58 protein-coding genes, 2 tRNA genes and 1 other RNA gene (1 of these 61 cut by a window edge) are annotated in these 56,134 nt (G+C 59.9%); 9 read left to right on the top strand and 52 right to left on the bottom strand.

Translation table 11 applies throughout. The features are described 5' to 3' along the window. From WBK19_RS12570 to WBK19_RS12510, 13 genes are all read right to left on the bottom strand, one after another. On the bottom strand, positions 1–42 hold the 5' portion of the coding sequence (locus WBK19_RS12570; protein ID WP_511290205.1) for a heavy metal translocating P-type ATPase. The gene continues 2,391 nt to the left of window position 1, outside the view; the window shows 42 of its 2,433 coding nt (coding positions 1–42); its start codon is at positions 40–42; its stop codon lies off the left edge, out of view. After that, the gene (locus WBK19_RS12565) at positions 39–635 is read right to left on the bottom strand and encodes a hypothetical protein (protein ID WP_511290203.1); all 597 of its coding nucleotides are present in this window, start codon (positions 633–635) and stop codon (positions 39–41) included. The genes WBK19_RS12570 and WBK19_RS12565 overlap by 4 nt, the downstream gene beginning before the upstream one ends. Positions 636–645: 10 nt before the next feature. Beyond that, positions 646–1,014 (bottom strand): hypothetical protein, encoded by a 369-nt coding sequence (locus WBK19_RS12560; protein ID WP_511290201.1) that lies wholly within the window; start codon positions 1,012–1,014, stop codon positions 646–648. 12 nt (positions 1,015–1,026) lie between these two features. Beyond that, positions 1,027–1,209 (bottom strand): hypothetical protein, encoded by a 183-nt coding sequence (locus tag WBK19_RS12555; protein ID WP_511290199.1) that lies wholly within the window; start codon positions 1,207–1,209, stop codon positions 1,027–1,029. Continuing rightward, entirely contained in the window at positions 1,206–1,694 is a 489-nt protein-coding gene (locus WBK19_RS12550; RefSeq protein WP_511290197.1) for a TlpA family protein disulfide reductase, read from the bottom strand. Before WBK19_RS12550 ends, WBK19_RS12555 begins: the two co-directional genes overlap by 4 nt. 1 nt (position 1,695) lies before the next feature. Then, positions 1,696–2,703 (bottom strand): hypothetical protein, encoded by a 1,008-nt coding sequence (locus tag WBK19_RS12545; RefSeq protein ID WP_511290195.1) that lies wholly within the window; start codon positions 2,701–2,703, stop codon positions 1,696–1,698. Then, positions 2,703–3,377, bottom strand: coding sequence for an ABC transporter ATP-binding protein (locus WBK19_RS12540; RefSeq protein ID WP_511290193.1), 675 nt, complete (start codon positions 3,375–3,377; stop codon positions 2,703–2,705). Before WBK19_RS12540 ends, WBK19_RS12545 begins: the two co-directional genes overlap by 1 nt. Beyond that, entirely contained in the window at positions 3,374–4,507 is a 1,134-nt protein-coding gene (locus tag WBK19_RS12535; protein WP_511290191.1) for an ABC transporter permease, read from the bottom strand. The genes WBK19_RS12540 and WBK19_RS12535 overlap by 4 nt, the downstream gene beginning before the upstream one ends. Then, on the bottom strand, positions 4,470–4,712 hold the full coding sequence (locus WBK19_RS12530; RefSeq protein ID WP_511290189.1) for a hypothetical protein: 243 nt from the start codon (positions 4,710–4,712) through the stop codon (positions 4,470–4,472). The genes WBK19_RS12535 and WBK19_RS12530 overlap by 38 nt, the downstream gene beginning before the upstream one ends. An 86-nt stretch (positions 4,713–4,798) precedes the next feature. After that, positions 4,799–5,377, bottom strand: a complete 579-nt coding sequence (locus tag WBK19_RS12525) for an SCO family protein (RefSeq protein WP_511290187.1) — start codon at positions 5,375–5,377, stop codon at positions 4,799–4,801. Positions 5,378–5,443: 66 nt separating this feature from the next. Further along, positions 5,444–5,620, bottom strand: a complete 177-nt coding sequence (locus WBK19_RS12520; protein ID WP_511290185.1) for a hypothetical protein — start codon at positions 5,618–5,620, stop codon at positions 5,444–5,446. A gap of 120 nt (positions 5,621–5,740) precedes the next feature. After that, positions 5,741–6,667, bottom strand: coding sequence for a diguanylate cyclase domain-containing protein (locus tag WBK19_RS12515; RefSeq protein ID WP_511290183.1), 927 nt, complete (start codon positions 6,665–6,667; stop codon positions 5,741–5,743). 234 nt (positions 6,668–6,901) lie between these two features. After that, a tRNA-Ser gene (locus tag WBK19_RS12510) sits at positions 6,902–6,989 on the bottom strand. 129 nt (positions 6,990–7,118) lie between these two features. On the opposite strand from WBK19_RS12510, the gene WBK19_RS12505 reads away from it, so the two are divergent. Continuing rightward, a complete protein-coding gene (locus tag WBK19_RS12505) occupies positions 7,119–7,811 on the top strand; it encodes a Bax inhibitor-1/YccA family protein (protein ID WP_511290181.1) in 693 nt (230 codons plus the stop codon). A 66-nt stretch (positions 7,812–7,877) separates the two neighbouring features. Here WBK19_RS12505 and rlmD read toward each other — a convergent pair whose 3' ends face one another. Beyond that, a complete protein-coding gene (gene rlmD, locus WBK19_RS12500; RefSeq protein ID WP_511290179.1) occupies positions 7,878–9,176 on the bottom strand; it encodes a 23S rRNA (uracil(1939)-C(5))-methyltransferase RlmD in 1,299 nt (432 codons plus the stop codon). 50 nt (positions 9,177–9,226) lie between these two features. Between rlmD and WBK19_RS12495 the strand changes: the two genes are divergently transcribed. Both WBK19_RS12495 and WBK19_RS12490 read left to right on the top strand, forming a co-directional pair. Next, complete coding sequence (locus WBK19_RS12495) at positions 9,227–9,703, top strand: DUF7931 domain-containing protein (protein ID WP_511290177.1); 477 nt, start codon at positions 9,227–9,229, stop codon at positions 9,701–9,703. A gap of 135 nt (positions 9,704–9,838) precedes the next feature. Continuing rightward, on the top strand, positions 9,839–10,099 hold the full coding sequence (locus tag WBK19_RS12490) for a hypothetical protein (protein ID WP_511290175.1): 261 nt from the start codon (positions 9,839–9,841) through the stop codon (positions 10,097–10,099). 56 nt (positions 10,100–10,155) lie between these two features. On the opposite strand, the gene WBK19_RS12485 is transcribed toward WBK19_RS12490, so the two are convergent. From WBK19_RS12485 to WBK19_RS12460, 6 genes are all read right to left on the bottom strand, one after another. Beyond that, positions 10,156–10,923: an MBL fold metallo-hydrolase gene (locus WBK19_RS12485; RefSeq protein WP_511290173.1), complete on the bottom strand. Its 768-nt coding sequence runs from the start codon at positions 10,921–10,923 to the stop codon at positions 10,156–10,158. Further along, positions 10,920–12,050, bottom strand: coding sequence for an NlpB/DapX family lipoprotein (bamC, locus tag WBK19_RS12480; RefSeq protein ID WP_511290171.1), 1,131 nt, complete (start codon positions 12,048–12,050; stop codon positions 10,920–10,922). Before bamC ends, WBK19_RS12485 begins: the two co-directional genes overlap by 4 nt. A gap of 16 nt (positions 12,051–12,066) precedes the next feature. Next, positions 12,067–12,945, bottom strand: a complete 879-nt coding sequence (dapA, locus tag WBK19_RS12475) for a 4-hydroxy-tetrahydrodipicolinate synthase (protein WP_511290169.1) — start codon at positions 12,943–12,945, stop codon at positions 12,067–12,069. 78 nt (positions 12,946–13,023) lie between these two features. Continuing rightward, the gene (gene tilS, locus WBK19_RS12470; protein ID WP_511290167.1) at positions 13,024–13,992 is read right to left on the bottom strand and encodes a tRNA lysidine(34) synthetase TilS; all 969 of its coding nucleotides are present in this window, start codon (positions 13,990–13,992) and stop codon (positions 13,024–13,026) included. Continuing rightward, positions 13,961–14,929, bottom strand: a complete 969-nt coding sequence (locus WBK19_RS12465) for an acetyl-CoA carboxylase carboxyltransferase subunit alpha (protein WP_511290165.1) — start codon at positions 14,927–14,929, stop codon at positions 13,961–13,963. The genes tilS and WBK19_RS12465 overlap by 32 nt, the downstream gene beginning before the upstream one ends. A gap of 59 nt (positions 14,930–14,988) precedes the next feature. Continuing rightward, a complete protein-coding gene (locus tag WBK19_RS12460) occupies positions 14,989–15,549 on the bottom strand; it encodes a DNA-3-methyladenine glycosylase family protein (RefSeq protein ID WP_511290163.1) in 561 nt (186 codons plus the stop codon). Positions 15,550–15,725: 176 nt separating this feature from the next. On the opposite strand from WBK19_RS12460, the gene WBK19_RS12455 reads away from it, so the two are divergent. Then, positions 15,726–16,904: an EAL and HDOD domain-containing protein gene (locus WBK19_RS12455; RefSeq protein WP_511290161.1), complete on the top strand. Its 1,179-nt coding sequence runs from the start codon at positions 15,726–15,728 to the stop codon at positions 16,902–16,904. Here WBK19_RS12455 and WBK19_RS12450 read toward each other — a convergent pair whose 3' ends face one another. Further along, complete coding sequence (locus WBK19_RS12450; protein ID WP_511290159.1) at positions 16,905–17,549, bottom strand: MBL fold metallo-hydrolase; 645 nt, start codon at positions 17,547–17,549, stop codon at positions 16,905–16,907. A gap of 121 nt (positions 17,550–17,670) precedes the next feature. Between WBK19_RS12450 and WBK19_RS12445 the strand changes: the two genes are divergently transcribed. After that, positions 17,671–18,531 carry an HDOD domain-containing protein gene (locus WBK19_RS12445; protein WP_511290157.1) on the top strand — a complete coding sequence of 287 codons (861 nt, stop codon included), beginning with the start codon at positions 17,671–17,673 and terminating at the stop codon, positions 18,529–18,531. Positions 18,532–18,535: 4 nt separating this feature from the next. Here WBK19_RS12445 and WBK19_RS12440 read toward each other — a convergent pair whose 3' ends face one another. The 4 genes from WBK19_RS12440 to WBK19_RS12425 all read right to left on the bottom strand — a co-directional run bounded on the left by WBK19_RS12440 (position 18,536) and on the right by WBK19_RS12425 (position 23,971). Next, positions 18,536–18,670, bottom strand: coding sequence for a hypothetical protein (locus WBK19_RS12440; protein WP_511290156.1), 135 nt, complete (start codon positions 18,668–18,670; stop codon positions 18,536–18,538). Continuing rightward, on the bottom strand, positions 18,667–19,875 hold the full coding sequence (locus WBK19_RS12435) for an MFS transporter (RefSeq protein WP_511290154.1): 1,209 nt from the start codon (positions 19,873–19,875) through the stop codon (positions 18,667–18,669). Before WBK19_RS12435 ends, WBK19_RS12440 begins: the two co-directional genes overlap by 4 nt. Before the next feature lie 36 nt (positions 19,876–19,911). Then, positions 19,912–21,852 (bottom strand): ATP-binding cassette domain-containing protein, encoded by a 1,941-nt coding sequence (locus tag WBK19_RS12430; RefSeq protein WP_511290152.1) that lies wholly within the window; start codon positions 21,850–21,852, stop codon positions 19,912–19,914. A 73-nt stretch (positions 21,853–21,925) separates the two neighbouring features. After that, positions 21,926–23,971 carry a methyl-accepting chemotaxis protein gene (locus WBK19_RS12425; protein WP_511290150.1) on the bottom strand — a complete coding sequence of 682 codons (2,046 nt, stop codon included), beginning with the start codon at positions 23,969–23,971 and terminating at the stop codon, positions 21,926–21,928. Between the two features lie 83 nt (positions 23,972–24,054). Between WBK19_RS12425 and WBK19_RS12420 the strand changes: the two genes are divergently transcribed. From WBK19_RS12420 to WBK19_RS12410, 3 genes are all read left to right on the top strand, one after another. Next, positions 24,055–24,129, top strand: a tRNA-Arg gene (locus tag WBK19_RS12420). Between the two features lie 23 nt (positions 24,130–24,152). Then, entirely contained in the window at positions 24,153–24,929 is a 777-nt protein-coding gene (locus tag WBK19_RS12415; RefSeq protein ID WP_511290148.1) for a spermine/spermidine synthase domain-containing protein, read from the top strand. 143 nt (positions 24,930–25,072) lie between these two features. Then, complete coding sequence (locus tag WBK19_RS12410; protein WP_511290146.1) at positions 25,073–25,339, top strand: hypothetical protein; 267 nt, start codon at positions 25,073–25,075, stop codon at positions 25,337–25,339. Positions 25,340–25,467: 128 nt separating this feature from the next. Here WBK19_RS12410 and WBK19_RS12405 read toward each other — a convergent pair whose 3' ends face one another. From WBK19_RS12405 to WBK19_RS12375, 7 genes are all read right to left on the bottom strand, one after another. Then, positions 25,468–26,133: a response regulator gene (locus tag WBK19_RS12405; RefSeq protein WP_511290144.1), complete on the bottom strand. Its 666-nt coding sequence runs from the start codon at positions 26,131–26,133 to the stop codon at positions 25,468–25,470. Position 26,134: 1 nt separating this feature from the next. Continuing rightward, positions 26,135–28,075, bottom strand: a complete 1,941-nt coding sequence (locus WBK19_RS12400) for a type IV pili methyl-accepting chemotaxis transducer N-terminal domain-containing protein (RefSeq protein ID WP_511290142.1) — start codon at positions 28,073–28,075, stop codon at positions 26,135–26,137. 149 nt (positions 28,076–28,224) lie between these two features. Next, positions 28,225–29,025 carry an ABC transporter ATP-binding protein gene (locus WBK19_RS12395; RefSeq protein ID WP_511290594.1) on the bottom strand — a complete coding sequence of 267 codons (801 nt, stop codon included), beginning with the start codon at positions 29,023–29,025 and terminating at the stop codon, positions 28,225–28,227. A gap of 14 nt (positions 29,026–29,039) precedes the next feature. Beyond that, a complete protein-coding gene (gene ntrB / locus WBK19_RS12390) occupies positions 29,040–29,975 on the bottom strand; it encodes a nitrate ABC transporter permease (protein ID WP_511290140.1) in 936 nt (311 codons plus the stop codon). Between the two features lie 107 nt (positions 29,976–30,082). Then, positions 30,083–31,360, bottom strand: coding sequence for a CmpA/NrtA family ABC transporter substrate-binding protein (locus WBK19_RS12385; protein ID WP_511290138.1), 1,278 nt, complete (start codon positions 31,358–31,360; stop codon positions 30,083–30,085). 296 nt (positions 31,361–31,656) lie between these two features. After that, positions 31,657–32,232: an ANTAR domain-containing response regulator gene (locus WBK19_RS12380; protein WP_494648713.1), complete on the bottom strand. Its 576-nt coding sequence runs from the start codon at positions 32,230–32,232 to the stop codon at positions 31,657–31,659. A 17-nt stretch (positions 32,233–32,249) separates the two neighbouring features. Beyond that, the gene (locus tag WBK19_RS12375) at positions 32,250–32,621 is read right to left on the bottom strand and encodes a sirohydrochlorin chelatase (protein ID WP_511290136.1); all 372 of its coding nucleotides are present in this window, start codon (positions 32,619–32,621) and stop codon (positions 32,250–32,252) included. Positions 32,622–32,847: 226 nt separating this feature from the next. Here WBK19_RS12375 and WBK19_RS12370 point away from each other — a divergent pair, with 226 nt between their 5' ends. Continuing rightward, a complete protein-coding gene (locus WBK19_RS12370) occupies positions 32,848–35,748 on the top strand; it encodes an ATP-binding protein (RefSeq protein ID WP_511290134.1) in 2,901 nt (966 codons plus the stop codon). A 104-nt stretch (positions 35,749–35,852) separates the two neighbouring features. On the opposite strand, the gene WBK19_RS12365 is transcribed toward WBK19_RS12370, so the two are convergent. The 20 genes from WBK19_RS12365 to WBK19_RS12270 form a co-directional block, all read right to left on the bottom strand. After that, on the bottom strand, positions 35,853–37,046 hold the full coding sequence (locus WBK19_RS12365; protein WP_511290132.1) for an MFS transporter: 1,194 nt from the start codon (positions 37,044–37,046) through the stop codon (positions 35,853–35,855). Positions 37,047–37,165: 119 nt separating this feature from the next. Next, positions 37,166–38,026: a DUF6920 family protein gene (locus tag WBK19_RS12360; protein ID WP_511290130.1), complete on the bottom strand. Its 861-nt coding sequence runs from the start codon at positions 38,024–38,026 to the stop codon at positions 37,166–37,168. A 12-nt stretch (positions 38,027–38,038) separates the two neighbouring features. Further along, complete coding sequence (locus WBK19_RS12355) at positions 38,039–39,136, bottom strand: Acg family FMN-binding oxidoreductase (RefSeq protein ID WP_511290128.1); 1,098 nt, start codon at positions 39,134–39,136, stop codon at positions 38,039–38,041. 172 nt (positions 39,137–39,308) lie between these two features. Further along, positions 39,309–39,740, bottom strand: a complete 432-nt coding sequence (locus tag WBK19_RS12350; RefSeq protein WP_511290126.1) for a hypothetical protein — start codon at positions 39,738–39,740, stop codon at positions 39,309–39,311. Positions 39,741–39,784: 44 nt separating this feature from the next. Next, on the bottom strand, positions 39,785–41,512 hold the full coding sequence (locus WBK19_RS12345; RefSeq protein WP_511290124.1) for a bifunctional protein-serine/threonine kinase/phosphatase: 1,728 nt from the start codon (positions 41,510–41,512) through the stop codon (positions 39,785–39,787). Between the two features lie 98 nt (positions 41,513–41,610). Further along, positions 41,611–42,423 (bottom strand): formate/nitrite transporter family protein, encoded by an 813-nt coding sequence (locus WBK19_RS12340; RefSeq protein WP_511290122.1) that lies wholly within the window; start codon positions 42,421–42,423, stop codon positions 41,611–41,613. Between the two features lie 133 nt (positions 42,424–42,556). Continuing rightward, positions 42,557–42,868 carry a nitrite reductase small subunit NirD gene (nirD, locus tag WBK19_RS12335; protein ID WP_511290120.1) on the bottom strand — a complete coding sequence of 104 codons (312 nt, stop codon included), beginning with the start codon at positions 42,866–42,868 and terminating at the stop codon, positions 42,557–42,559. Positions 42,869–42,885: 17 nt separating this feature from the next. Then, complete coding sequence (gene nirB / locus WBK19_RS12330; RefSeq protein ID WP_511290118.1) at positions 42,886–45,342, bottom strand: nitrite reductase large subunit NirB; 2,457 nt, start codon at positions 45,340–45,342, stop codon at positions 42,886–42,888. A 228-nt stretch (positions 45,343–45,570) separates the two neighbouring features. Beyond that, positions 45,571–46,560, bottom strand: coding sequence for a DNA-binding protein YbiB (gene ybiB / locus WBK19_RS12325; RefSeq protein WP_511290116.1), 990 nt, complete (start codon positions 46,558–46,560; stop codon positions 45,571–45,573). An 18-nt stretch (positions 46,561–46,578) separates the two neighbouring features. Next, positions 46,579–49,302: a nitrate reductase gene (locus tag WBK19_RS12320; protein WP_511290114.1), complete on the bottom strand. Its 2,724-nt coding sequence runs from the start codon at positions 49,300–49,302 to the stop codon at positions 46,579–46,581. Between the two features lie 127 nt (positions 49,303–49,429). After that, entirely contained in the window at positions 49,430–49,864 is a 435-nt protein-coding gene (locus WBK19_RS12315; protein ID WP_511290112.1) for a ClpXP protease specificity-enhancing factor, read from the bottom strand. Positions 49,865–49,866: 2 nt separating this feature from the next. Continuing rightward, positions 49,867–50,463: a glutathione S-transferase N-terminal domain-containing protein gene (locus WBK19_RS12310; protein ID WP_011286577.1), complete on the bottom strand. Its 597-nt coding sequence runs from the start codon at positions 50,461–50,463 to the stop codon at positions 49,867–49,869. An 83-nt stretch (positions 50,464–50,546) separates the two neighbouring features. Continuing rightward, on the bottom strand, positions 50,547–51,266 hold the full coding sequence (locus WBK19_RS12305) for a cytochrome c1 (RefSeq protein WP_511290110.1): 720 nt from the start codon (positions 51,264–51,266) through the stop codon (positions 50,547–50,549). A 13-nt stretch (positions 51,267–51,279) separates the two neighbouring features. Beyond that, on the bottom strand, positions 51,280–52,581 hold the full coding sequence (locus tag WBK19_RS12300) for a cytochrome b (RefSeq protein WP_511290108.1): 1,302 nt from the start codon (positions 52,579–52,581) through the stop codon (positions 51,280–51,282). 3 nt (positions 52,582–52,584) lie between these two features. After that, positions 52,585–53,181 carry a ubiquinol-cytochrome c reductase iron-sulfur subunit gene (gene petA / locus WBK19_RS12295; protein ID WP_226404052.1) on the bottom strand — a complete coding sequence of 199 codons (597 nt, stop codon included), beginning with the start codon at positions 53,179–53,181 and terminating at the stop codon, positions 52,585–52,587. Positions 53,182–53,265: 84 nt separating this feature from the next. Further along, positions 53,266–53,865 carry a recombination mediator RecR gene (gene recR, locus WBK19_RS12290; RefSeq protein ID WP_511290106.1) on the bottom strand — a complete coding sequence of 200 codons (600 nt, stop codon included), beginning with the start codon at positions 53,863–53,865 and terminating at the stop codon, positions 53,266–53,268. Positions 53,866–53,868: 3 nt separating this feature from the next. Continuing rightward, entirely contained in the window at positions 53,869–54,192 is a 324-nt protein-coding gene (locus WBK19_RS12285; RefSeq protein ID WP_511290104.1) for a YbaB/EbfC family nucleoid-associated protein, read from the bottom strand. A gap of 12 nt (positions 54,193–54,204) precedes the next feature. Next, on the bottom strand, positions 54,205–55,812 hold the full coding sequence (dnaX, locus tag WBK19_RS12280) for a DNA polymerase III subunit gamma/tau (RefSeq protein ID WP_511290102.1): 1,608 nt from the start codon (positions 55,810–55,812) through the stop codon (positions 54,205–54,207). Between the two features lie 27 nt (positions 55,813–55,839). Further along, positions 55,840–55,938, bottom strand: an RNA gene (gene ffs, locus WBK19_RS12275) — signal recognition particle sRNA small type. A 10-nt stretch (positions 55,939–55,948) separates the two neighbouring features. After that, positions 55,949–56,134, bottom strand: a 186-nt coding sequence (locus tag WBK19_RS12270; protein WP_511290100.1) for a hypothetical protein, incomplete at its 5' end; no start/stop codon positions are given.

Genomic DNA, 56,134 nt, shown 5'->3' with positions numbered 1-56,134 from the left:
GCGGCGTAGGCGGTGGGCGATCCGGAAATGCTTGGGGGTCACTTGGTTTTACGGTAACGGACGAGCAGGAAAACGAGATAGAACACCGTCAGCCAGGCATTGCTGTTGGCGACCGGATTCTGCAGCCAGCGCTTGGTGATCAGGTCCCAATGGACGCGGATCAGGTAGAAGGCGACGATGTCGTTGAAGAAATTGGTGATCGCCTTTTCGGTCAGGGCGCTTTCGACCATCGGCTGAAAACGGGCCTGCAGCGAACCTTCGGGCGGTGGCGCGGCCGGGATGATGATCGACTTGAGCTTGTCGAGCAGCGGCTGGAAACCGTTGTTCAGGTCGACGGACGGGGCAGCTTCCGGTTCGGCGGCCGGCGCTTCGTCCAGTGGCAGGCCGGGCAGCAGGCTGAACAGATGGCGGGCGACCTGGGGCGTGCTCAAAATCTGCGCGTCGAAGCGGATGGAAATCCGCTTCCAGCCACGGTCGACCGCAGCACTGCTCAAACCGGCCAATGACTTCATGCCTTTTTCGATGGCGGCCACGGCGGCCTCGCCGCAGATCTCCGCCGGCAGTTCGAGGCGCAGATAGCCCTGTTCGCGGTGCAGGACGACGATGCGTTGCGCCAGTTCGGCGGTTTGCGTCATGTCGCCTCCGTCAGGCAGCCGGGGTTTCGCTGACTGGCGGCGGATTGCCCTCGATTTTGTCCTGGGCTTCGGCCATCAGATCGTTGAGGTTTTCCTTCTGGTGCAACGCGAAATCCTTGCCCATGCCGGTCGCCTTGGAGAGGCCATCGACGATTTCCTTCTGGTATTTGAAGAGCAGGAAGCCAGCGGCAATACCACCCGCCGCACCAACGGCCAGCAAGGTCAGCGGATTGCGCAGCAGGGCGCCGCCGAGCAGGCCCTTTCCCGCCGCAAAACCGGCGCCCGCCATCATCGCGCCGGTGGCCATCGGCTTGCTCATCGCATGGCCCGCCGCACTCATCATGTGCGGCATTTTCTTCATCATCTCTTCAGTCATCATGGTCGTTTCCTTTCAGGATTTCTTGTCTGCATTCTGCCCATTTTGAACCGGCGTTTCCTGGATGTCATGCAACATCTCGTAGATCCCCCGGCAGCCCTCGCAGCAGAACTGGTATTGCCTCTCCGGCGTGTTCAGGAGGACGGGCTTGATGCCGACATCGAGGCTGCACAGGTCGCATGCCCGGTTCTCGCTCATTTCAGCAATTCCTGCACGTGGCGGGCGAAGGTCGCTTCATCGGCCTCGCCGACGATCTTGGCGCGGACGATGCCTTTGCCGTCGATGAAAAAGGTCGTCGGCAGGCCAACGACGCCGTAGCTGCGGGCGATGGCCGAGTTTTCGTCGAGCACGGCCGGATAGGTGACGCCGATCTTCTTGATGAAGGCATTGATCGTCGCCTTGTCCTGCCCGGCGTTGATGGCCAGCACCTGCAGCTTGCCCTTGTTGGCCTGATAGACCGTTTCAATGGCCTTCATTTCGCCTTCGCAGTACTTGCACCAGTCGGCCCAGAAGCGGACGACCAGCGGCATGCCGAAATAAGCGGCGGGAAAATGCTCGGCACCACCATCAGCGCGAAAGGCCTGGAAAGTCGGCGCGATGCTGCCGATGTTGATGTTGGCTTTCGGGGTCTCGCTACCGCAGGCGGCCAGGAACAAGGCGGCCATGAAGATAAAAATGCGCATCTCAATGTTCGATCAGGATCAGGTTGGAAGTCAGCACGAACCAGGTAGCCAGCGCCGTGAACAGAACATAGCCTGCCACGGTCAACCCGGAAAAACGCCGAGAAATGGAAGGAATGATTTTGACGAGACTGGGCACCCGGGCAAAGGGCTGCACCGCGCCGGCAGCAAGGCCAGCCGCCGTGGCGACGAACAACGGCACATACAGCCAATAGCCCTGGTAGTTGTATTCCGGCTTGAGGATGCAGAACGGGCAATGATGGTGCGGGTGCTCGTAGATGTAGAGCGAAATGAAGGACAACACGCCGGTGATGGCCGCAATGAAGCCGCCGGCGCTGGTCAGCGCCAGCAGATAGCCGCTGGTCCGTCCGCCCCGCCGCCAGTGCCAGAGCGCAACGCCAATCGCGGCGGCCATCGCGCCATAGAACAGCCAGATCGCCGGCAAAGGTTCAAGGCCGGAGGCTTCGGCGGCGATGGTCTTGGCATCGCCGGAGAACATGCTGCCGCAGCACGAGGTGATCACATTGGCCTTGAGGCCCATGAAATACTGCAACTCCAACCAGAAACTGGTGACGAGGACGGGCAGCAGAAGCAGCAGCAGGCCGTATTTGATGCGGACCAGCGGGTAATCACGGGCCTTGGTGTCGACGTGGTTGATGGCCAGCCACATGGCGGCCAGGAAGAAGATGGCCATCTGCGTCATCAGCGACGGAAAGCCGTAGCCATTGACGTTGAGCGTGCCGACCGCGCACATGGCGCCGACGAACATCACCGACAGCCGATCGGCGTTGAAGACAAAAAGCAGCAACGCCGCCAGCTGGACGACCATGACGAAGGAGAGCAGCGTCGAGAACAGATAGGTGCGGCGTTCCAGCGCCAGTTGCCGCTCCGAACCGCTGGCGATGTCCCAATGGCGGATGACCTGCACGGCAAACGGCGCGGCGGCGAGCAGCATAAGCACCGCGACGCCGGCGGCCATGAGCAGCGCGATGATGGCGGGCTGGAAGAGCATCAGTCTTCGGTCAACCGGCCGTCGCGCATGCCGACCACCCGATGCACGGCGCTAGACTCGACAACCAGCGGATCGTGGCTGGTCAGCAGCACCGTCTTGCCGGCCGCCGTGAAGCCTTCGAGGATGGCCATGAATTCCTTGGATAGCGCGGTATCGAGGTTGGCTGTCGGCTCGTCGGCGATGATCACTTCCGGGTTGTTGATCAGGGCGCGAGCGATGGCGACGCGCTGCTGTTCGCCGCCGGACAGCCATTCGACCTTGGCTTGCGCCCGATGGCCAAGCTTGAGCTGGTCGAAGAGCTCGTTCGCCGCCGCGACCAGTTCGGCGCGTGGCCGGCCGGTCGGGAAGGCCGGCAGGATGACGTTTTCCAGCGCCGACAGGCCCTTGATCAGGTTGAATTGCTGGAAGACGAAACCGAAGCTCTGCCGGCGGATGTCGGTCAGGAAACGTTCCGGCAGGCCGGAGATGTCCTCGCCCTTGAAGCGCACCCGGCCGTGGGTGGGCCGGCTCAGGCAGCCGACAATGGTCAGCAGCGTGGTCTTGCCGGAACCGCTCGGGCCGCGGAAGGCGGTGACCTTGCCGGCTTCAACCGTCAGGTCGATGCCATGCAGCGCCCAGTATTCGTTCGGCTTGCCCTGGTTGAAGGCCTTCTTGATGTTGCTGAGTTCGATCATCGCATCACCGCATCGGGGTCGGTGATCGCCGCCCGCCAGATCGGCACGAGCACCGCTGCCGTGTAGGGGAACACCGTGAAAAAGAACAGAGTGGCGATCTGCAAGCCATCGACGGCCGGGACCAACGTGAATTTCGGGTAAAGCACCGACCAGCCTTTGAGCACCGGCTCGAACACCGCCGCGCCGAAATGGAAGACATGGACGTAGGCGGCGATGAAGCCGAGCAAGAAGGCGATCAGCGAAATGAGCAGGCCTTCCCAGGTTTTCATGCGGATGACGTCGCCGGTTTCCCAGCCGATGGCCTTGAGGATGCCGATTTCCCGCTTCTCCTCGGCCGACAGCCCGGAAGCCTTCTCCCAGGCGAGGATGGCGAAGGCGAGGATGGCCCCGGCAAGGACCGTCAGCACAATGCCCTCGCGCCAGTCGAAAACGCTCTGGTAGGTGCGCAGGACTTCTTCGCGCAGGATGGGGCGGGAATCGGGTAGCGCGCTCGACAGCTTGGCAGCCACGGTACGGACTTCTTGCGGATTTGCCACTGACAGCGCGATATCGGTGTAATGGCCGGCCGGGTATTCGAAGAACTTGCGGAAATCGTCCTCCGAGAGCAGCACGAGATCGGCCGAGAGCAGCTCCGAATCCGGCGAGAGCACGCCGTTGACTTCAAACGTAAACAGTTTGCCCGAGTAGGAACGGAAGGAAACGGTGTTGTGCAGCGCCAGCCCCCGCTCGCGGGCCAGCGCGTTGCCGACCATGATGTGGCCGTCCGCCACCTCGTCGGCCGGCCGCGCCATGAAGGTGTAATTGGCGTTCAACACCGGATCGTAGTAATAGCCCCAGAGCCGGCCTTCCTTCTTCTGCACGCCCCGGATGCGGCCGATCTTGTCGAGATAGCCAGGCGGAATCAGGTCATGGCGGCCGGCCACCATGCGTTGCAAAATCACTTCCGGCGAGCCGGCCAGCACAAAGGTCGCCTCCGTGCGCAGGGCCTGCGTAAATAGCGTCAGCGAGGCCAGCACGAAAACGAGCAGCGTGTAGGCCAGCAGCAGGCCGATGTTCTTCGTCTTGCGCCGGGCCAGCGAGGCCAGCGTGAAGTCAATCAGGTGACGTTGTTTTTCCAGCCAGATTTTCATGGGATTGGGTCAGAATTGCCGGTGGCGGGAGCAGCGAGCCGCTGGGAAAATGGTCGAAGGCGCCGGGGTGGTCCTGCAAGGCCGAATGCAGATCGGCCTGAGTCGGGTGGCGGGTATAGCGGGCTTCGGTGAACAAGGCCAGGTCGGTCAGGCCGAGTTTTTCGACCAGCGCGCGGTTGGCGGTCAGCTTTTGCTCGTCTGCCACGGTCAACCGGAAAAAAAGGCCAAAAATCAAAAGGCACACGGTAGCGAGGGCCGCGAGTAATCCGAGTGCGACAGTCGATGGGCGCATCAGAGCAGTTTTTTCACCGTAGATACGATCTTGTCGGTCGGTGCGCCCAATTCGAGAACCGCCGCCAGCTTGCCGTCCGGCCCGACAACGTAGGTCGACGTCGTGTGATCAACCGCATAGCTGCCATCCGCGGCTGCCGCCTGCTTGATGTAACCGGCGCCGAAAGCCTTGGCCAGTATCGCGATCTGCTCGCTGGAACTGGTCGCGCCGATCATCTCGGGATGGAAGTAAGCGGTATATTCCTTCAAGTGCTTGACGGTGTCGCGCTCGGGATCGACCGAAATCATGATCAGCTTGACCCGGCTGCGCTCTTCCGCGCTCAAAGCCTTCAGCGCCAGGCCGCCAGAAGCCAGCGAAGCCGGGCAGATATCCGGGCAATTTGTGTAACCGAAATAGACCAGCAAGACCTTGCCGCGCAAGGCTTTGGAATCGACCGGGCCATCGGCTGACTGGAGCACGAAGTCAGCGCCAAGCGGCAATTTTGGATCACGGCCAGCGGTTCCGCCACGCATCAGCAAGGCAATCCCCAGCAATAGTGCGAGGCCAAGTGCCACGCCGATCAAGGCATATTTTTTCATGGTCCGGAAAAACAAAAGGCAGACCTGAAGTCTGCCGGTATTACTGCGATGGCGGTAGCGCTCAGATCAAAAACGGTTCGATGCCCGCATCAAGGCACCGCGCAGGGCAATGGTCACGGCCGAACCGAGTCCGACGCGCTGGGCAACGGCCGGCAAAATAATCAGCGAAGCCAGCGCAAACCCGGCGCCGAGCAGCAGCGAAGCCATTTCCGGCTGATTCTGAGATTTCTGATTCTGGTTCATGGCGCTCTCCCTTACGCGTTTGTCGCCATGCTAACGACTTCGGTGCGCCAGGGGGATGCGACATATTGCCGCACACCGGCAAAACAGCCCCAACGGGCGGGTTGCCTTATTTACGCGGCATTACTCATCTCCGGCAAATGAATAGCCACGCTTGTTGCGCTTCGCCCGGTACATGGCCTTGTCCGCAGCATCGAGCAGCGCATCCGAAGTCGTGCCATCTTTCGGGAAGATCGACACGCCAAGGCTAGGGTTGATGCTCAGGCTGATGCGAATGTCCCGCACCCGAATGTCACACGGTACTTGTACCGCCTTGATGATTTTATCCGCGACGATCGCGATGTCCTGCTCGCTCTCGGTATTCATCAAAACAAACAGGAATTCGTCACCACCATAGCGGCAGACCGTGTCATCGTCCCGCGTCGTTTCCTTGAGTCGCCCGCCGATCGTTTGCAAGACGAAATCACCCACGTCGTGCCCATACGTATCGTTGATCGCCTTGAAGTCATCCAGATCCAGAAACATCACAGCAAAATGAAGACCATGCCGATTGGCAACGGCCAGCCCATGTTCGAGCCGATCATTGAACAGCGCGCGGTTAGGCAGGCCAGTTAAAGGGTCGTGGAGGGATGCATGGCGCGCCGCGTCCCCCTGCCTGGTGACCGTGGCCAATTGAGCATCCAGAGCATGCCGCTCGATGACCTCTTCCTCCAGCGCCTTATTGACCAAGGACAAGGCCTCGGAAGCATCCTGCACCTTGGTCTCGACGGCCTCGCTTTTTTCGAGCGCGTTTTCAACGCCTGGCGAAACATCTCCGTCCTGCAATTCCCGCTTCAGACCGGCATTGACCGACGACAAGTCGTCTGCACACTCTTCGACGATATCCTTGACGCGCTCGCTTTGGCCCAACACCTGGGTCAGCGACTTGGCGGACGGAGGGGGTTTCAACAACTGCGCGATTGTATTTTTTGGCATGCGTTCAAGGGTCCTGACAATAGGCGAATCAAGCTCACCACAAGCAAGTTCGGCAACATTTAGCGAGGCACTCAAGCCCGCACTCTCAAGAGTATTTTTGCATTTGGGGAAAAGGCAGTCAGTGCGCGAACGCACAGTAGGTGGCTTTGGTAAACAGGACGAAGGCAGGGGCCTCTGCACATGACCTCTAGCAGTCAAATCTCGCCTGCAACCCGTTTTTCTCGATCTTCCACGGTCAACCGGAAAAAACGGCCTAAAACAAAAAACCACAGAAAGCAAAACGGCCCCAATGGGGCCGATGCAATTCCTTGGCGGGTCCGGTGAGATTCGAACTCACGATGCTTTTCAGCACGCCGGTTTTCAAGACCGGTGCATTCAACCACTCTGCCACAGACCCGGAAGGCGGGCATGATAGCACAGTCGCCTCCGGTACAATCTGACACAAAAGCGCACAGGATTAATTGAAACTTCGCTCCGGCTCCGTTAGTCTTAACGTTTGTCGCAATAACACAAGGGAGCTTCCCGCATGAACACCAACTTCGAGATTGCCAATCAAGGCTCTTCCGGCCTAGCGCTTCAGCAGAACCGCGTTCTGCGCAACACCTACATGCTGCTCGGCCTTTCGATGGTACCGACAGTCATTGGCGCACTGGTCGGCATCCAGATGCAATTCAGCTTCCTGGCGGGTAGCCCGTTCATTTCCTTCCTCCTCTTCATGGGCGTTGCCATGGGCTTCATGTGGGGCATCGAGAAGAACAAGGACAGCGGACTAGGCGTCGCCCTGCTCCTCGGCTTCACCTTCTTCATGGGCCTCATGCTGTCGCGCATCCTGCAAGTCGCCCTCGGCTTCTCCAACGGTGGCTCGATGATCGCCATGGCCGCCGGTGGCACGGGCGCGGTGTTCTTCGCGATGTCGACCATCGCCGCCGTCAGCAAGCGTGACTTCAGCAGCATGGGCAAGTTCCTGTTCGTCGGCATGATCATCGTCCTGCTCGCCGCCGTCGCCAACATCTTCTTCCAGATTCCGGCGCTGTCGCTAACCATCGCCGTCGCGGTTGTCGGCATCTTCTCGGCCTACATCCTGTATGACATCAGCCGCATCATTCAGGGTGGCGAAACCAACTACGTGAGCGCGACCCTGGCGGTCTACCTCGACGTTTACAACGTTTTCGTCGGCCTGCTGCAACTGATTATGGCCTTCACCGGCGAGCGCGACTAAGCTTCGCTGGCTCGATAGCAAAAGGCGGCCTCGGCCGCCTTTTTCACGTCTGGAAAACCCGTATCGTCAGGGCCGTTCAAAAACGGCAATCGACTCGACGTGGGCGGTGTGCGGGAACATGTTCACGGCACCGGCCGAGATGAAACGGTAGCCCTTCTCCGTGACCAACACCGCCGCATCGCGGGCCAGCGTACCGGGATTGCAGGACACGTAAACGATGCGGCGCGGCGCATCTTTTCCCAGTGCCCGGACCAGCTCAACCGCCCCCTCGCGCGGCGGGTCGATCAGCATCTTGTCGAAACGTCCGAGCGCCGCCAGTGATTGCTCCGAACATTCGAAGAGGTTGGCAACGCCGAACTCGACGCGCTCCGCCAGGCCATTCGAGACCGCGCTCTCCCGCCCGCGCGCCACCAGGCCGGCACTGCCTTCGACACCGACCACGACAGCTCCCGAGCGAGCAATCGGCAAGGTGAAATTCCCCAAGCCACAGAACATGTCGGCGATCCGCTCACCCGGTTGCGGATCGAGCAGGCGCATGGCGCGGCGGACCAGCACGCGATTCACGGCATGGTTAACCTGGGTGAAATCATTGGGCTTGAAATCGAACTCAAGACCGAACTCCGGCAGGGTGTAGGACAAACGCGGGCCGGGCAGCGGATGGAAGCGCTGGATGGAGTCCGGGCCCTTCGGCTGCAGATAAAAGACAATGGCGTGCCGGTCGGCAAACTCGCGCAACAAACGCTCGTCAGCCGCTGTCAGCGGATCCAGAATGCGCAACAGCACAGCCGTGCAGTGCTCGCCAACCGCCACCTCGACCTCGCGGATACGGTCGGCCACCGTCAGCGCGCCGAGCAGTTCGCGCATCGGCATCAACAAGGCTGAAACATGGGACGGCAAAATGTCGCAGGTCCGGATGTCGGCAATGTAGCTGCTGCGCCATTCATGGAAGCCAATCAGCACGCCCCCGCTCTTCGCAACCTGACGAACCGCCAGGCGGGCCCGGTGCCGATAGCCCCAAGGCTCGCCCTGAATCGGCGGCAGCATCGTTTCCGGACGGACGCGCCCGATATGCCAGAGGCTGTCTTCAAGCACACGCTGCTTGGCCGCAACCTGCGCTGACGGATCCATATGCTGCATGGCACATCCGCCACAAACGCCAAAGTGCGGACAGCGCGGCACAACGCGGGCATTCGACGGCTTGATTACACGCACCAGATTCGCCAATTCGAACTTTGATTTTTTCCGGAAGCTGGCGTATTCGACGGTTTCACCCGGCAAGGCGCCATCGACAAAAATGGCCTTGCCGTCCTGGCGGGTAATTCCCCGTGCCTCATGGTCCAGCGCTACGATGATCCCGATTGGCACGGTCAACTCCGAAAAAGCGCGAATTTTAACAATCGGTTAAACTAAGCGCCATGGCTCGCGAACTGATTACCTCCTGGGCAGACTACCAGATGGCGCTCGACCGCCTGCTGGCCATTGCCTGTCATAAGATCAGCATTTATGACGAAGACCTTGTCGCGCTGAAGCTCGAATCCGCCCCCCGCCTGCTTCATATCAAACGAGTCCTTCAGGCCGGTGAGCGCGACACCCTGCAAATAGCCGTTCGCAATGCCGGTCCGATCCGGCAAAAACATCCGCAATTTCTCACCCAGCTAACCACCTACGGCCACCTTGCCGTTGCCCGCCAAACGCCACCGCAGCTTGCCCATCTTCGGGACAGCATGATCCTCGTTGACGACAAGCACGCACTGATCCGCTTCGAACGGGATCAACCACGCAGCAAATTGCTAATCGATGAAATTGACGAAGTCCGGCCCTATTTGACCCGCTTCAAGGAAATCTGGTCAGAAGGTGGAGAAAGCGTGGCCAGCACTACCCTTGGGCTCTAATCTTCAAGCGCTATTTTGCAGTGCAGCAAGTCTCGCCCACAGAAATAAATTATTGTTATAATCGCAGACTGATTAGGTAGCTCCTGATCTCCGATCAATTCAGATTTTGTTGCCTCTTGTCGATAAGGAAATCCCATGAATAAGTCTATCCTCGTTGCTGCTCTGCTCGCCGTTGCCCTGTCCGCTTGCGGCAAGAAGCCGGAAGCTCCGGCTGCCGCCCCTGCACCGGTTGCCGCTCCGGCTGCTGAAGCTGCCAAGCCGGCTGAAGCCGCTGCTCCGGCCGCTGCCCCGGCTGCTGATGCTGCCAAGCCGGCTGATGCCGCTGCCCCGGCTGCCGCTCCGGCTGCTGATGCTGCCAAGCCGGCTGATGCCGCTGCTCCGGCTGCTGCGAAGTAATTCTTCCAGCACAATGAAAACGGGGCTTCGGCCCCGTTTTTTATTGTGCAGAATTTTTAAACCACGCTTCGCCAACCAAATCCGTGATTAGGGCTCGCCACGCCGACCCACTCATCCGGGCACCCCAGTACCCTCGCCACCGCGCCAACCGCCAGTTCGGGCCGATTATTGCGCTCGCTCAAATGTGCAGCCACCAGCGTTTGCAGGCATGAACAATCGATTCGCCCCAGCAATGTAGCTGCCGCTGAATTTTCAAGGTGACCATAGCGCCCGGCAATACGTCGCTTGAGTGACGCCGGGTATGCCGAGCGTTCGAGCATCTCGGCATCATGGTTGAATTCAAGGACCAGGCCAGTACAACCGGACAACATTGCGCAGACATGCGCCGTCGGTTCACCGATATCGGTCAACACCCCCAACCGAACACCCGAACCGGAAAAGACGAATTGCACAGGTTCACGCGCATCGTGAGGCACAGGAAAAGGCTGAACCTCCAGATCGCCGATCGACAGCGAACGATGGCTATCGATAATGTGCAGATCCAGCTCCGAATCGGCTTCACGACAGCCAACCCAGGTCCCGTGCGTCATCCAGACCGGCAGTCCGAACTTGCGGGCCAGCCGAAACACGCCGGCGACATGGTCGCCATGCTCATGGGTGACAAGAATCCCCGCCAGATCAGATGGAGCCCGGCCAAGGCGGAGCAAACGAGCCACGGTTTCCCGTAGCCCGAAGCCACAGTCGAGCATCAGGCAGGTTGCCCCATGCTCGACAAGCAGCGCGTTTCCAGCGCTGCCGCTGCCGAGCGAGGCAAAACGAATCACTGCAACTGCTGGAGGAGCAGGCCGAGAATCTTCTTTGCGGTTTCCGACTTATCAGTACCGCCTTCGTTGGAGAGGACCTTGACGGTACTCTGCTCGCCAGCATCGCTGACAAAAATACGATACTGGACCTTGGAACTGGCCGGCGGCTCGGTACTCTTCCAGAAAGCCAGCTTGGAAAGGAATCCATCGTCCTTCTTGCTGCGGTTGTCCAATTCAGGATCAACATAGCGCACGAAATACAGGCCACGCGAGCGATCACGATCTTCGACCGTAAACCCGACACGATCCAGTGCCAGGCCAACACGACGCCAGGCACGGTCAAAACGTTCAAGCACTTCCAGCGTACCGGCACCATCGTCCGACTTGGCCAGTTTTGCGCGCGGCTCAGCTTTGACCGACGCGATCGAGGCTTCGGCGCGTTTCTCTTCGGAACCGAGACGAACCATCAAACGGCGCAGCATCTCCGCCTCCAGCTCAGGATCGGCGGCACGAGGTTGCCAACGCGTGTCATCCTTGGCCGTTGACGTATAGACCTCTTCCATAGAGCGATGGCTGACGAAAATATCGGTTGTTCCCGGCGTCGTGCCGGGCTCGAAGCGGGTTCGGAACTTGTCGCGCTCGCCGGTCGAGTACAGCGAGTCGAGCAAGCGTCCGACGGTGTTGCGAATGATATCGTCACCTATCTTGGCGCGATTTTCAGCCCAGTCGGTTTCCATCACGCCGGCTTCGGGACGTTCCACGGAAATGATGAAACCCGTTTCCTGCCAGAAATCCTTGACTGTATCCCACAGCTTGTCCGGTGCAGCGGCCACAACCAGCCAGCGCTGATTGCCCGAACGTTCGACACGCACCTTGTCGACCTGCGGCAGGACAACCGAGTTCTGCGCCTGAGCCTGCGGCGTGCGATCGGCGCTGTAGGCCGAGAATGTGGCGCTCCCCTTGCCCGCCACATCCGGCACGAGGTAGCGGTCGTCACGGGTAATCTGTGACAGGTCGGGAGGCACTTCGAGCGTCGGCGCCTTGCCGGCCGATTTGTATTCAATCTTGCGGGAATCGGGAAGAACACCGCACCCGGCCAGAGCAATGGCAAGCACGGAAAGGGAGAGACCGGAAAGCCGACGATTCATTATTTCTTCACTCCGCTCAGGCAAGAACGCCAGCCTGGCGCATGGCGGCCAGAACACGGGCATGGCTGGCTTCGGACAGGGTGGTCAGGGGCAGACGGATGCCGTTGGGCGACAGGCCCATCTTGTGCACCGCCCACTTGACCGGAATCGGATTGGCTTCGCAGAACAGATCGCGATGCAATCCAAGCAGCTTGAAGTGGATTTCACGCGCCTTGACGATGTTGCCACTCGCGGCGGCAACACACATCTCGTGCATTAGGCGCGGCGCGACGTTGGCAGTTACCGAGATGTCGCCATGAAAACCAAGGCTGATGGTCGCCACGGCGGTCATGTCATCGCCGGTGTACAGGGCGAAATCCTTGGGCGCACGGGCAATCAGATCGCAAGCGCGGTCGATATTGCCGGTCGCATCCTTGACGCCAACGATGCCGGGAACTTCGGCCAGACGCAAAATGGTGTCGTTCGACATATCGGCGACGGTGCGGCCCGGTACGTTATAGAGCAGGACAGGCAGTTCGACGGCTTCGGCAATCGCCTTGAAATGGCGATAGAGGCCTTCCTGTGTCGGCTTGTTGTAGTAGGGAACGACGGACAGGGCCATATTGGCGCCGGCCTTTTTGGCAAACTCCGTCAATTCGATCGCTTCAGCCGTCGAATTTGCGCCGGTACCGGCAATGACCGGGATACGGCCGGCGACATGATCGACCGCGACCTTGATCAGTTCACAATGTTCCTCGACATTGACCGTCGGCGACTCGCCAGTCGTTCCGACGACCACGATGCCATCGGTCCCTTCGCTGACATGGAAGTCGAGCAGGTTGCGGAAAGCGTTCAAATCGAGGCTGCCATCCTCATGCATGGGCGTAACGATGGCGACAATGGATCCAGTAATCATGGCCTGTTTATGGAATAAGTAATCTGTTGATTGTAACTGAAGGCCATTCACCGCGGAAAGGCGCTTGGTAACACTTTGTTATTTTTCCGGCAGCCAGCTGAGCAGGCCACGCGCCACACGCATTTTCCCACCGGGCAACATCAGTTCCGGGTGACGATCCGGAGCAGCAGATTGCAGTTGTCGAGCGAACTCCTCAAGGCGGGCCGCGACCGGAACCTGCCACCCCAGGGAACGCAGGCGATAGCGCAACAGGTTCTTCAGGCGGGGCAGCGAAAGCTGGCGCAAGGGCCGCATGAGCGCTGCTTCACCCTCGGCAACCAGTTGCCAGTCGTGGGCGGCAAGCTCATCGAGCAGACCGGCCGCTTCAGCGAAGTGGCTTGCTGCTTGAGCCAGAGAAGCTTCAGCCGATGGGAAGCGCTGAGTTATCGTGGTCAACGCCTCATGGCGAAGATAATTTCGGGTCAAAGAGGTATCGACATTACTCTCGTCGTCGACCCACGCCAGACCTTCGTCCAAGGCATAGCGCTCGATTTCAGCCCGGGAAATATCCAGCAGCGGCCGCAACAGACGCAGCCGGCCAAAACGACGCTCAACCGGCATTCCCGCCGCGCCGGTCAGCCCGGTGCCACGCAACAGGTTAAACAAGACAGTTTCAGCCTGATCGCCGCGATGCTGCGCCAGGACCAGACTATCGCCGGTACATTCGGCAAATGCCGCATAACGCGCAGCACGGGCAGCCGCTTCAAGACCAAGCCCGGACGACGTATCTACCGCCACATGACGGATAGCCAGCGGAATTCCAAGCTGCTCGCAATAGTCGGCACAGAACGCTGCCCAGGCGTCGGCATTGGGCGATAGCCCATGATGGACATGAATGGCCGCAATCTCGCCGAGGCCGAGATTGCTCAGAACATGGAGAAGGACAACAGAGTCACAACCGCCGGACAGCCCTACCCAAAGGCGGGCATCCGGCTGGAGACGGGTGGAGAGGAAAGCGCCTACCCGTTTCCGAAGATCAGCTGACAGGCTGTTCCTTGTAGCGGCCATAACTCATCAGCCGTTCGTAGCGGGTGGCCAGAAGTTCGGCAGTCGACTGGCCGGATAGCTGCTTCAGTGCATCCTGCAGGGCCTTCTTGAGGTTCTGCGCCATCGCAGCGTGATCGCGGTGCGCTCCACCCAGCGGCTCGCTAATGATCTTGTCGATCAAACCCAGGGTTTTCAGGCGCTGCGCCGTGATACCCATGGTCTCGGCAGCTTCCGGCGCCTTTTCGGCGCTCTTCCAGAGAATCGAAGCGCAGCCTTCCGGCGAAATCACCGAGTAGGTCGAGTATTGCAGCATTTGCACGGTGTCGCCGACGGCAATGGCCAGCGCACCGCCGGAACCACCCTCACCGATGATGGTGACGATGACCGGCACTTTCAGTTCAGCCATCACGTACAGATTGCGACCAATTGCCTCGGACTGGCCGCGCTCTTCGGCATCGATACCCGGATAGGCACCCGGCGTGTCGACGAAGGTCATGACCGGAATACCGAACTTTTCGGCCAGCTTCATCAGCCGTAGTGCCTTGCGATAGCCCTCTGGACGCGGCATGCCGAAGTTGCGATAAATCTTGTCCTTGGTATCGCGCCCCTTCTGGTGGCCAATGACCATGACCGACTGACCGTTGAAGCGAGCCAGGCCACCAACGATGGCATGGTCATCAGCGAAGGCACGATCACCATGCAGTTCTTCGAAGTCGGTAAAGATCAGCGACAGGTAATCCAGTGTGTAGGGACGCTGCGGATGGCGCGCCACTTGGGAAATCTGCCACGGACTCAGTTTGGCGTAGATATCCTTGGTCAGTTGGCCGCTCTTCTTCTCCAGTCGCTCGATCTCTTCCGAGATATCGACGGCGGAATCATCCTGCACGAAACGCAGTTCTTCGATCTTGGCTTCAAGGTCGGCGATGGATTGTTCGAAGTCGAGGAAACTAGTTTTCATGGACTGCTCGTTTGCTAAGTTGGCGCGCATTTTACCCCAAAGGTAAGAAGGCTACCGTTTCAGTACTCGACGGGCACCGGATCGAGACTGCGCCACAGATACCAGGTGGCGACTGAACGCCAGGGGCGCCAGCGCTCTCCGAACTCGGCGAGGGCTCGGCGAGTCTGCTTTTCTCCGGCGAAATATCGTTCGCAGACGGCACGTTGCAGGCCGATGTCGTCGAGCGGAAAAACGTCAGGTCGCAACTGGTGAAAAATCAGGAACATCTCGGCTGTCCACCGACCGATACCGCGAACAGCGGTCAGTTCGGCAATGATCTCTTCGTCGCTCAACTGCAACCAGGCTGAAGGATCAAGTTGCCCACTGACAAAATGTCCGGCCAGATCCCAAAGATATTCTATTTTTCGTCTGGATAGGCCACAGCCGACCAAGCCGCTCTCGCCCAATTCAACCACGCGGACCGGCACCACTTCACCGATTTGCCCGACAAATCGCCCCCAAACCGCATCTGCGGCCTTGACGGAAATCTGCTGACCGACAATCGAACGCGCCAAAGTACCGAAAGCATCGCCACGCGAAGCAAGCGACACCCCTGTATAACGCTCGACCAGTTCCGCCATCGTCGGATCCTGGCGCGACAATTCGACTGCAGCTTGGGACCAATACTCGGGAGACATCGGCAAATTATACGGTGATGCCACGGTCAACCGGGAAAACGAGCCTATTTGCGAATTACATAGGACACGGCCATGATCAAGTTTGCTAACATTGCTCAAAATAATCCGGAGAACAATCAATGCCCGGCACTGGCCTAGTTTTTGTTTATCCGCTTCTCGGCGCGGATGAGTCGTGGTCTGGCTTCAGCATAGAACTCGCTCCCGGAAAAACCGATCGCGAGACGCTGGCACGGCTGTTTTCCTCGCCGCTGCTCGACACGTTTGATCAACGACTCCCATGGTTGATGCCGGCAATTGCTGGCGGATATGATGCCGGCTTGTTGACCGAACGTTCAGTCACCGTCTTCCCGAGCCATCCCGCCCCACAGGATGCCGATGCACTGAGCGAACTTGAGGCGAGTCTTCGCCTGACTCGGCGCAAGGTAGGGCTGGCAGCGACATCTGACTCCAAGCTGCCAGGTGCCGGATGTTGGGACTACCTGCTGATTGGCAGCAGCCACGCCCGCAGCCTGCCGCCTTTTATCCTGATCGGCCTGGCCAGTCGCACCACGCTGGTTGCCACGGATGTGCACACCCACAACGATCGCGAGTGGATTTTGAACAATGCCTGCGTCCTGTCGACTTGCGAATTTCTGCAAACACGCTCAACCCCGAATGCGAAGGCCGACATAACTCGCCTGAAGTTGCTGAAATTGCTCACCCTGATCGCGGATGATGCTGACGCCAGCGCCCTCGACACTATTTTCCGCGAAGAGCCAAAGCTCTCCTACAGCCTGCTTCGGCTCGTCAATTCAGCCGCCCTTTCGCCAGGCAGCCCGATCACCAGCTTTACCCAGGCCATCACTCTGCTTGGCCGTCGGCAGTTGCAGCGCTGGTTGCAATTGCTGGTCTATTCCGACCCGAACAACGGTCAACACCCCAATCCACTGCTGCAAAAAGCGGCTGCACGCGGCCGCCTCTTTGAACTACTGGCCCAGCACATAACTCCAGAACTGCCCCCCGAGCAGCTAGCCGATACAGCCTTCATGATCGGGACCTTCTCTCTGCTTGACGTATTACTCGGCATGTCCATGCCGGAAATCATGCGCCAGCTTCCACTGCCCGAAGCAGCGCAGAAAGCGCTGGTCGAACACCAAGGCGGCTTGGGCGAGCTTCTGGCCGCCGTCACCGCCGTCGACAAGCACGACCTGAAATTGGCATCAGTCAGGCTTAAGGACCTTGGCATCGACAGCAATGATTACTTCGCTGCCCAACTCGAAGCCTATGGCTGGGCTTCGAAAATCCACGCAGGCGCCTGATCAGCCAAAGCGGCCACTCAGGAAGGGGTTGTACTTGCGCTCCTCGCCAAAGTTCGACATCGGCCCATGGCCGGGCACAAATTCTACGTCGTCACCCAGAGGAAAGAGCTTTTCCTTGATCGAGCGAATCAGCGTGTCGTGATCGCCGCGCGGGAAGTCAGTCCGCCCGATTGAGCCCTGGAACAACACATCGCCGACCTGGGCCAGATGACTCGGCGCGTGGTAGAAGACAACGTGCCCGGGCGTGTGGCCGGGGCAATGCAGCACATCCAGCTCAACCTCGCCGAAACTGACCTTGTCGCCATCCTTGAGCCAGCGCGTCGGCTCAAAGCTGCGCACATTGGGAAAACCGAACATCTTGCTCTGCTGCGGCATGCCCTCGATCCAGAAACGGTCTTCCTCGTGCGGACCTTCGATGATGCTGACCCCGCTCTGCTCGGCCAGCAACGCAACCCCCCCGGCATGGTCGATGTGGCCATGCGTAACGAGTATTTTGACCAGGGTCAGCTTTTCATCTGCCAAAAACCGCTGGATGCGCTCGACATCGCCACCCGGATCGATGACAACGGCCTGGCGGGTATTCTCGCACCAGAAAATGGTGCAGTTTTGCTCGAAGGGGGTAACGGGAACTATGGCGTAGCGCATGGCTGAAAATGGATAATTTGACCGGCCCGGATTATCGCATGCCAGCGCGCTTGCCCGGCACCGCCCTCCCCCTTAAACTCCCTGCCGACAGCCCATTTCTCTTCGCGAAAGCCAGCCACTCATGCTCGACCACCCGCTACCCGATCTTGATGCCTGGGCTCTTCTCTTCAGCAGTAATACGCTGCCTATCCTCCGCATCACCAAGCGGCGAATCGAAGAAATGCGGGCCAATCTTGACCGCGTCGACGCCCGTGAACTAGCCCGGCTGATCCTCCAGGACCCTATCATGACTGTCCGCGTCCTTGCCTTCACCCAGCCGATGCGCGGACGCTCCCTGCAGCACGACATCACAACCATTGCCAGCTCGGTCGTCATGGCTGGCATCGAGCCATTTTTCAATCACTTCAGCGAACTGTTTACGATCGAAGACCAACTCAAGGAGGCGGGCCCACATGCTCTGCTGGGCGTCCTGCAAATCGTTCGCCGAGCCCAGCGAGCAGCTGACTACGCGCAGGACTGGGCAGTCTGGCGGCATGACGTGAATATGGAAGAGGTGCGTATTGCCGCGCTGCTGCACGACCTTGCCGAAATTCTGGTCTGGTGTTCTGCACCGAGCCTCGGGCTGGCTATTCACGACCAGCAGAAGGCCAACCCGACCATGCGCAGCGCCGATGCGCAGAAGCAGGCCCTTGGCTTCACCTTCCACGAAATCCAGCTTGAACTCTGCCGCGTCTGGAATCTGCCTGAATTGCTGCGCACGCTGATCGACGAAGACAACGCAGAGAACCCGCGCGTGCAAAACGTCACGCTGGCCGTCCGCCTCGCCCGTCATTCGTCCTACAGTTGGGAAGACCCGGCGCTGCCCGACGACTACAAGGATATCGGCGAGCTGCTTAATGTCACGCCGGACACCGTTCGCCAGCGCCTCGGCCTGTTGCCGGTACCGGCCCGCGAGGCTGACGGAGAGGCCGCCCTGGCCTAGTGCGCTACCCGCAGAATCGCAGGTTGGCCCAGTCGAGCAATAGCTCGGGCATCTGGTAAGCAGCAAAGATCAACGCCAGCAACAGCACAACCAGCGCCACGCCAACGCCACCGAGGAACCAGCGCCAGTTCGGCTTCACGTTGCCACGCTCAGTCGGGCCAGCGGTTTCTCGCTGACCGGCCACGAACAGATGGCAGCCAGAATCGACAAGCCGATCGAGATTGACCAGGCCAGCGAGTAAGAGCCAGTTTCGTCGAAAATCCGCCCGCCGAGCCAGGCGCCAAGGAAGCTGCCGAGCTGGTGGCCGAGAAAGACCACGCCGGTCAGCATCGACATGTAGCGCAGCCCGAAAATCTGGGCGATCAGGCCGTTGGTCAGCGGCACGGTACCGAGCCACAGGATGCCGATGACGGCAGCGAATATCCAGGCTGCTGCGGTCGACAGCGGAACCAGCATGAAAATCAAAATGGCCACGGCGCGCAGGCCGTAGATCCAGACGAGCAGGTTTTTCTTGCTCGAGCGCCCGCCGGCCCAGCCAAAATAGAAAGAGCCGAAAATATTGAACAGGCCAATCAGCGCCACCGCCGTCATGCCAATGTTGGCCGACATGCCGGCATCGACGAGATAGGACGGCAGATGCAGCATGATGAAAGCCGTCTGGAAGCCACACACGAAATAGCCCCAGAACAGGTAGTGGAAACTGCGCTCGCGGCTTGCCTCATGCAGCGCCTCGACGACCGATTGCCCAGCACCGGCCGACGGCTTGTGGCCATCGGCCATGGCATAGGCCAGCGGGGCAATCAGTCCGACACCGCAGGCGAGCAGGACGAGCGCGCTCTCCCAGCCATAGTTGGAGATCATCATCTGGCCGACGGGGAGCACGGCAAACTGGCCGAACGAACCGCCGGCACTGGCGATACCGAGGGCGAGGCTGCGCTTTTCCGGCGTCGTATGGCGGCCGATGACGCCCATGATGACAGGAAAGGTTGTTCCCGACAGGCCAAGGCCGATGAGCAGGCCGGCTGAGAGATCAAGCGTCAGCGGCGTCGGCGACACCGACATGAGGACCAGCCCGAGCACATAGAGTGTCGCCGCGACAAACAAGGTGCGCCCGGCGCCATAGCGATCGGCGATGGCGCCGGCAAACGGTGAGCCGAGGCCCCAGACCAGGTTCTGCAGGGCGAAGGCAAACGAGAAAGTCTCGCGGCTCCAGCCGTTGTCGGCCGACATCGGCTGCAGGAAGAGGCCCGCCGTGTGGCGGACGCCCATCGACAGCGTCAGAATGACGCAGCCGGCAATCAGGATGAGCGTCGGCGTGCGCCAGCTAGTGTTTGTTGTATTCATGAATGATCCCGGACAAGGCCCGTTGGAGCATGAGGATTACGCCGGGTTCCCGGCGCGTGCTTCGAGCCCTTCCCAGCGTTCGAGCATGGCTATGAGTTCATCATCGATGGCGGCCAGACGGTCGGAGGCCTTTTGCGCTGCATCCGGATCGGTCTGGTAGAGGGAAGCATCGGCGAGACGCTTGCCCAGTTCGGCCTGTTCGGCTTCCAGGCCGGCGATTTTTCCGGGCAGATCCTCCAGTTCACGCTGCTCTTTCCACGACAGCTTTTCGCCTTTCGCCTTGGCCGGCTCGACGGCCTTGATGGGCTCAGCGGCCTTGGCGGCGGGCTTGGTTTCTGCCTTGGCCTTCGGCGCTTCCTTGGCCAGGCTGGCCTTGTAGGTCGCCCAGTCGGTGTAACCGCCGGCGTATTCCTTCCAAGTGCCGTCGCCTTCGGCGGCAATGGTCTGGGTAACGACATTGTCGATGAAAGTCCGGTCATGGCTGACCAAAAACAGCGTACCTTCGTAGGTCTGCAGCAACTCTTCGAGCAATTCCAGCGTTTCGATGTCGAGGTCGTTGGTCGGTTCGTCGAGGACCAGCACGTTGGCCGGCTTGGCGAACAGGCGGGCCAGCAGCAAACGATTGCGCTCACCGCCGGACAGCGAACTGACGGGAGAACGGGCACGTTCTGGTGCGAACAGGAAATCCTCCAGATAGCCGATCACGTGTTTGCGGGCACCGCCGATATCCACCCAGTCCGAGCCCGGTGAAATGACGTCGGACAGCGTCGAATTGGGATCGAGCTGGGTGCGGAACTGGTCGAAATAGGCGATATCCATTTTCGTGCCCTGGCGGACGATGCCGGAATCCGGCTTGATTTCGTCGAGAATCAGGCGGAGCAGCGTCGTCTTGCCGGCGCCGTTCGGGCCGATCAGGCCGATCTTGTCGCCACGCTGAATGCGGGTTGAGAAATCGCGCACAATTTCCCGTTGACCGTAGGATTTATAGACGTGCTCGAGTTCGGCCACCAGCTTGCCGCTCTTGTCGCCTGAGTCGAGTTGCAGATTGACCTTGCCCATCCGCTCGCGCCGGGCCTGACGTTCGGCCCGCAGTTGATCGAGCCGCTGGACGCGGAACACGGCGCGCGTCCGCCGCGCTTCAACGCCCTTGCGAATCCAGATTTCTTCTTCCTTGAGCAGCTTGTCGGCCCGCGCATTGGCCAGGCCCTCCTCGTGCAGCATGGCTTCCTTGCGGAACTGGTAATCCTTGAAACTGCCGGGAAAGCTGACCAGCTTGCCACGATCGAGCTCGACGATGCGGGTGCACACGCGGTCGAGGAAGGAACGGTCGTGGGTAATGAAAAACAGCGTGACGCCAGATTCGATGAGCAGGTTTTCCAGCCATTCGATGGCGGCGATGTCGAGGTGGTTGGTCGGCTCGTCAAGGAGCAACACCTCAGGCGCGACGGCCAGGGCCTGAGCCAGCGCCAGACGCTTCTTCTGACCGCCGGACAGGCTGCCGACCTTGGCATCCGCATCCAGACTGAAACGCTCGATGACCCGCTCGGCCTGCGCCTCGAAAGCCCATGCACCACGCGATTCCAGTTCGTGCTGCAGCTCCGACATGCGTTCGAGCAGGACATCGTGATCGGCATCGATTTCGCCCAGCTTGTGCGATACCTCGTGGTATTCCGCCAAAATCGCGGCGTTCTCGCCCATGCCCGAAATGACCGCCTCGAAGACCGTCGCCTCCATGTCGAATGGCGGCTCCTGCGGCACGTAGCCGACGCGGATGCCCGGCTGTACCCAGACCTCGCCATCATCAAGCCGGCCGCGCCCGGAGCCGGCAGCCATGGCAGCGAGCATCGAGGACTTGCCGGTGCCGTTACGGCCAATCAGGGCGACCCTTTCGCCCGGATCGAGCAGGAAATCGGCGTGATCGAGGAGCGGCACATGGCCGTAGGCAAGGCAGGCAGAGGAAAGTTTTAGGTAGGGCATTGGTCGCAATAAAAACGGCGCCCCACAGGGCGCCGCGTTGGGAAGAGCCGAATTTTAGCCGCTAGCGGAACAATCAGGTGGTAAAGCGTGCCAACTGCGCCTGCAAGTCATCGGCCATGCGCTGCAGGTTCTGCGCTCGATCACTGTTTTGCAGGGCGCGACTGTTGCTGCCCTCGGCAGCCTGGGCAATGTTTTCGACCAGCCGGGCGATTTCCTGGCTCGCCGCACTCTGTTCCCGGGTGCTATCGGCAATGCCATGCACAACTTCCACCGTTTCCTGCGCCCGCTGGTCAATGATCTGCAACGACTCGCCGGCCTGTCGCGCCATGTCGACACTGCCGCTCATGTTGGCGCTAACGCTCTGCATGCGCTGCACGGCCCGCCCCGTTTCATCGAGGATAGCCGAAACCGTGGTGGCGATTTCCTGCGTGGACACGGAAGTCCGCTCGGCCAGCTTGCGGACCTCGTCGGCAACCACGGCAAAACCGCGCCCCTGCTCGCCAGCCCGTGCCGCCTCGATGGCGGCATTGAGCGCCAAGAGATTGGTCTGATCGGCAATTTCGCGGATCACGCCGACCACACTGGATATCTGCTTCGAACGCTCGCCGAGCGACTCGATCAGCACGGCCGACTCGTTGATTTCACCGGCAACGCGCTCCAGTTCAAGCATCGCGCTGGACACCACCTGACGCCCGGAACCCGTGACTTCTTTGGCGCTCTCCGAAATCTGTGCCGCATGATTGGCGTTATCTGCAACATGGGTGATGCTCACCGACAATTGCTCGACGGAAGCGGCGATGCCCGAAGCCGAAGTCGAGGCCTGCTCGGATGCCGCCAAAGCCGACCGGGCGGCATTTTGCAACTCATTCGCCGCGGCGCCAACTTGCGACGACGAGGCAGAAACACCGCGCACCAGATTTCGCACGCTTTCCGACATCAGCCGGAAGGTGTTGCCGATGACGTGCACCTCGTTGCGACTATCAGGCTCCACCGCCTCAAGCCCGGAGGCGCGCAAATCTCCGTTGCTGATCCGCTTCACCGCCTCGACCATCTGCCCCAAGCCACGCAGACGGAAACTGACCAACAGATAGACGATAGTCGCCAACAAAACGGCGGCAGCGATGCTGATCAGGATGACCATATTGCGCAGGGCGTGGCTTTCTTCGAGATACTCGTCCAGCCAGCTACCGGTTGCCACTGTCCATCCCCAGGCCGCGGAAGTGGCGCCATAGACGATTTTTTCGCGCTCGGCGCCGGAGGCATCGGTCATGGCATAACGAACCAACCCCGTCTTCTTGGCCAGCAGTTCGGCAATCGCCGTCTTGGCAACAGCCGGCACATCCGTTTCGCCAACCATCATGCCCTGCAACTTGGGGTGCAGCACGAACTCGCCGATACCTTTCTCGTCAGTCGGCCGCACGATGAAAACGTAGCCCGTCTTGCCAGCAACCTGGCTGCCAAACTGGTCGCGGATGCGCTTCAAATCATTATCGAGCGAAATGCGCACTGAATAGGCGCCCCAAGCTTTTCCATCCGGCCCTTTGAGCAACTTGACGGTGCTGAAATTGTATTTTCCACCGCGTATGGCCAGGCCCTGATAGTCATGTCCGGCCAAAATGGCCTTGGCCACCGGATCGCCATCGGGAATCGGCACGCCGTTCATGTATTTGCCGTCCTTGTCCTTCAACAAGGTGGCCAGACGATAGAGCTTCTTGTCGTGAATGACGAGGAAGGCTGTATCGTCGCCAGTCAAATCGCGAAATGCCTTGAGTAGCCGATCATTGCCATTGAGGACTTCACTGCCCAGCCTGACCACCGGCAAGTCAATCGCACCGGTCTTGATCATGCCAACCCCGAGTTCGGGCTGGCCGCCAATGAATTTGACGAAGAATTGAGACTCCGCGTCGCCTCTGACCTGCACGCCGCTGAATATGGAATCCAGCATGCTGGCCATCAGCTTTGCTTCGTGCTCCAGATTCCTTTCGGCGACGGCAACAGCCGCACTATCGGCCTTGCTCTGAACCAGCAAAGCGAGAATTGAAAACACGGCAATCAGGGCAGCAATCGTTGCGAATATCAATTGCTGAGCAATAGGGCGTCGGGCAAAACCAGCAAACATGACAAATATCCCCGTATCGTTATATTGTGATTTTCAAATCTATCATAATGCTTTCCTCATCGGTACAATGCGCTCCGCTGAATGCCTCCATAGTTAAATGGATATAACACGCCCCTCCTAAGGGCGAATTGGTGGTTCGATTCCACCTGGGGGTACCAGCCCCATTCCTCGGCGCAAGGCCATGAGACCAGCAAAAAAGCCCCCCCAACATGCCGTCGATATCAGCGAAGAGAGCGGCGTCCGCAATCTGCACTTCGGCTCCGACTGGATACAGGGCGCCATGCGCATTGCCCGCCCGTGGTCGCTGGAACTGGCCTACACGCGAGAAATGATGGCCGGGCTGCTCATGCGGCCAACCAGCCACTGGCCGCGCAGCGCCCTTCTCGTCGGACTCGGTGCCGGCTCGCTGGCCAAGTTCATTTACCGCTACCTGCCCGATTGCCGGATCACGGTGGTCGAGATCAATCCGCAGGTCGAGTTCATCGCACGCCAGTATTTCAAGCTGCCGGACGCCCCGCGTCGCCTTGATGTGGTGATTGGTTGCGGCGCCGACTACATGCTGGGCGGCGACCGGCGTTTCGACATGATGCTGATCGATGGTTACGACCCCGAGGCGAAAGCCGGCGTGCTCGACACCGAGCCTTTCTACCAGGCCTGCCGTGCCAGACTGAGCGACAAGGGGCTGTGCAGCATCAACCTGCTCGGCCGCAACAGGGGTTTTGCCGGTAGCGTCGATCGCATCCGCTCGGCGTTTGATCGCCGTATCGCCGTTTTTCCGTCGTGCGACAGCGGCAACACCATCGCCTTTGCGACCGGTGGCGAGCCGGTCGATGTCTCGCTGGACGACTTGCGCGCCCGCGCCGTACAACTGAAAAAAGACACCCGCCTCGACCTCCTGCCAACGATCAGCCGCCTGCAATTGGCCCATCCCTTGCCGGAAGGCCGCCTGCGCATCTGACTTCGACGATCGCTTGCCTTTCCCAATTTTTCAGCCACAATAAGATGATCCTCCACCGACAATAACGACAAGGCGGACAGAACAAAAATAGCAAGCTAGGGGTTTCAACCTGACTTATTATTTTTCCTATCCAGGAGGAGCTTATGCTGTCTATTCAGGACGTTATTGACTATTGTGACCTCGATCGAGGCGAGATCGAGGCCATCGCAGAGCACGAACATATCCCGATCACGGTTGCTGCCGAAATGAGTGAAGTATTGTTGTGCTCACCCGATGGCGTTTGCCGTCTGCATTCGATGATTATCGAGAACATGCAGCAGGCGCTTGAATCAGGTCATTACCAGCACGTGAAGGATTTGGCGCAAACCTACGAACATCTGCAGCGGACTCACCCGATACCGTCAAATTAGCGACTGTATCTTCGCAAACAGGTAGTGCGAACCGAGCCCCACCGTCAAGGTCGGGGTTTTTTCATTTCAATTTTGGCCAAAATTTCCGGTTGACCGTAGCAAACACACCACGCCCCGACGCCAGTGGGTCAGGCGTGTCGCGTTTGCGCATAGCCGTGTTCGACAGCGTAGAGCGCAACCTGCACGCGACTGCTCATGTTCAGTTTCTTGAAGATGTTCTGGACGTGAATCTTGACCGTGCTCTCGGCCAGATCGAGCTTGCGAGCAATTTCCTTGTTGCTCTCGCCATGCGCCAGAGAAAGCAGGATGTCGCGTTCGCGCGGCGAAAAGCGATCGCGCTCACCACTCCCGGCCTCGGCTTTGGGCGGATTGCGCACACCCTGGATCAGTTTCGCCGTCATTTGCTGCGAGACGACTGACTCGCCCTGTGCGGCCCGCCGGATGGCATCGATCAGGGCGTCGGTTTCGATATTCTTGAGCAGATAACCGCTGGCCCCGGCCCGCAAGGCATCGACCAGATCCTGCGCATCCTCCGACACGGTCAGCATCAAGACGCTGACCTCCGGCATTTCCTCGGCGATGACCTTGACCGCTTCGAGTCCCGACACGCCGGGCATGTGGAGATCGAGCAAGGTCACGTCGGGTTTCAGCGAACGAGCGCGCTTGATGCCTTCAAGCCCGTCGCCGGCCTCGCCGACGACTTCGAAATCATCATTGCGCTGGAGCAGCGACTTGATTCCGCTGCGAAACAGCGTGTGGTCGTCAACCAGCAGGACACGGATTTTTTCGCTCATTTCAGACAACCTCTTTGTTTGCGCGGGGCAGGGTCAATGTAACCCGGGAACCTTCGCCGGGTTTCGATGCGACGCGACATTCGCCGCCAATGCGGTGGGCGCGTTCGCGCATGATTTTCAGCCCGACATGGCGGTCGGACAAGCAATTCGGATCGTTTTCCGGATCGAAGCCGACGCCATCATCCTCGATATCGACACCAATCCGCCCAATTTCACGTTTGACGACAACCCGCACCTGGCTGGCCTTGGCGTGCTTGCGGATGTTGGACAGGGACTCCTGGACGATGTGCATGATCTGGATTTCGTCGGTCGGCACCTGCGACGCGCCGCTGCCGATGCGCTCGAATTCCGTCGCGATCCCGGTCTGTCCCTCGAATTTTTCCAGCGTGGACTGGATGGCCGTATCGAGGTCGGACTGATGGACGCGCGTCCGGAAATGAACGAGCAATTCGCGCACGTCGTCGTAGCTTTCCTGCACGCCTTCGCGCAGTTGACCAGCGGTCTGCATCGCTTCTTCGACCTTGCCCTTACGCAGCGAATCCTGCAGCAACTGGACCTGAATATTGAGAAAAGCCAGGCCTTGGGCAATCGAGTCGTGCAACTCCTGGGCAAGCAGGTTGCGCTCCTCGGAAACGGCCAGTTCTTTCTCGCGCGATTTGAGGCGCTGGTTTTCAATTGCGACGCCGAGGTGATGCCCGAGCGTTTCAAGCAGATGGATCTGCTGCTCGGAGAGCGCCTGCGGCCGCTTGAAATAGAGGTTATAAACGCCGAGTTTCTGCTTGTCGTAAAGAATGCTGAAGGCGGTCGCCGTGGCAAAACCTTCGCGGATACAGGTGCGCAATTTCATGCCTTCCGGCGGGTTGACCGTGGCAAAGGCGGCCGAAATGCCGGTCTGGAAGACCTCGCCGCACAGGCAATCACCACAATTCATTTCCGCCTCGTAGTCGAGGAAATCGACGGACAGCCCTTGATGGGTAATCAAAAACAGCCGGTCCGACTGCTGTTCATACATGCGCACGGCGCCGGCATCGGCCCCCAGGGCGTTCATGATCCGGTCGAGAAACCCCTCGCTGAGCACTGTCACCGGGGCCGGTTCGCTGAGAAAGGTGGTCACCGAATAGAGGATGCTCAATTCATGATTACGCTGGGCGAGACGGCGGGTTTCGGCCTCGACTCGCTGTTCCAGCGTGTTGTAAACATTCTGCAGATGCTCCGCCATCTGGTTGAAGCCGAAGGCCAGCCCGCCCAGTTCGTCATCGCTGGAGACCGGAACCCGCACCGTCAGGTCGTCGCTGGTCATGCGCTGCATGCCGGCGTGGAGGACGCCGACCGGCCTGATGACCAGCCGCGAAAAATAGCGGATCAGAACGATGGTGCCAATGATCGCCAGGGCGACCAGCGCCGCCTGCACGGTACGCAGCAAATTGGTATCAAAGGTGTAGGTACGCTCCATCGCCAGCACCAGCTCGTTGATCTTGCTGACAAAGGGCTCGAGCTCGGCATCGAAATGATCGACGGCGCCCTCGCGCTCGCCCCGAACGCCAGCCAGATAGCCTGCGACCAGTGGACGCACCGTATCACGCCAGACCTGTTCAACCTTATGCAGGTGTTCCTGCACCTCGGCATTGCGCGGCGGCGACAACGGCCGCTCCGGATCACCTTGCTGCAGGTCACGCAAAACCTTGTCGAAACGCTGCATTTCTTCGCTCAAGGCCTGCGAAGCGCCGGCTTCAGGCGCCTTCGCCTCGAGGTCGCGCGCCATCAAGTGGCCCATGCGGTAGGTCCGCATGCGCTGGCTGCCGGCATCATTAATTGCCGCAGCGACACCTTCCAGTTGCCAGGAAATAAGCAGCGTCAGACCGATAGCCGTGGCGGCCACCAGAAAAAAGACCACCAGCATACCGATGATCTTGCGCGAGAGCTTGCCGGGGTTGGCTAGCATCAATCATTGCCCGAAAACGAATTGTCTAACCTTAGCGCCCCGCCAGCGGGAAAGCAAAGGGGATAGATCAAGAAAAAGCCCGCCGGTTTTATCCGGCGGGCAAAAGTCGCTTTGGAGAGAGCGCGGCGACGATGAATCGACTGAAGGGTTCAGGCCGCCTGTTTTTCGACGTGCGCCTGTTTTTCGTAGAGGAACTCGAGCACTGCGGCGCGGTAGCCGATGTAGTCCGGGTCGTGGGCCAGGGTCAGGCGATGGCGCGGACGCGGCAGGTTAACTTCCAGGATTTCCCCGATGGTCGCCGCCGGGCCGTTAGTCATCATGACAATCTTGTCCGAGAGCAGCACGGCTTCGTCGACATCGTGGGTGACCATGACCGTGGTCGCCTTGGTCGCCTCGCAGATGCGCATCAACTCATCCTGCAGCTTGGCGCGGGTCAGCGCGTCGAGGGCACCGAACGGCTCGTCCATGAGCAGAACCTTCGGTTCCATGGAGAGCGCCCGGGCGATGCCGACGCGCTGCTTCATGCCGCCGGAAATTTCGTTCGGATACTTGCCGCTGGCGTGATCGAGGCCAACCAGACTGATCGCGGCGGCCGTGCGTTCACGCAGCTTCGCTTTGCCTTCCTTGGCACCGAACACCCGTTCGACGGCCAGATAGACGTTTTCGAAGCAGGTCAGCCAGGGCAGCAGGCTGTGGTTCTGGAAGACCACGGCACGTTCCGGGCCTGGGCCGGCAATTTCGCGATCTTCGAGCAGCAATACGCCATCGGTCGGCAGGGTCAGGCCGGCGATGAGGTTAAGCAGGGTCGACTTGCCACAACCGGAGTGACCGATCAGCGCCACGAACTCGCCCTGCTTGATGGTCAGGTTGATGTCGCGCAGGGCGACGAACTTGCCTTTTTTGGTGTCGAAGGTCTGGCCGACAGATTCGATTTGGACGTACTTTTCCATGTTGTGCGCTCCGCTCATGACGATTCCTTGGTCAGCTTCCGGGCGAGCAGGATCAGGCTTTGCTCGAGAATCAGGCCGACGATTCCGATGACGAAGATGGCAATAATGATGTGCTCCACCTTCAGGTTGTTCCACTCGTCCCACACCCAGAAACCGATGCCGACGCCGCCGGTGAGCATTTCTGCAGCAACGATGACCAGCCAGGCGGTGCCGATGGACAGGCGGATGCCGGTCAGGATGTAGGGCAGCACGGCCGGCAGCAGGATCTTGGTGACGACCTTCCACTCGGACAGCGCCAGCACGCGGGCAACGTTGAGGTAATCCTGCGGCACGCGCTGGACGCCCTGGGCGGTGTTCATGATCATCGGCCAGATCGAGCAGATGAAAATGGTGTAGGTCGCCGCCGGGTCGGCCCGCTGGAAGACGAGCAGACCAATCGGCAGCCAGGCCAGCGGAGAAACCGGGCGCAGCAGGCTGATGATCGGGTTGATCATCGCCGACAGGAAAGCCGAGCGACCAAGGATGAAGCCGAGCGGAATGCCGACCAGCGCCGCGAAGCCGAAGCCGATGCCGACGCGTTGCAGCGAGGACAGGATGTTCCAGCCGATGCCCTGGTCGTTCGGGCCATTGCTGTAGAACGGGTCGGCGAACAGGATGGTGGCGGCATCCCAGGTCTTGACCGGGCCGGGAATACTGCCGCCTTTCATCGTGGCGATGTACCAGATGCCGATCAGTATCGCCATGCCCAGGAGCGGCGGCAGGACGGCGCGGCCAATGCTGGCCAGCGTCTCGGTGAAGGGCGTGCCTGGCTCGGTCGGCACGGTTGTGGTTTTTTCCATTTTCTTTTCCTTGGCGGGCGCTGCCGTCGCTTCAACAATGGCGACTTCCTCAATTCCACGGTCAACCGGAATTTTTGCCCCAAATTCAACATTCATCGTCAGTGCGCTCATGGTTCTCTCCTAAGCGTTGGGTGAACCGTCATTCCCGGCTTGACCGGGAATCCAGATGCGTACTTCTGGATTCCCGCTTTCGCGGGAATGACGCTTCCGGGCTGGCTTTAAGCTTTGACCTTGAAACCGTCGGCGTACTTGGCGGGATCCTTGCCGTCCCAGACCACGCCATCGACCAGCTTCGAGGTTCGCATCTCGCTCTTCGGCAGCGCAACGCCAGCTGCGGCGGCGCCCTGCTTGTAGATGTCGATGCGATTGACCTGCTTGGCGACCGCCAGGTAATCCGGATGGCTCTTGAGCAAGCCCCAGCGCTTGTGCTGGGTCAGAAACCACATGCCGTCGGAGAGATAAGGAAAATTGACCGTCCCCTCGTTGAAGAACTTCATGCAGTTCTTGTCATCCCAGCTCTTGCCCAGACCATTCTGGTAGCGGCCGAGCATGCGGGCGACGATGACTTCGGTGTCGGTATTGACGTAAGCCTTCTGGGCGATGGTTTCGGCCGTCTTCTGCTTGTTGGCGATCGAGGCGTCGATCCACTTGCTGGCGTCGAGAATGGCGGCGACTACGGCACGCGCCGTGTTCGGATTCTGCTTCACCCAATCGGCTGTCGTGCCGAGCACCTTTTCCGGGTGGTCGGTCCAGATGTCCTGGGTCGTCGTTGCCGTGAAACCGATGTTGTCCATGATGGCGCGGTTGTTCCACGGTTCGCCAACGCAGAAACCATCCATGTTGCCGACGCGCATGTTGGCGACCATCTGCGGAGGCGGCACGGTGATCGTCTTGACGTCCTTGAGCGGGTTGATGCCCTGCGCCGCCAGCCAGTAGTACAGCCACATGGCGTGGGTGCCGGTCGGGAAGGTCTGGGCGAAGGTGTATTCGCGTTCCTTCTTGGCGACCAGCTTGGCCAGGCTGCCGCCATCGGTGGCGCCCTTGTCCTTGAGCTGGTTGGACAGCGTGATGGCCTGGCCATTGTGGTTCAGGCCCATCAGCACATTCATGTCCTTCTTCGGGCCGCCGACGCCGAGCTGCACGCCGTAGATCAGGCCGTACAGCACGTGGGCAGCGTCGAGTTCGCCATTGACCAGCTTGTCGCGGACCGAAGCCCACGAGGCTTCCTTGGTCGGGATGATCTTGATGCCGTACTTCTCATCGAACTTCATGACCGAAGCCATCACGACGGAGGCGCAGTCGGTGAGTGGGATGAAGCCGATACGGACTTCCTTTTTTTCTGGGGCGTCCGAACCAGCGGCCCATGCGCCACTGCGAACACCAGGAGGGACCATGGCCATCAGAGAGGCTCCCAAGGCAGTTGAAACGAAATCACGACGTGAAAAGCCCGGCTTGTCAGCGACGACTTCCGGCACGGCCAGTTTATTGTCTTCCATTGCTTGCTCCTTGATTGCGAGAATCTAAAAACAAAATGGGCGTCACATCCTGGCCGCCGGTTGGCAGCTCGGATGGACGCCCTTGTCCTTGAATCGGCTTTAACTCGATTCTCGCCCGGCCGCCTTTGACCGTGCGTTTTGACAGGACTATTGCAATGGCCGTGCCAGCCCTAGTTATTTCGCACTAGATACAAATAACTACTTTATTTTCAATAACTTGGAGTTTGTTTTTCTTGCCCTACCGGGCCGGCACCGATGCACTATTGCAGTGCAGCAAGCAGCTTTGCCGCACAGCTTTAGAGCAGCACGCGCGCCATGTCGATGACGTCACGCGCCACTTTGGCCATCGACTGACCACGCTCCATGGCCAGCTTGCGCATGGCGTGATAAGCCGCATCCTCGTCCAGGCCACGCGCCTTCATCAGAACGCCCTTGGCCTTGTCGACAAGCTTGCGGTCGGTCAGTTTCTGCGAGACCTCGTCGAGTTCGCGGCGCAAGGCCTGGGTATCCTCGAAACGGGCCCGCGCCACTTCGACTATCGGCTTGATCCGTTTCGGGTCGAGACCGTCGACCACATAGGCCGAAACGCCCGCCTTGACGGCATCGCGGATGGTTGACTGGCCATCTTCCTGGGTGAAGATGACGACCGGGCGCGGCATATCCTTGTTCATTGCCGCCAGGTGTTCGAGGGTATCGCGGCTCGGGCTGTCGGTGTCGATCAGGATGACGTCGGGCTGCAGACGCTCGACCTCGGCTGTCAGGTTTTCCGAGCCGGCCAGAATGGCGGCAACCTGGTAGCCAGCCAAGGCAAGCCCGGCGCAGATTTCGCCAGCGCGGGAACGGGATTCATCAATGACGAGTACGGTGATCATGAGACTTAACTAGCAAGCTACAGGCCAGCGACCTCGAGCGCCGCCGCCGCCATGGCCTGAACCACCAGCTCGTGCTCGCCGATGGCGTTGCCCAGTGAAAAATCGACATTCGGGTAGGTCGACCGCAGTGTTTCGATCATCTCCGGCGTTTCCTTCTTCAAATGTCCGCCACGGGCGACGAACATCGGCATCACGACAATCTTGTCGGCGCCCTGCGCAATTAACTCGGCCGCCCGCTCCGGCAGGGTCGGACTCATGAATTCGAGAAAGGCCAGTTCGACCGGCACGCTCGTCATGCGCTGACGAATGGCGGCCTGCACGCGGCGCATCGGATTAGACCATTCCGGGTCGCGGGCGCCGTGGGCGAAGAGGATAAGGGCAGTGGTCATGGCAAATCTTCCGTTTGTTCAGTCTGGCGGCCGGAACCGGCCGCCGCGGGTAGGGCAGTATCTTAACTGCAGGGTTCCCCGGACATCGCCAAAACCATGAATGGCAACCCGGAAAATCGATAAAAAGGCAAGTCAGGAAAACCGCATCGTGCACTTTGCGAGTGCTTGGGCTAGGATGAACGAAATTCGAGAGATGCCCCATGGACGGGGCGCGGACAGGGGAAAAATGCCAGGATCACTGAATCGTCAAATCCGCTCATGGCACCTGACCATTTTTCTCTGCTTTTTGTCGAGCGCCCTCTGGTCAATCCCGATATTGGCGGCAAGCAACGGCGCCGAAAGCGCCCCCCGCACTCTTCATGTTGTCACTGATGACAACTACCCGCCCTATCTTTTCCGCAACTCGGCAGGCGAACCCGAGGGCTATCTGGTCGACTACTGGAAACTCTGGGAAAAGAAAAATGGCGTAAAAATCCGGTTGACCGCAACAAACTGGGCCGAAGCGCAGCAAATGGTCAAGGATGGCCGGGCCGAGGTCATCGACATGATCTTTCGCACGCCACCTCGCGAGCCTTTATATGACTTCTCGGCGCCCTACGCCGACCTCCCGGTTGCCATCTTCAACCACGCCTCGATCACCGGCATCAGCGGCGTGTCGACACTTCACGGCTTTCAGGTCGGGGTCCAGGCGGGCGATGCGTGCATCGACAAGCTGGCGGAGAGCGGTATTACCAATCTGCTCATTTACCGGAATTATGCCGAGTTGATCGGTGCCGCCCAGCGTCTCGAGGTCAAGGTTTTCTGTCTCGACGAGCATCCCGCAAATTTCTATCTCTACAAGGCCAAAGCCGAGAACACCTTTCTCAAGGCATTCGTGCTGTATCAGGGCCAGTTCCACCGGGCCGTCCGCAAGGGCAATATCGAAACGCTCAAGGTGATCGAGCAAGGCATGCAGGCGATCAGCGCCGATGAAGAGGCCGCTCTTCGAAAAAAATGGTTCGGCACGCCGCTCGATCTCGGAGCCTACGGTCGTTATCTGGGCTGGGGCGTTCTGGCCACGCTGCTGCTTGGCACCGTGCTGCTGGCCTGGAACCTGACATTGCGCCGCCAGGTAGCGGCCAAGACATCGACGCTCAAGCAAGCCCTGGCGGAATTGCACGAGGCGCATCAGGTAACCCAGAAAGCCCAGGAAAACCTTGCCGCGACGCTGCAGGCGATCCCCGACCTGCTCTTCGAACTGGATGCCGACGGACGTTACATCGACGTCTTTGCCAATCAGGAGACGCTACTCGCCAGCCCGAAGGAAAACATGATCGGCAAGCGGGTCGACGAGGTCTTGCCGCCCGATGCAGCGCCCATGGCCAAGGCGGCGATAGCCGGGGCCATCGAGCACGGCAGCGACTACGGCAGGACTATTTGCCTGGAACTCGGCGGCAAGAAGCACTGGTTCGAGCTCTCGGCAACACGCAAGGCACCGGAAGCCGATGGCTCCTTCCATGCCATGGTACTGTCCCGCGACATCACCCCGCGCCGGGAAGCCGAACAGGCGCTGCTGGAAGCCAGGGAAGCTTCGCTCCTCGCTGAGCGTGACAAGCATTTCCGTACCCTCTTCGAGGCCGCACCGGTGGCGCTTTCCTATGTCCGGGGCGAGGAAATCACCCTGGTCAATCAGCGTTTCGTTGATTTGTTCGGCTATCAAAGCGATGAGATTCCCAACCTCGAAACCTGGTGGCTGCGCGCCTATCCCGATCCGGTCTATCGCGACTGGGTAAAGGAAACCTGGCAGTCCGCCATCGAACGGGCCAGCGCTACTGCGGGCACCCTGGAAAGTCTGGAGTATCGAGTCCACAGCAAGGATGGCCGGGAATTGACCTTGCTCATCGGCGGCCAGTTGATTGACGAGGGCATGATCGCCACCTTTACCGACATCTCGGCGCAAAAGGCGGCGGAAGCGGCACTGAAGGAAGCCAAGGAACTGGCCGATGCGGCCAACGTGGCAAAGAGCTCCTTTTTGGCCAATATGAGCCATGAAATCCGGACGCCGATGAATGCCATCCTCGGCTACACCTATTTGCTGGGCAAGACGCCCTTGCTGCCGGAACAAACGGACCGCCTGGAAAAGATCGAAGGTGCCGGCAAACACCTGCTCTCGATCATCAATGACATTCTTGACGTTTCGAAAATCGAAGCCGGACAACTGATCCTCGAACAAGCCAGTTTCCCGCTCAGCAGCGTCATCGATCACGTCCATTCAATCATTGCCGAATCGGCCAGCGCCAAGGGGCTGACCGTCACGGTCGACTACGGCACAGTGCCCGCCATGCTGCGCGGAGACTCGACCCGACTGCGCCAGGCCTTGCTCAACTTCGCCAGCAATGCCGTCAAATTTACCGACCAGGGCGGCATCACGCTGCGCGCCCGCCTGCTCGAGCGGCAGGGAGCCCAACTGCTGATCCGCTTCGAAGTCGAAGACAGCGGCATCGGGATTCCCCGCGAAAGCCGGAAGGAACTGTTCCAGGCCTTCAAGCAGGTCGACTCGTCAACCACGCGCAAATATGGCGGCACCGGACTTGGTCTGGCGATAACCCAGCGACTGGCCCAACTGATGGGTGGCGAGACTGGCTTCGAGAGCGAGGTTGGCGTCGGCAGCACCTTCTGGTTTACGGCGCGCCTTGAAGCGGGTGACGAGATGGCTCATGAAACGCCAGCCATGCCGTCGCCCCCGGAAAAAGTCATCGAGCGCCACCATGCCGGGGCGCGAATCCTGCTCGTCGAGGACGACCCGATCAACCAGGAATTGGCCTGCGAACTGCTGAAAGAGACCGGCCTGTATGTCGAAATCGCCGAAAATGGCCGGCAGGGGGTGGCCAAGGCGGCCAGCGTGAATTACGCGTTGATCCTGATGGACATGCAGATGCCGGTCATGGGCGGTCTGGAGGCCACCGCCATCATCCGCAAGATGCCGGAAAGGGCGTGGACACCGATTATCGCCATGACCGCCAACGCCTTCGATGAAGATCGGGAACGCTGCATCAGCGCGGGCATGAGCGACTTCATCGCCAAGCCCGTCGTCCCGGAAATTCTCTACCAGACGCTGGCCAAATGGCTGGCCGCGCCCAGAAGCTGATTGCTGGAACACAGGAAAAGCCCTGGCCGAAGCATTTCATTTTTGGGCGTTTATTCCGGTTGACCGTGGAATCCGGTATTTGGGGGTAAGGCGCGAAAAACGAGTCACCCCGGCTTTCGGCGCCAGGCCAGCAGCAGCAAGGTGAGCAGACAGAAAACGGCCCCGGCGTAGAAGGTGAATGCAGCGCCATAGACATCCCACAGCAAGCCGGCGCAGACGCTGGCCAGCAACATGGCGACGCCGCTGAGCAGGTTGAAGAACCCGAAAGCCGTGCCGCGCAAATCGGCCGGCGCCGTATCGGCCACCATCGTCGCCAGCAGCCCCTGCGTCATGCCGAGATGCACGCCCCACAGCGCCACGCCACCAAGCACGACGGCCCAGTGCGCACTGCTCGCCAACACCAGATCAGCGGCGATCAGAACGAGCAGGCCGATCGCCAGCAATTTGGTATGGCTGACGCGATCAGACAGCTTGCCGAACGGGTAGGCCGACAGCGAATAAACGACGTTCATGGCGACCATGACCAGCGGAATCAGCGCCAGCGCCATACCCCCCTGCTCAGCCCTCAGCACGAGAAATGCCTCGCTGAAGCGGGCCAGCGTAAACAGCCCGCCGACCGCCACCACCCACCAGTAGGGCGAACCGAGCCGCCGCAGATTGGCCCGCGTAATCGGATTGCGCCGCGCCGTCTGCGCCGGCCGAGCCGGCTCATGCACGCCGAAGATCAACACAGCCACGGCAAGCAGGCCGGGAATCACCGCCACCCAGAAGACGGCGCGAAAATCATCGTGCCACAGCAACATCAAACCGACGGCCAGCAACGGCCCGACAAAGGCACCAACCGTATCAAGCGACTGGCGCAAACCGAACGCCGCCCCACGCAATTCCGGCGGCGCGATGTCAGCCACCAGCGCATCGCGCGGCGCCCCGCGAATCCCCTTGCCAATGCGATCCGCCAGGCGGGCAGCGAAGACGAGGCCGGTACTCGAGGCCAGCGCAAACACCGGCTTGGTCAGCGCCCCCAGCGCATAGCCAAACACCGCCAGCCCCTTGCGCTTGCCAAGGTAATCGCTGAGCGCCCCGGAAAACACCTTGACGATCAGCGCCGTCGCCTCGGCCAGCCCCTCGATGACGCCAACCACCAGCGCGCTCGCCCCCAGCGTGCCGACCATGAACAGCGGCAGCAGGCTGTGGATCATTTCGGAAGAAACATCCATGAGCAGGCTGACGAAACCGAGCATCCAGATGCCTCGGGGCATTTTCGATGGAACCGGCGTAGTGGACTTGGCGTTGCTCATGGCTGCAGAGGCATGGTTGCGAGAGGGAAATGGAGCTTAAGCGAAGCCCCGCCGGACGACTATCATTTCAATTTTGGCCGAAATTTCCGGTTGACCGTAGCAGTCTCGGCGACAGGCTCTTACGGCGAGAACTCGCAGCTCAACGCGGTGAGCCTGCCGCGGAAATACGGCTTACGCCCGTCGAGGCGCAGCCATGCCACCTCGCCCGTGGTCGGCACGCGCATGCCGTCGCGCGTCCGGTAATCCGAGAAGTTTCCTTCCCAGGGAGCCATGACCATTTCCTTGCCCACCATGCCGCCCCTCGCCTCGGCGCGGAACGAGTCGATCAGGCCTTCTTCATTGAACCTGAACAGCAGGGTCAGCGTGAGCCGGCCGTCCGCCATGGTGGCGTTGGCCGAATGCTCGTCGACCGCCGCCCAGCGCACGCCCTGGCTGGGCAGCAGGGCGGTCGGGTACCACACTGCTTCAGCGAAGAAGCGCATGAACTCGCCGCGGGCAATCTCGCCGTCACCACTCAGATCAGCCACCTTGAACAAACCCAGGATCGCGGCACGCAGCAGGCCCTGGCCGGCGATGTAGCTGTCCACCACGCGCACCGTCAATCCCGGCAGCATCGCAATCCGGGCGTCCCAGACGAAGCCGGGGCGACGAATGATGACGTGTTGCCGCGAGGTAAACGCTTTCCATTGCTCGCCCGTTGCCGACAAATTGAAGCTGCCCGCCATCTCGAAGGTGACGGCGGCGATGATCGGCTGACCATCGCTCAGCACGGCGCGAAAGTAATGCTGTACCGGCGCCGGCAGGCCTTCGAGCTCAGCTGCGTCGTAGCGCGTAGCAGTTGCCGGCGCACGGCTGTCTTCAAGGCGAGCGAGAAGCCGGCGCGTCGAATCCGCCCAGCGCGCCGCGCCGTAGGCGTTCAGGGCGATGGCGAAAGCGGCGATCGCGGCGAGCGCCAGGCCAAGCCACAGGATTGATGTCATTCTTCTTCCGGATCAGACCAGCACGGATTGAACCGGTCGGCGCATGGACAGGGGCATGAGCGGGCCGCGGCCAAAACGCACGACCAGATCAGGGCGCAGTTCGCCCAGACCGATGGCAGCGGCGAACTGCGGCCGAAGCACTGCCACCTCGACCGGTTGGTTGAGCAACGCATTGCGAATGCCCAGCGCCGTCGCCTGCAAGGCGAAGCGTTCATAGCAGCGGCCGGTTTCCACCCAATGAGCCTTGTCGCTGACCTCCGAAACGAAGACGGCGATGCCAGCCGAGTTGCGAATTTGCCGGGCGTAACGCTCGTTTTCGGATTTGGCCGTGAAGAACAGTCCCATCATCCGGCTGCCCAGCCAGCGCGGCACGGCCGGGTTGCCCGTGGCGCCGGCGAACAGGCCGTCGCCAGTCCGGATGGCTTCGTCATTGCTGAAGCGAATCCACATTTTCAGTTCCTCGACGAAGGCCGGATCATCTATTTGCGCCGTGTTGGCGGCTACCACGTATTCGAGAACCGTCTCCATCGCCGACCGCTCCGTCAGCAGCAGCACGCGCACCCCATTGCCGCTGCCGGCCTGTTCAAGCAAGCGAAGCTCGGCGGAAGACACTGGCCGGCCATCGTAGTCGCCACGGGTGCACTGCCGCTCGGCAATCGCCTGAAACAGCGAAGAGGCATGGGCCTTGGTCGCTTCCAGGCGCACCGCCACCGTGCCATCCACGGCCGGATCGAAGCTGGCGCCGGCCTGCAGCCCGTTGGCCAAGGCAGCTTGCGCCAGGTTTTCGGTGGCACAGCCCAGCGAAACGAACAGGTGATGGTCATCCGGATCGACCGCCGGGCAGCGCCGCGCGAGGTCCGGCGCGATGGTGATCAAGCCTTCCTGAACACGAAACTTCCAGCACTGGGTGTTGTGGCTCGATGGCGCCAGCGTGGCATGGCGCACAAGTTCGCCGAGCAGCAGCGTTCGGTCGCTGGTACTCACCGCCTCCGGGCGACGAAGACGGCGAGCCGCGTCCTCAACCCGCGGGCCGGACGAACAGCCGACCAGCAAAGGCGCCGCAACCGCCAACGCGCCCGCGCCCACAACAAACTGTCTGCGTCCCAACATGGCATGCCCCGCTCAGTAGGAAGAAACTGCGAATACCGCCAACATATTCTCTACCAATTATCGGCTCTGTTCGATAGCGAACGCAGGAAGGGGGCATTTCATTTTTAGCCGTTTTTTCCGGTTGACCGTAGCAATCGATTTTGCGCCAACCATGGCGCAATGAGATGCCGCCTTACGCCACGTCGGGACGAATATCGGTCTCGGGCGGGGCGTGCTGAATCTGGTACTCGACCATGCGGATGGCCGTCAGGATGTCTGTCTTGCGCTGGGCGCAAACGTATTTGTCGGCCTCGGAAAACACCATCCGCAGACGCCGCTTCTCGGCATCGCCAAAGACCTGGCCATTAGCGATGGCCAGCAGCAGGTCCTGAATGCCGCTGTAGAAATTGATCGACCGCCTGTCCTTGTTGATATAGGCCAGCGCCAGGGCAACGTTGAATACGCCGGCAACCGACGCGACATGGAGGTTGTTCCATTCGCCGCTGGCCAGCAAGTGCGATAGATGAAGATGCGGAATCAGCATGATGTGCACTTCTTCCGGCTCGCTGATGCCGAGCTCGGCGCCGAGCAGACGATTTATTTTTCGACGACCTGAAAAAAACATTGGCTGGGGGTGTCCTTGAGATGGCTGCGGGGAGGCTCCCCGGGTCAGTGAAAACGGACGACGCTGACGACCATGAGCGCCAGCATCAACATGAAGGAAACGCTTTTCCAGAAAATCACCGGGTTGCGTTCTATGAGCGGCGGTTTGGTCTTGTTGAGGAAAATCCGGTTCGGGTGGTGCAGGTCGTAGATGAACTCGGAAAGCTCTTCGTAGCGGGCGAAGGGGTCGGGTTCGACGGCTTTGCGGATGGCGTCGTCGATCCAGGCGGGGATTTCGCGTTCTTCGCTGAGCACGCTTTTGTAGGCCAGTTTCTTCTGCGCCGATCTGGTGCGCGACTTGGGGACTTCCGTGCCGAAGGGGAAGCCGCCGGACAGCATCTGGTAGGCGATGACGCCGAGCGAGTAGAAATCGGAACGGGCGCTGCCCGGCTCGCCGAGGAAGTATTCGGGCGCGGCGTAGAGGGCGGCGCCGAGCAGGTTGATCTGTTCAACGGCGGTGGTGATTTCCTCGATGCCGGCAACCCGGGTGGCGCCGAAATCGATGATTTTCACGGTGCCCGTGGTGTCGATCATGATGTTGTCCGGCTTGAGGTCCTGATAGACCATTTCCAGCCGGTGGAAAGCCTGCAGGCCCTTGGCGATTTGTTCGAGGAGACCGCGCACGACGGCCAGTTCCGGCCGCGGGTTGTCGATCATCCATTGCGTCAGCGTCTGCCCTTCGATGTATTCAGTGACGACGTAGATGGACTGGCGTTGGCGGGTGTGGGCGCAGGGTTTGAGGACGTGGGCGCTGTTGATGCGACGGGCGATCCACTCTTCGAGCAGGAACCGTTCGAGGGCGGCCGGGTTGGCCTGCATGTCGGTCGATGGCGTCTTGATCACGACCCGTTCGCCGGTTTCTCGGTCGACCGCGAGGTAGATGTGGCTGCGGGCGCTGTGCTTGATGACACGGACGATCTGGTAGCCCTCGAACTCGGCCCGGGCGTCGAGCAAGGGCGGGCATGGCAGGTCGGCAAGCTGGCGGTAGACTTCGTTGGCTTCGGGATCAGGGAGGACATCGATACGCACGAGCTGGATGGTCAGGTTGTCGGGACTGCCGCGCTGCAGGGCGGCTTCGGTGATGACCCGGGCGGCCGCATCGAGATCGGGGCTGCCGGCGATGGCGCTGCCAATGCAGGCGGCGTCGACGTATTCATAGACGCCGTCGGTGGCGAGCAGCAGCAGGTCGCCGACGGCGAGTTGCTGCGCGTCGTAGTCGATATCGACATTGCGATCCATACCAAGGGCGCGGGCCAGATAGCTCTGGGCCGATGAGACCTGGACCCGGTGGTCCTCGGTTAGCTGGGTCAGCTCGCTGCCGCGCAGGCGGTAGATGCGGGCATCGCCGACGTGGAAGAGATGCGCCGTCGTGGACTTGATGACGATGGCGCTGAAGGTGCACACGTAGCCGCGCTCGCGGTCGTAGCGGTGATGGCTTTGCTGGGTCTGCGAATGCAGCCAGGAGTTGGTGGCGCTGAGCACGTGCTGGCCGGACTTGCGGACCGACCAGGCATCGGATGTGCAGTAGTAGTCTTCGAGAAAGCCGGTCACCGCCGACTGCGCGGCCTCCTGGCTGACCGCGCTGCTCGAGATGCCATCGGCCAGCGCGATGGCGATGCCCTTGGCCGACAGTTGCGGCTCTCTGGGAATGGCGACGCCGTGGAAATCCTGGTTGAGTTCCTTGCGCCCCCGGTCGGAGTACTGCCCGATGGCGACTTTCAGATGACGGCTCATGGCGCCCCTTGCTTCTGCTACGGTCAACCGGAAATTCCGGCCAAAATTGAAATCAGCCCCCGGCTGTCGCCGGGAGCTGCGCTGCAATTCCGGGCCGATCAGTAGGCGTTACGCTTCGGGGCGGTGCGCACGTGGGTCGAGTACAGGGTCAGACCGACGAAGGCGATGCCGCCGACCAGATTACCGAGCACGGTCGGAATTTCGTTCCACACCATGTAATCGTAGATCGAGAAGTTGCCGCCGAGCATGAGACCGGACGGAAAGAGAAACATGTTGACGATCGAGTGCTCGAAACCCATGTAGAAGAAGACCATGATCGGCATCCACATGGCGACCACCTTGCCGGTCACATTGGTGCAGATCATGGCGCAGACGACGCCGGTGGACACCATCCAGTTGCACAGCACGCCGCGGATGAACAGCGTCAGCATGCCGGCGGCGCCGTGCGCGGCATAGCCGACGGTACGGCCTTCGCCGATGGTGCCGATCTTCTGGGCGACGGCATTGGGTGCCTCGGTGAACCCGAAAGTCCAGATGATGGCCATCATGATCGCCACGGTCAGCGCGCCGGCGAAGTTGCCGACGAAGACCAGCCCCCAGTTGCGCAGGATGCCGCCGACGGTGACGCCCGGACGCTTGTCGATCAGCGCCAGCGGGCACAGCGTGAAAACGCCGGTGAGCAGATCGAAACCCAGCAGGTAAAGCAGGATGAAGCCGACCGGGAAGAGCATGGCGCCAACCAGCGGCTGACCGGTCTGCACGGTGACGGTGACAGCAAAGGCAGCAGCAAGCGCCAGGATGGCGCCGGCCATGTAGGAGCGGATCAGGGTATCGCGGGTGGACATGAAGATTTTTGATTCGCCAGCGTCAATCATTTTCGTGACGAATTCGGTGGGAGCCAGATAGGCCATGGTGGTTTCCTCGTGGGATATAGGTTTGTTTTGGAAGCCCCCCCGGCGCGCTCTCTTGGCCAGGGAAGCTGAATCCCACCATTGGGATTTGCCGGGCCGGCGACGCTGCCGGCCCTGTTCATGCACAGGCCGCTCAAGCGGCCATGAAGACCTGGCCGTTCTCGACCTTGACTTCGAACTTCTTGCAGCCGCCGACATCGGGCGCGACAGCCTGGCCATCTTCGAGACCGATGTTCCAGCCATGCAGCGGGCAGGTCACGCGTTTACCGTGCACGATGCCTTGCGACAGCGGGCCGCCCTTGTGCGGGCATTTGTCGTGCATGGCGAAGACTTCGTCGTCGGAGGTGCGGAAAACGGCGATCTTGCCGCGTTCTTCCCAATGCACGACGCGCGAGCCCAGTTGCGGGATGTCTTCCAGTTTGCAGATCAGTTTCCAGTTGCTCATTTTTCTGTCCTCGGTTTTCAGGCTTCGACCATGATGGGGATGAATTGCTTGACGGGGCCTTCTTCGCGGGACGTTGCCCACGGGTCCTTGGCGTCCTTCAGCGAGTCAAGCAGCGACGCGTAGAGCGCCTTGCGGCCTTCTTCATCCTCGACGATCTTGCCTTTCACGTAATCCAGGCCGACGCGTTCCAGCCAGTGGCAGGTGCGCTCGAGGTACCAGCCTTCGAGGCGGTAGAGCTGGAGGAAGGCGCCGGAATATTCCATGACCTCCTCATCACTCTTCACCTTGCACAGGAACTGGGCGACTTCGGTCTTGATGCCGCCGTTGCCGCCGACGTAGAGTTCGTAGCCGGAATCGACACCGATCACGCCGACGTCCTTGATGCCAGCTTCGGCGCAGTTGCGCGGGCAACCGGAAACGGCGAGCTTGACCTTGTGCGGGGCGTACATGTCGAACAGCATCTTTTCGAGTTTGACGCCCATCGACATCGCCAGTTGCGTGCCGAACCTGCAGTGTTCCATGCCGACGCAGGTTTTGACGGTGCGGATCGACTTGCCGTAGGCGTGGCCGGAGACCATGCCGGCGGCGTTGAGATCGGCCCAGATGCCGGGCAGGTCTTCCTTCTTGATGCCGAGCAGGTCGATACGCTGGCCGCCAGTCACTTTCACCGTCGGCACGTTGTATTTTTCAGCCGCATCGGCGATGGCGCGCAGTTCCTTGGGGTTGGTCAGGCCACCCCACATGCGTGGCACGACCGAGTAGGTGCCGTCCTTCTGGATGTTGGCGTGGGCACGCTCGTTGATGAAGCGCGACTGCGGATCGTCCTTCGCCTCATGCGGCCAGGTCGAGATCAGGTAGTAGTTGATGGCCGGGCGGCACTTGTCGCAACCGTTCGGCGTCGTCCAGCCGAGTTCGGCAAAGACAGTTTCCTTGTTCGTCAGGTGCTCGTCGCGGATGAGTTTGCGAACCTTGTCGTGCGAGTGCTCGGTACAGCCGCACATTGGCTTCTTGTCGGAAGCGGCCGGGGTGTAGGCGCCGCCGATGGTCGAAGCAAGAATCTGTTCGACCAGGCCGGCACAGGAACCGCAGGAAGACGCTGCCTTGGTGTGCTTCTTGACCTCATCCAGCGTGAACAGTCCCTTGGCCTTGATGGCCTGGACGATGACCCCCTTGGTGATGCCGTTGCAGCCGCAAACTTCGGCGCTGTCGGCCATCGAGGCGGCCTTGCTGTTGCCGGCATGGCCGACGTCGCCGACCAGTGACTGGCCAAAAATCAGCGAATCGCGGATGTCGTGGATGTCGCGGCCATCCTTGAGCAGCTGGAAATACCACGGGCCATCGGCCGTGTCGCCGTACATGACGCCGCCGACCAGCTTGTTATCCTTGAGGACCAGCTTTTTGTAGACGCCACCGTGCGGGTCGTTGAGCAGGATTTCCTCGGTGCCCTCGCCGCCCATGTAGTCGCCGGCCGAGAACAGGTCGATGCCGGTCACCTTGAGCTTGGTCGATGTCACCGAGCCGGTGTAGCGGCCTATGCCGTAGCCGGCGAGATGGTTGGCAGCAACCTTCGCTTGCTCGAAGAGCGGCGCGACGAGGCCGTAGGCGATACCGCGGTGGGTGACGCACTCACCGACGGCGTACACCTTCGGGTCGTAGGTCTGCATCGTGTCGTTCACCACGATGCCGCGGTTGCAGTAGATGCCCGATTTCTCGGCCAGCGCGTAGTTGGGGCGGATGCCGGCAGCCATGACGACGAGGTCGGCCGGGATGGTCATGCCGTCCTTGAAGCGCACGGCGGCGACGCGGCCGGACTCGCCCTGGACGAGCATTTCCGTCTGCTTTTGCAGCAGGAATTTGAGGCCCTTGTCTTCGAGCGACTTCTGCAGCATTTTGGCCGCCACTTCGTCGAGCTGACGCTCGAGCAGCCACGGCCCGAGGTGCACGACGGTGACATCCATGCCGCGCAGCTTGAGTCCGTTGGCCGCTTCGAGGCCGAGCAGGCCGCCACCGATAACCACCGCGTGCTTGTGCAGGCGGGCAGTTTCGATCATCTCGTCGGTGTCCTTGATGTCGCGGTAACCGATGACGCCGGGCAGATCGTTGCCGGGAATAGGCAGCATGAAGGGCGTCGAGCCGGTGGCGATGAGCAGGCGGTCGTATTCCACTTCCGTGCCGTCGTCGGCGATGACCTTGCGCTTGACCCGGTCGATCTTGCTGATCTGCTTGCCGGTGTGCAGCGTGATGCCTTTTTCCTTGTACCAGTTGAGTTCGTTGAGGACGATCTCGGAGATGGTCATTTCACCGGCGAGAACCGGGGAAAGCAGGATACGGTTGTAGTTCGGGTGCGGCTCGGCGCCGAAGATCGTGATGTCGTAGTGATCCGGCTTGATCTTCAGCAGCTCTTCGACGGTGCGGACACCGGCCATGCCGTTGCCGATCAGGACGAGACGAGGTTTGACAGCGGTTGTGCTCATGGTTGACTCCAACGTTGCGCGCACCCGGGGGTGCAAAATTTACTTCAGCGCATGACGTCGTTGCCATCGAACCGCCGACGTTGGCGGTTGATTCGCTGTAACTATTGATCTTCTTGCAATCAGTGTGCCAGCTGATCAGGCTTTTGATTTTTCGGCTTTTTTTCCGGTTGACCGTGGCAATCGCGCACCAAGGCGGGGCAAGCGGTTCCAGAGCGGTGCAGATTCAGATCAGTTGCCGCCGATGATCAGACCGGTCGCTTCAACGGCGACGATGGCCTTGGCCTGGTTGAAATCCTCGGCATAACCGCTGGCGTAGAGCAGGCAGGCCAGCTGGTTGGCAATCGGCTTGGGCAGCGGGGCCTGCTTGTCGAGAATGCGTCGAATCCATTTCGCCGTGCTCACCGCATCGTTGGCTTCCGGCAGATTGGGCAAGGCGCGCAGGCTCTCGTGCTCGGCCTCGAACAGGGTATCGACCCCGCCATCGTGGATGAACTCAAGGCGAGGCCGGCGCTTCGGATTGGCAAAGGGCTCGCCCTCGGTGCCACGCAGCAGCAATGCACGGTCGCCACGGGCAAGGAGGATGTCGCGCATCAGATCAATAAATTCGGGATGCGTCGCTGGCGCCACCAGAACGGCATCGCCGTGGAAGGGGTTGATCAGCTTGACCAGGCTGTGCGCGCTGTTGCGTACGCCGAGGCGGCTGCGCAGCCCGAGCAGGTTGTGGATGCCCGGGCACATGGCGTTAAGCGGCAGGAAGGCCAGTCCTTTCTCTTCGAGAGCAATCTGCGCCTGCGTCGTCGAGGCGACGGGCATGATGCCCAGCTCGCGGAAAATGTGCGCCGTGGTTACGCGGCCAAAGCCCTCCAACAGGCCATGGACCACGACCGGCACGCCAAAGCGCTGGAGCAGCAGGGCGAGCAGCGGCGTCAGGTTGGCTTCCTTGCGGCCCCCGTTGTAGGTTGGCAGGGCAACCGGGCGAACGCGGCCATGTGGCATGTCGAGACGGTGGGTGCGCTCGGCGGTGGCGTCCATGAAACCAAGCATTTCGTCGAGCGATTCACCCTTGACGCGCAGGCCAAGGATGATTGCGCCCATTTCGAGATCCGGCACGCCGCCGTCGAGCATCGCCGCGTAAATCTGCTGCGCATCGTCGCGCGGCAGATCACGCGCACCCTGGGCACCGCGTCCGATCTCCTTGATGAATTGTCCGTAGCTCACTGTCTCCTCCGGTTGCGGTCAGGCCGCAGCTGCGATTCTGGGGGAATGCTCTGCCACCATGCGCTTGATATCGGGCACACATGAACCGCAAAACGTTCCGCATTTGAGGTTTTTCTGGAGTTGCGGCAAATCGGCCCCGCTCCCCAGTTCCTGGTGAATCTGCACATCGCTGACATCAGCGCATTTGCAGACGATGTTGCGTGCCACCATGCTCACCGGCGGCTTGGCCGACGGCGCCAGAGCGAAGCGAATCAGGCTGACATCCAGTTCATCCTCGGCCATCGCCTGCCTCAGCCACGCCTGGGCCTGTGTCTCGCCGGCCAGCCGGACGCCAAGCAGGCGGCCTTGCTGGGCAATGGCCTTCTTGCTGATATGGCGCTTGGCGTCAGCATAGAGAATTGCCCCCTCCTCGCCATCGAGGCCGAAGAGACGATCGAGCGCGAGGATCTTGGCCTCGGCCGCCGGCCCGGCACAGGCACCGCGGAAGACGACCAGCGGCGTCGTCCGGCCATAGAGTCCGACGTTGGCATACGGGAAGTCAGCCAGGGCACCTCGGGCCCGCTGGAGCAGCTCCAGGGCCTCGGATTGGCTGGCGCAGCGGCGGACCACGGCGAGCGGGTAGGACAGCTCGGCCTTGATGATCTGCACGGCAGCATGCTTCAGCTCGGGCTGCTGCGAATAGGGGTCGATGGCATCGGAGGCCAGCGCATTGGCGCCCGGCGTGTTCATGAACTGGTTGCCCCAGTGCATCGGCATCCAGGCCCGGCCCTTGACGAGACCGGGACGCTCGGCCACCCGGACAAGCATCTCGCCACGACCGTTGCTCACCTTGGCCAGATCGCCCGACTCCAGCCCGCGGTGCCGCATGTCGCACGGATGCATGGCGAGCAGCGGTTCGTCTTCGAGGTTGAACAGGCGCGGCACGGTGCCGGTCCGGCTCATGCCGTGCCATTGGTCGCGCATGCGACCGGAAAGCAGGCTGATCGGCAGCTCGGGCGTCGTCAGTTCGGCCGTTGGCTGATGTTCGATGGCAAGAAAGCGCGCCTTGCCATCTGGTGTCGGGAAACGACCGTCCTCGTAGAGCCGTACCTTGCCGGCAATAGCCCCCTCGGGATACGGCCATTGCTGCGGCCCCTGCGCTTCGAGCAAGGCATAGGACAAGCCGGTGATGTCGAGATCGCGCCCGCGCGTGCTTTCGCGGTGCTCGTTGAAGATATCTTCGGGGCTGGCGTAGGGGAACAAGCGCCCGGCGTCGGCATTGCCCAGCTTCTGGCCCAGACGGCGGGCGAAATCGACAACGATCTCCCAGTCGTGGCGCGCCTCACCGGCCGCCTGAATAGCTGGCTGGATGCGCGTGATGCAGCGTTCAGAATTGGTCACCGTGCCATGCTTTTCACCCCAGCCGCTGGCTGGCAGCAGCAAATCGGCGTAATCGGCGGTGTCGGTATTGCCGTAGGTTTCCTGCAATACGACATATTCAGCCGCCTGCAGCGCCTCGCGTACGGCGGCCTGATTGGGCAGCGACTGGGCCGGGTTGGTACAGGCGATCCAGACGGCCTTTATTTCTCCGGTTTTGAGTGCTTTGAAAAGGTCGACCGCAGACTTGCCGGGCTTTGCCGGCACATCAGAAACTCCCCACAAACGCGCGACTTCAGCCCGATGCTCCGGGTTTCCCAAATCACGATGGGCCGACAGCAGGTTGGCCAAGCCGCCCACCTCGCGTCCGCCCATGGCATTCGGCTGCCCGGTCAGCGAGAACGGCCCGGCCCCCGGTTTGCCGATCTGGCCTGTTGCCAGGTGCAGGTGGATGATCCCTGCGTTGTTGTACGTGCCGTGAGCCGACTGATTCAGCCCCTGGCAGTAGAGCGACAGCGAGGCGTCGCTGGCGCCGAACCAGCGGGCCGCCTGAACAATGGCCTCGGCCGGGACGCCACAGAGGTCGGCAACCTTGTCCGGCGAGTAATTTTTGACGATGTCTGCCAACGCCTCGAAACCGCTGGTGTGGGCTTCGACATAATCCTGATCGACCAGGCCCTCAGCGATGAGCACATGCAGCATGCCGTTGAACAGCGCAATGTCGCTGCCTGGCTTGATCGGCAAATGAAGATCGGCGATCTCCGCGCTTTCGGTGCGACGCGGGTCGGCGACGATGATCTTGAGATCAGGGTTGGCCGCCTTGGCATCTTCGATGTAGCGAAAAACAATAGGGTGCGCGATAGCGGGATTGGCCCCGGTGATAAAAATCACCTTGGCCTGCTGGATGTCGGCATAGCTGCATGGCGGTGCATCGGCGCCCAGCGTCTGCTTGTAACCGGCAACGGCCGAGGACATGCAGAGGCGTGAATTGGTATCGACATTGTTGGTGCCAATCAGCCCCTTGGCCAGCTTGTTGAAGACGTAATAGTCCTCGGTCAGCAACTGGCCAGAAATGTAGAAGGCAACCGAATCGGGGCCATATTGCTTAATGGTCGCGGCGAAACGCTCGGCTGCCTCATCAAGTGCGCCCTCCCAGCCAAGGCGTTGCCCGATCCCACCGCGGCTTCCTCGTTTTTCGGGGAATTGCAGGCGATATGTCGGATTGACGGTCTGATTCAGCGTCGCACCCTTGGTACACAAACGGCCGCGATTGGCCGGGTGCTCAGGATCGCCCCTTAATCCGGTGATCGCACCGTTCTCGGTTTCGATGAGTACGCCACAACCAACTCCGCAGTAGCAACAGGTAGACTTGACTTCAGTTCGCATGATTTTCCTTCCGGCTTGGCTTGAGCAACAGCTATGCCAAGTTGAAAAATCATGGACTTGCATGACAAAAGGGGAAATCCATTTGTGGAATTTCCCCTTTTTAGTGCGTCAACCGCAGCCAGCGTCCCTATTTGATGCGTTGCAACCAGGGACGCCCTGCTTCTGGGCGTGGCGGCTCGGGCGGCGGCTCTTCGGGCTCCACTGCAGCTTCGCCGGCATCGATGAATTCAGCAGTCCCTTCATCCTCCGCACCGTCAACCTCAAAAGCCATTCCGGCTCCATTTTCGCGTGCGTAAATTGCGGAAACACGCTCGACCGGCACAGACAGGTCGCGGGCAACACCACCAAAACGGGCCTGGAAATCGATAAAATCGTTTCCAATCAGCAATTTTTTGGTCGCATCAGGCCCCAGATTAAGCACAATCTGGCCATCGCGAACAAACTCGCGCGGTACGCGGGTACGTTCATCGACCTCGACCGCTATGTGCGGAGTGAAACCGTTGTCACAGCACCACTCCCAGATGGCGCGGAGCAGGTAGGGCTTGGTAGACGGAAGTTCCATGCCTACTTGCGCATTGCCTTTTCGGACGGCGTCAGCGCGTCGATGAAACCCTGACGGCTGAAAATGCGCTCAGCGTACTTCATTAGCGGCGCAGCCGCCTTGCCGAGGTCGATTCCGTAGTGGTCCAAACGCCAGAGCAACGGCGCAATGGCCACGTCGAGCATCGAGAACTCGTCGCCCAGCATGAATTTCTGCTTGTTGAAGATCGGCACGATTTCAGTCAGACGAGCCTTGATTTCCTGACGCGCCTTGTCGGCGGTCTTGCCATTCTTCTCGATCACTTCCATGAACGAAAAGATTTCGCGCTCCATGCCGACCAGCAACTGGCGGGCGCGGGCGCGCATGATCGGGTCGGCCGGCATCAGTTGCGGATGCGGAAAACGCTCGTCGATGTATTCGTTGATGATGTTCGGCTCGAACAGGACCAGATCACGTTCGACCAGAACCGGCACACGATTGTGTGGATTGATCGCCGCCATTTCTTCCGGCTTGTTGAACATGTCGACGTCGATGACCTGAAAATCCATGCCCTTTTCGAACAGGACAATACGGCAACGGTGACTAAAGGGGCAGGTGGTGCCCGAGTAGAGGTTCATCATTTGTGGTAACCCTCAAAATGAGATTCGGCATCGGGGGCCGGCCAGAGCCAAACCCGCGATGCCGTTAGCTGATCCAGGAAGGATCAGTGAATGTCTTTCCAGTATTCCTTCTTGAGCGCGTAGGCGACAACAAAGAGAACTGCCAGGAAGGCCAGAACGAACCAGCCCAGAGTGCGGCGATATTCTTGCTGCGGTTCGCCCATCCAGACCATGAAGCCGACCAGATCGGAAACCGACTTGTCGAATTCGGCCGGCGCCATCGAACCCGGGACAGCCAGTTCCAGCTTGTGCGTTTCGTGATTCATCACTTGCTGGCCTTGCAGGCCGTACAGGATATGCGGCATGCCGACGTTCTCGAACACCGTGTTGTTCCAGCCTGTCGGACGGTTAGCATCACGATAGAAGGAACGCAGATAAGTGTAGAGCCAGTCCGCACCGGCACCGGCGTTACCGGCTTCGCCACGGGCCCGGGCAATGATGGTCAGATCCGGAGGTGTAGCACCGAACCACTGTTTCTGCTCGTCGGAACGGGCTGCAACACGCATCAGTTCACCGATCTTGTCGGACGTGAACATCAGGTTTTCCTTGACCTGTTGCTCGGTCAGACCGAGATCCAGCAGGTTCTTGTAGCGCATATAGGAAGCACCGTGACAGTTCATGCAGTAATTGACGAACAGCTTGGCACCATTCTGCAACGCTGCTTTGTCGCTGACCGAACCAGGCCACTTGTCGATATGGGCGGTGCTACCGCTGGCAAATGCCATGATCGGCGCGAAGAGCAAGGCGATAAGGAATTTTTTCATTTTTGTCATCCTCTCACTTGAACGTCACACGGTCGGGGACCGGCTTGAACTTGTCCATCCGCGACCACCACGGCATGGCGAGGAAGAAACCGAAGTAGAACACCGAACAAACCTGCGATACCAGTTCGCCCATCGGCGACGGGGACAGCGTGCCCAGATAACCAAGAACGAAGAAGCAGATGACGAAGATGGTCAGTAGCGTCTTGTAGATCGGACCACGGTAACGGATCGACTTGACCGGGCTACGATCGAGCCAGGGCAGGAAGGCGAAGATCACCACCGAAGCACCCATGGCAACCACACCCCAGAACTTCGCATCAAGACCGAACAGCGGATAGGTAACCGCACGCAAGATCGAGTAGAACGGGGTGAAGTACCAGACCGGCGCGATGTGCGGCGGGGTCTTCAGCGGGTCTGCCGGATAGAAGTTCGGCGTTTCCAGGAAGTAGCCGCCACCTTCCGGTGCCCAGAACATCACAGCCGAAAATACCATCAGGAAGACGACGACGCCGACGATGTCCTTGACCGTGTAGTACGGGTGGAACGGGATGCCGTCGACAGGATGACCGTTGGCGTCCAAGTTGGCCTTGATCTCGACACCATCCGGATTGTTCGAACCGGTTTCGTGCAGAGCCAAGACGTGAGCCGCAACCAGACCGATCAGAACGAGCGGGAAGGCGATCACATGGAAGGAGAAGAAGCGGTTCAGCGTAGCATCGCCAACGACGAAGTCGCCGCGAATAAGCAGCGACAGATCGCCACCGATGACAGGAATCGCCGAGAACAGATTGACAATAACCTGAGCGCCCCAATAAGACATCTGACCCCATGGCAGCAGGTAGCCGAAGAAGGCTTCACCCATCAGGCAAAGGAAAATGCCCACACCAAACAGCCAAGTCAACTCCCGTGGCTTGCGATATGAACCGTAGAGCAGACCACGGAACATGTGCATATAGACCACGATGAAGAAGGCAGAAGCACCCGTCGAGTGCATGTAGCGGATCAGCCAGCCACCCGATACATCGCGCATGATGTACTCGACCGAAGCAAATGCAATTGGCACGCCATTGGCGTTGAGCGCGGCATCCGGCTTGTAGTGCATAACCAGGAAGATGCCGGTAACGATCTGGATAACCAGAACCAGCAGCGCCAGAGAGCCGAAGAAATACCAGAAGTTGAAGTTCTTCGGGGCGTAGTACTCAGACAGGTGGCCCTTCCACATGGAAGTCGCCGGGAAACGGGCATCAACCCATTCCAGAGCGTTACCGGCCAGTGAGCCGTCTGATTTGTATTTTTCGAAATTGCCTGCAGCCATTTCTTATGCTCCCTTCTTGTCTTCGCCGATCATGATACGGGTATCGGCGAGATACACGTGCGGCGGCACTTCTAGATTGGTCGGGGCAGGCTTCGACTTGTAAACACGACCGGCAAAGTCGAAGGTCGAACCATGGCAAGGACACAGGAAGCCGCCCAGCCAACCATCAGGCATCCCCTCTTCGGTGCCGGCCTTGAATTTCTGGGAAGGCGAGCAACCAAGGTGGGTACAGATGCCGACAACAACCATGATTTCGGGCTTGATAGAACGCGTATCGTTCTGTGCATAAGCTGGTTGCTGGTTTTTCTCGGACTTGGGATCAGCGACCGCATCAGCCAGCTTGGGCAGCGTATCCATCATCTCCTTGGTGCGGTTGATGATCCACACCGGCTTGCCACGCCACTCGACGGTCATCATCTGACCCGGCTCGAGCTTGCTGATATCCACTTCGACCGGTGCGCCTGCAGCCTTGGCACGTTCGGACGGAAGCAAGCTGGATACGAACGGCACGAGTGCGGCAACCGCGCCCGCCCCGCCCACGGCTGCGGTCGCAACGACCAGACGTCGCCGTCCGCAGTCCATTTTTCCTTGATTGCTCATTACGCTGACCCCTAACGGAATTAGATGGGATAAAAATTAAACGCTAAATTATACGATATCGGACGGCCCGATAAAAGCCGGATATCACCCACCACAAGCCTTGCGCTCGCGAAATGCCTGCGCCAGGGTGCCACTATCGACATATTCGAGCTCGCCACCCACGGGTACGCCGCGGGCAATCCTGGTCACCCGGACTCCTTTGGAGCCAAGCATGGCCGTGATGTAATGGGCTGTCGCCTCTCCCTCGTTGGTGTAGTTCGTCGCCAAAATCACCTCCCGAACAACGCCGTCAAGCGCTCTGGCCACGAGACGATCCAGCCCGATATCTTTTGGCCCGACACCATCAAGGGGGGATATTTTGCCCATCAGCACGTAATAGAGCCCCTGATAACTCTGAGTCTGCTCCATCATATTCATGTCAACCGGTGTTTCAACAACGCACAGCAAACTTCCATCGCGCCGTGGCGATGCGCAGCGATCACAGATCTCCGCCTCGGTAAATGTATTGCAGCGCCGACAATGTCGAATTGACTGCAAAGCATGTTGCAGCGCCTCCCCCAAATGCTGAGCGCCCTTCCTGTCATGCTGCAACAGGTGATATGCCATACGTTGAGCTGACTTTGGCCCAACACCAGGCAGGCAACGCAACGATTCAATCAGCGAATCAAGCCCCGATGGATTCACAAATCAAAAGGGCAGCTTGAAGCCAGGCGGCAGGTTTAGGCCCGAAGTAAAGCCTGACATCTTGTCTTGACTTAATGCTTCGCCTCGGCGAACAGCATCGTTCATCGCCGCGGCTATCAGATCCTCGAGCATTTCCCGGTCATCCATCACTGACGGATCAATACTGACTCTGCGTACTTCATGCGCACCTGTCATTACAACCTTGACCATGCCGGCCCCGGCAACGCCCTCGATCTCGGTCTGGGCAAGTTGTTCCTGGGCTTTTTTCATGTTTTCCTGCATCGCCTGTGCCTGTTTCATCAGGCCAGCCAAGCCACCCTTCATCATCGTCACTCTCCGTTACGCAATAGGTTTAATGGATGATTCAACAATCGATGCATCGAGGGATTCGATTGCATCACGTATAAAAGTATCCTGAGCAATTGATGCTACAGCATGATCCTGTCGCTCTTGGCGTTGACGCCCTACTGTTTCGGCGGGGGTATCCAATTCGTTTTGAGCCAGCTCAAAACGCACCTTCATGGAGCGGCCAAAATGTTCACTCAAAGCCTGCTGCAGTTTGTCAGGTCCAGGCTTCATTTGCAGATGTGCCTGGGATGGCGATAGTCTCAACAAGCACTCAGCTTCGCCAAGTCGCCTCAGTTCACAATTTTGCGCCAACTCCCTGGCCAACCCGGACAATGGGAGCGATGCCACAATCTGATGCCAATCAGCTTCCCCGGATGCCAACGGCTTCGCGGCCGATTGTGCAGCCGCTACTGGCTCGCCCCGAAGGGCGCCGCCAGGCGCACCAACGAGTAACGGCTGGGCGCTGACCACCGGTCTGGTCTTCTGCGTCACAGCTACAAGCACGTCAGCAACGGTGCTTGGGCGAAAGGTGTGCAACCTGAGCAAGGTCATCACGAAACCCGCATATTCATCCGGCGCGGTCGACAGCTCATTTCGGCCGACATTTACGATTTGATAGGCCAATTGTACGAACTCTGGCGAAAACGCTGCCGCCAACCGGAGCAGCCTGCCTCTATCTGGATCGTCATCATCTATTGCTGCGGGAACACATTGAGCCACCTGCAAACGCGTCAGCAATGCCCCCAGCTCCTGCAAAGCTGAAGAAAATGAAAGGCTGCGCACTCCAAGGTCTGCAGCCACCTGCAGCAAAGTGGATGCATCACCGCCCTGCAGCGCGTCAAGAATACTGAACAGATAATCCTGATCGACAGTACCCAGCATGCTTCGCACCTGAACCTCTTCGACCCTCCCCGCACCATGAGCAATTGCCTGATCCAGTAAGGAAAGGGCATCACGCATGCTCCCGGATGCAGAACGTGCAACTAGCGTCAAAGCCGGGGCCTCGAAAGGAATTTCCTCTGCCTGCAAAATTTGGCTTAAATGCTTGGTTATAGCCAGCGCAGGCATCTGCTTCAAATTGAATTGCAGACAACGGGAAAGAACCGTCACTGGAATTTTTTGTGGATCGGTCGTCGCCAGAATGAATTTGACATGTTCTGGAGGCTCTTCAAGAGTCTTCAGCATCGCATTGAACGCTGAATTGGAGAGCATGTGAACTTCGTCAATCACATAAACCTTGAAGCGGCCACGGGTAGGCGCGTAGACAGCGTTCTCAAGGAGCTGTCGCATCTCGTCAACCCTGGTGTTGGTGGCCGCATCCACCTCTAGCAAATCGACAAATCTACCGCTGTCGATCTCTTGACAAGCAGAACAGACACCACACGGCGTAGCAGTGATCCCGGCTTCGCAATTTAGCGACTTCGCCAAAATCCGCGCGATGGTTGTCTTCCCAACCCCTCGAGTACCCGTGAAAAGATAGGCGTGGTGCAAGCGCCGCTCAGAGAGCGCATGCGTCAGCGCACGAACGACATGTTCCTGCCCAACTAGCGTAGAAAAATTGCGCGGCCGCCACTTGCGCGCAAGAACCTGATAACTCATGCGCTCCACACCAATGCAGAAAATGAAAGTGGCGAGCCTAACCCCCGGCACTTGCAGTAAGTAGCTGTGGCTGCTTCCTTCCGGACCTGACCAGATTCACCACCCTGCAATGCGGGGAGACCCGCCACTTTCGATTCTAACACAGGCAAAAACCTGGCATCTCGGTGGATCCCTTTTTTTTCAAGTTAACGTAATTTTCCTCTACAAAGGCAAAAGCCCCGTTCAGCGTGAGCTGAACGGGGCTTTTGGTATGGGTTGTCTGGCGTTGACCTACTTTCGCGAGCGGAAGCTCACTATCATTGGCGCTCATCTGTTTCACGGT

It is taken from the genome of Azonexus sp. (genome assembly GCF_049652925.1).
Taxonomy (GTDB): Bacteria; Pseudomonadota; Gammaproteobacteria; order Burkholderiales; family Rhodocyclaceae; genus Azonexus.
The sequence above is the reverse complement of the archived record's forward strand: the minus strand, read 5'-3'. Positions and strand labels throughout refer to the sequence as shown.

Excerpts from the sequence above, each read along its gene's own strand:
- WBK19_RS12395 (WP_511290594.1), bottom strand. The coding sequence starts at position 29,025 with ATGGAAAAGTACGTCCAAATCGAATCTGTCGGCCAGACCTTCGACACC.
- WBK19_RS12450 (WP_511290159.1), bottom strand. The coding sequence starts at position 17,549 with ATGCGCTACGCCATAGTTCCCGTTACCCCCTTCGAGCAAAACTGCACC.
- WBK19_RS12445 (WP_511290157.1), top strand. The coding sequence starts at position 17,671 with ATGCTCGACCACCCGCTACCCGATCTTGATGCCTGGGCTCTTCTCTTC.
- WBK19_RS12425 (WP_511290150.1), bottom strand. The coding sequence starts at position 23,971 with ATGTTTGCTGGTTTTGCCCGACGCCCTATTGCTCAGCAATTGATATTC.
- tilS (WP_511290167.1), bottom strand. The coding sequence starts at position 13,992 with ATGGCCGCTACAAGGAACAGCCTGTCAGCTGATCTTCGGAAACGGGTA.
- WBK19_RS12405 (WP_511290144.1), bottom strand. The coding sequence starts at position 26,133 with ATGAGCGAAAAAATCCGTGTCCTGCTGGTTGACGACCACACGCTGTTT.
- WBK19_RS12340 (WP_511290122.1), bottom strand. The coding sequence starts at position 42,423 with ATGGCCTATCTGGCTCCCACCGAATTCGTCACGAAAATGATTGACGCT.
- WBK19_RS12380 (WP_494648713.1), bottom strand. The coding sequence starts at position 32,232 with ATGATCACCGTACTCGTCATTGATGAATCCCGTTCCCGCGCTGGCGAA.
- WBK19_RS12400 (WP_511290142.1), bottom strand. The coding sequence starts at position 28,075 with ATGCTAGCCAACCCCGGCAAGCTCTCGCGCAAGATCATCGGTATGCTG.
- WBK19_RS12375 (WP_511290136.1), bottom strand. The coding sequence starts at position 32,621 with ATGACCACTGCCCTTATCCTCTTCGCCCACGGCGCCCGCGACCCGGAA.
- WBK19_RS12350 (WP_511290126.1), bottom strand. The coding sequence starts at position 39,740 with ATGTTTTTTTCAGGTCGTCGAAAAATAAATCGTCTGCTCGGCGCCGAG.
- dnaX (WP_511290102.1), bottom strand. The coding sequence starts at position 55,812 with ATGAGTTATCAGGTTCTTGCGCGCAAGTGGCGGCCGCGCAATTTTTCT.
- WBK19_RS12410 (WP_511290146.1), top strand. The coding sequence starts at position 25,073 with ATGCTGTCTATTCAGGACGTTATTGACTATTGTGACCTCGATCGAGGC.
- WBK19_RS12490 (WP_511290175.1), top strand. The coding sequence starts at position 9,839 with ATGAATAAGTCTATCCTCGTTGCTGCTCTGCTCGCCGTTGCCCTGTCC.
- WBK19_RS12555 (WP_511290199.1), bottom strand. The coding sequence starts at position 1,209 with ATGAGCGAGAACCGGGCATGCGACCTGTGCAGCCTCGATGTCGGCATC.
- petA (WP_226404052.1), bottom strand. The coding sequence starts at position 53,181 with ATGAGCAATCAAGGAAAAATGGACTGCGGACGGCGACGTCTGGTCGTT.
- WBK19_RS12285 (WP_511290104.1), bottom strand. The coding sequence starts at position 54,192 with ATGATGAAGGGTGGCTTGGCTGGCCTGATGAAACAGGCACAGGCGATG.
- WBK19_RS12505 (WP_511290181.1), top strand. The coding sequence starts at position 7,119 with ATGAACACCAACTTCGAGATTGCCAATCAAGGCTCTTCCGGCCTAGCG.
- dapA (WP_511290169.1), bottom strand. The coding sequence starts at position 12,945 with ATGATTACTGGATCCATTGTCGCCATCGTTACGCCCATGCATGAGGAT.
- ntrB (WP_511290140.1), bottom strand. The coding sequence starts at position 29,975 with ATGAGCGCACTGACGATGAATGTTGAATTTGGGGCAAAAATTCCGGTT.
- WBK19_RS12560 (WP_511290201.1), bottom strand. The coding sequence starts at position 1,014 with ATGATGACTGAAGAGATGATGAAGAAAATGCCGCACATGATGAGTGCG.
- WBK19_RS12385 (WP_511290138.1), bottom strand. The coding sequence starts at position 31,360 with ATGGAAGACAATAAACTGGCCGTGCCGGAAGTCGTCGCTGACAAGCCG.
- nirB (WP_511290118.1), bottom strand. The coding sequence starts at position 45,342 with ATGAGCACAACCGCTGTCAAACCTCGTCTCGTCCTGATCGGCAACGGC.
- WBK19_RS12460 (WP_511290163.1), bottom strand. The coding sequence starts at position 15,549 with ATGGCGGAACTGGTCGAGCGTTATACAGGGGTGTCGCTTGCTTCGCGT.
- WBK19_RS12465 (WP_511290165.1), bottom strand. The coding sequence starts at position 14,929 with ATGAAAACTAGTTTCCTCGACTTCGAACAATCCATCGCCGACCTTGAA.
- WBK19_RS12430 (WP_511290152.1), bottom strand. The coding sequence starts at position 21,852 with ATGCCCTACCTAAAACTTTCCTCTGCCTGCCTTGCCTACGGCCATGTG.
- bamC (WP_511290171.1), bottom strand. The coding sequence starts at position 12,050 with ATGAATCGTCGGCTTTCCGGTCTCTCCCTTTCCGTGCTTGCCATTGCT.
- WBK19_RS12300 (WP_511290108.1), bottom strand. The coding sequence starts at position 52,581 with ATGGCTGCAGGCAATTTCGAAAAATACAAATCAGACGGCTCACTGGCC.
- WBK19_RS12355 (WP_511290128.1), bottom strand. The coding sequence starts at position 39,136 with ATGTTGGGACGCAGACAGTTTGTTGTGGGCGCGGGCGCGTTGGCGGTT.
- WBK19_RS12435 (WP_511290154.1), bottom strand. The coding sequence starts at position 19,875 with ATGAATACAACAAACACTAGCTGGCGCACGCCGACGCTCATCCTGATT.
- WBK19_RS12525 (WP_511290187.1), bottom strand. The coding sequence starts at position 5,377 with ATGAAAAAATATGCCTTGATCGGCGTGGCACTTGGCCTCGCACTATTG.
- WBK19_RS12365 (WP_511290132.1), bottom strand. The coding sequence starts at position 37,046 with ATGAGCAACGCCAAGTCCACTACGCCGGTTCCATCGAAAATGCCCCGA.
- WBK19_RS12315 (WP_511290112.1), bottom strand. The coding sequence starts at position 49,864 with ATGGAACTTCCGTCTACCAAGCCCTACCTGCTCCGCGCCATCTGGGAG.
- WBK19_RS12345 (WP_511290124.1), bottom strand. The coding sequence starts at position 41,512 with ATGAGCCGTCATCTGAAAGTCGCCATCGGGCAGTACTCCGACCGGGGG.
- WBK19_RS12545 (WP_511290195.1), bottom strand. The coding sequence starts at position 2,703 with ATGCTCTTCCAGCCCGCCATCATCGCGCTGCTCATGGCCGCCGGCGTC.
- WBK19_RS12370 (WP_511290134.1), top strand. The coding sequence starts at position 32,848 with ATGCCAGGATCACTGAATCGTCAAATCCGCTCATGGCACCTGACCATT.
- WBK19_RS12415 (WP_511290148.1), top strand. The coding sequence starts at position 24,153 with ATGAGACCAGCAAAAAAGCCCCCCCAACATGCCGTCGATATCAGCGAA.
- WBK19_RS12305 (WP_511290110.1), bottom strand. The coding sequence starts at position 51,266 with ATGAAAAAATTCCTTATCGCCTTGCTCTTCGCGCCGATCATGGCATTT.
- WBK19_RS12310 (WP_011286577.1), bottom strand. The coding sequence starts at position 50,463 with ATGATGAACCTCTACTCGGGCACCACCTGCCCCTTTAGTCACCGTTGC.
- WBK19_RS12550 (WP_511290197.1), bottom strand. The coding sequence starts at position 1,694 with ATGCGCATTTTTATCTTCATGGCCGCCTTGTTCCTGGCCGCCTGCGGT.
- WBK19_RS12535 (WP_511290191.1), bottom strand. The coding sequence starts at position 4,507 with ATGAAAATCTGGCTGGAAAAACAACGTCACCTGATTGACTTCACGCTG.
- WBK19_RS12540 (WP_511290193.1), bottom strand. The coding sequence starts at position 3,377 with ATGATCGAACTCAGCAACATCAAGAAGGCCTTCAACCAGGGCAAGCCG.
- WBK19_RS12455 (WP_511290161.1), top strand. The coding sequence starts at position 15,726 with ATGCCCGGCACTGGCCTAGTTTTTGTTTATCCGCTTCTCGGCGCGGAT.
- WBK19_RS12360 (WP_511290130.1), bottom strand. The coding sequence starts at position 38,026 with ATGACATCAATCCTGTGGCTTGGCCTGGCGCTCGCCGCGATCGCCGCT.
- WBK19_RS12520 (WP_511290185.1), bottom strand. The coding sequence starts at position 5,620 with ATGAACCAGAATCAGAAATCTCAGAATCAGCCGGAAATGGCTTCGCTG.
- nirD (WP_511290120.1), bottom strand. The coding sequence starts at position 42,868 with ATGAGCAACTGGAAACTGATCTGCAAACTGGAAGACATCCCGCAACTG.
- WBK19_RS12495 (WP_511290177.1), top strand. The coding sequence starts at position 9,227 with ATGGCTCGCGAACTGATTACCTCCTGGGCAGACTACCAGATGGCGCTC.
- WBK19_RS12565 (WP_511290203.1), bottom strand. The coding sequence starts at position 635 with ATGACGCAAACCGCCGAACTGGCGCAACGCATCGTCGTCCTGCACCGC.
- WBK19_RS12320 (WP_511290114.1), bottom strand. The coding sequence starts at position 49,302 with ATGCGAACTGAAGTCAAGTCTACCTGTTGCTACTGCGGAGTTGGTTGT.